Annotated in this window: 53 protein-coding genes (2 of these 53 cut by a window edge); 34 read left to right on the forward strand and 19 right to left on the reverse strand. The window is 33.4% G+C overall.

From position 1 onward, the window contains the following. From prmA to HYN56_RS14540, 8 genes are all read right to left on the reverse strand, one after another. Positions 1-126, reverse strand: the start of a protein-coding gene (gene prmA, locus HYN56_RS14510) for a 50S ribosomal protein L11 methyltransferase (protein ID WP_109192831.1). It extends 708 nt beyond the left edge of the window; only the first 126 of its 834 coding nucleotides appear in the window; its start codon is at positions 124-126; its stop codon lies beyond the left edge, outside the window. A gap of 188 nt (positions 127-314) precedes the next feature. Next, positions 315-1,067, reverse strand: coding sequence for a triose-phosphate isomerase (gene tpiA, locus HYN56_RS14515; RefSeq protein ID WP_109192832.1), 753 nt, complete (start codon positions 1,065-1,067; stop codon positions 315-317). Between the two features lie 101 nt (positions 1,068-1,168). Beyond that, complete coding sequence (locus HYN56_RS14520) at positions 1,169-1,666, reverse strand: TlpA family protein disulfide reductase (RefSeq protein WP_091497065.1); 498 nt, start codon at positions 1,664-1,666, stop codon at positions 1,169-1,171. A gap of 341 nt (positions 1,667-2,007) precedes the next feature. Next, positions 2,008-2,664 (reverse strand): DUF2974 domain-containing protein, encoded by a 657-nt coding sequence (locus HYN56_RS14525; RefSeq protein ID WP_109192833.1) that lies wholly within the window; start codon positions 2,662-2,664, stop codon positions 2,008-2,010. A 73-nt stretch (positions 2,665-2,737) separates the two neighbouring features. Further along, positions 2,738-2,890 carry a hypothetical protein gene (locus tag HYN56_RS25075; RefSeq protein WP_167398316.1) on the reverse strand — a complete coding sequence of 51 codons (153 nt, stop codon included), beginning with the start codon at positions 2,888-2,890 and terminating at the stop codon, positions 2,738-2,740. Beyond that, the gene (locus tag HYN56_RS14530; RefSeq protein WP_109192834.1) at positions 2,887-3,360 is read right to left on the reverse strand and encodes a DUF6934 family protein; all 474 of its coding nucleotides are present in this window, start codon (positions 3,358-3,360) and stop codon (positions 2,887-2,889) included. The genes HYN56_RS25075 and HYN56_RS14530 overlap by 4 nt, the downstream gene beginning before the upstream one ends. 90 nt (positions 3,361-3,450) lie before the next feature. Further along, complete coding sequence (locus tag HYN56_RS14535) at positions 3,451-4,551, reverse strand: BT_3928 family protein (protein WP_109192835.1); 1,101 nt, start codon at positions 4,549-4,551, stop codon at positions 3,451-3,453. Positions 4,552-4,634: 83 nt separating this feature from the next. Further along, on the reverse strand, positions 4,635-5,177 hold the full coding sequence (locus HYN56_RS14540; protein ID WP_109192836.1) for a DUF1599 domain-containing protein: 543 nt from the start codon (positions 5,175-5,177) through the stop codon (positions 4,635-4,637). Between the two features lie 217 nt (positions 5,178-5,394). Between HYN56_RS14540 and folP the strand changes: the two genes are divergently transcribed. From folP to HYN56_RS14555, 3 genes are all read left to right on the forward strand, one after another. After that, entirely contained in the window at positions 5,395-6,219 is an 825-nt protein-coding gene (gene folP, locus HYN56_RS14545) for a dihydropteroate synthase (RefSeq protein ID WP_109192837.1), read from the forward strand. A gap of 331 nt (positions 6,220-6,550) precedes the next feature. After that, entirely contained in the window at positions 6,551-7,525 is a 975-nt protein-coding gene (locus tag HYN56_RS14550; protein WP_240622557.1) for an IS110 family RNA-guided transposase, read from the forward strand. 48 nt (positions 7,526-7,573) lie between these two features. Next, a complete protein-coding gene (locus HYN56_RS14555; RefSeq protein WP_240622558.1) occupies positions 7,574-8,209 on the forward strand; it encodes a hypothetical protein in 636 nt (211 codons plus the stop codon). A gap of 23 nt (positions 8,210-8,232) precedes the next feature. On the opposite strand, the gene rlmH is transcribed toward HYN56_RS14555, so the two are convergent. The 8 genes from rlmH to HYN56_RS14595 all read right to left on the reverse strand — a co-directional run bounded on the left by rlmH (position 8,233) and on the right by HYN56_RS14595 (position 14,322). Continuing rightward, positions 8,233-8,706 (reverse strand): 23S rRNA (pseudouridine(1915)-N(3))-methyltransferase RlmH, encoded by a 474-nt coding sequence (gene rlmH, locus HYN56_RS14560; protein WP_109194813.1) that lies wholly within the window; start codon positions 8,704-8,706, stop codon positions 8,233-8,235. Positions 8,707-8,966: 260 nt separating this feature from the next. Then, complete coding sequence (locus tag HYN56_RS14565) at positions 8,967-9,269, reverse strand: antibiotic biosynthesis monooxygenase family protein (RefSeq protein WP_109192839.1); 303 nt, start codon at positions 9,267-9,269, stop codon at positions 8,967-8,969. A 174-nt stretch (positions 9,270-9,443) separates the two neighbouring features. Beyond that, positions 9,444-10,859 (reverse strand): amidohydrolase family protein, encoded by a 1,416-nt coding sequence (locus HYN56_RS14570; RefSeq protein WP_109192840.1) that lies wholly within the window; start codon positions 10,857-10,859, stop codon positions 9,444-9,446. 220 nt (positions 10,860-11,079) lie between these two features. Next, entirely contained in the window at positions 11,080-11,364 is a 285-nt protein-coding gene (locus tag HYN56_RS14575) for a GNAT family N-acetyltransferase (protein ID WP_109192841.1), read from the reverse strand. A 5-nt stretch (positions 11,365-11,369) separates the two neighbouring features. After that, complete coding sequence (locus HYN56_RS14580) at positions 11,370-11,765, reverse strand: OsmC family protein (RefSeq protein ID WP_109192842.1); 396 nt, start codon at positions 11,763-11,765, stop codon at positions 11,370-11,372. A 3-nt stretch (positions 11,766-11,768) separates the two neighbouring features. Beyond that, positions 11,769-12,650, reverse strand: a complete 882-nt coding sequence (locus HYN56_RS14585) for a pirin family protein (protein WP_109192843.1) — start codon at positions 12,648-12,650, stop codon at positions 11,769-11,771. 190 nt (positions 12,651-12,840) lie between these two features. After that, positions 12,841-13,185: a hypothetical protein gene (locus HYN56_RS14590; protein WP_146194595.1), complete on the reverse strand. Its 345-nt coding sequence runs from the start codon at positions 13,183-13,185 to the stop codon at positions 12,841-12,843. A gap of 36 nt (positions 13,186-13,221) precedes the next feature. Beyond that, entirely contained in the window at positions 13,222-14,322 is a 1,101-nt protein-coding gene (locus HYN56_RS14595) for a DNA alkylation repair protein (protein ID WP_109192845.1), read from the reverse strand. 436 nt (positions 14,323-14,758) lie between these two features. On the opposite strand from HYN56_RS14595, the gene nadC reads away from it, so the two are divergent. The 7 genes from nadC (at position 14,759) to priA (ending at position 21,031) form a co-directional block, all read left to right on the forward strand. Further along, entirely contained in the window at positions 14,759-15,616 is an 858-nt protein-coding gene (gene nadC, locus HYN56_RS14600; RefSeq protein ID WP_109192846.1) for a carboxylating nicotinate-nucleotide diphosphorylase, read from the forward strand. A gap of 84 nt (positions 15,617-15,700) precedes the next feature. Further along, complete coding sequence (locus tag HYN56_RS14605) at positions 15,701-16,624, forward strand: YihY/virulence factor BrkB family protein (RefSeq protein WP_109192847.1); 924 nt, start codon at positions 15,701-15,703, stop codon at positions 16,622-16,624. 1 nt (position 16,625) lies between these two features. Continuing rightward, positions 16,626-17,054 carry a DUF2147 domain-containing protein gene (locus HYN56_RS14610; RefSeq protein WP_109192848.1) on the forward strand — a complete coding sequence of 143 codons (429 nt, stop codon included), beginning with the start codon at positions 16,626-16,628 and terminating at the stop codon, positions 17,052-17,054. 12 nt (positions 17,055-17,066) lie between these two features. Then, a complete protein-coding gene (bla-B1-FLAV, locus tag HYN56_RS14615; protein WP_109192849.1) occupies positions 17,067-17,813 on the forward strand; it encodes a subclass B1 metallo-beta-lactamase in 747 nt (248 codons plus the stop codon). Positions 17,814-17,893: 80 nt separating this feature from the next. After that, positions 17,894-18,130: a hypothetical protein gene (locus tag HYN56_RS14620; protein ID WP_109192850.1), complete on the forward strand. Its 237-nt coding sequence runs from the start codon at positions 17,894-17,896 to the stop codon at positions 18,128-18,130. Then, on the forward strand, positions 18,130-18,534 hold the full coding sequence (locus HYN56_RS14625) for a type II toxin-antitoxin system VapC family toxin (RefSeq protein WP_109192851.1): 405 nt from the start codon (positions 18,130-18,132) through the stop codon (positions 18,532-18,534). The genes HYN56_RS14620 and HYN56_RS14625 overlap by 1 nt, the downstream gene beginning before the upstream one ends. Before the next feature lie 46 nt (positions 18,535-18,580). Then, positions 18,581-21,031, forward strand: a complete 2,451-nt coding sequence (gene priA / locus HYN56_RS14630; protein ID WP_109192852.1) for a replication restart helicase PriA — start codon at positions 18,581-18,583, stop codon at positions 21,029-21,031. A gap of 6 nt (positions 21,032-21,037) precedes the next feature. Here the strand turns inward: priA and HYN56_RS14635 are convergent, their stop codons facing one another. Then, entirely contained in the window at positions 21,038-21,736 is a 699-nt protein-coding gene (locus tag HYN56_RS14635) for a LytR/AlgR family response regulator transcription factor (RefSeq protein WP_091497027.1), read from the reverse strand. A gap of 178 nt (positions 21,737-21,914) precedes the next feature. On the opposite strand from HYN56_RS14635, the gene rpsF reads away from it, so the two are divergent. The 9 genes from rpsF (at position 21,915) to HYN56_RS14685 (ending at position 40,993) form a co-directional block, all read left to right on the forward strand. Next, positions 21,915-22,256: a 30S ribosomal protein S6 gene (rpsF, locus tag HYN56_RS14640; protein WP_068842999.1), complete on the forward strand. Its 342-nt coding sequence runs from the start codon at positions 21,915-21,917 to the stop codon at positions 22,254-22,256. A 5-nt stretch (positions 22,257-22,261) separates the two neighbouring features. Then, a complete protein-coding gene (gene rpsR / locus HYN56_RS14645) occupies positions 22,262-22,558 on the forward strand; it encodes a 30S ribosomal protein S18 (RefSeq protein WP_002987043.1) in 297 nt (98 codons plus the stop codon). Positions 22,559-22,624: 66 nt separating this feature from the next. After that, positions 22,625-23,065, forward strand: coding sequence for a 50S ribosomal protein L9 (gene rplI / locus HYN56_RS14650; protein ID WP_109192853.1), 441 nt, complete (start codon positions 22,625-22,627; stop codon positions 23,063-23,065). A gap of 111 nt (positions 23,066-23,176) precedes the next feature. Further along, positions 23,177-23,650: a DUF6495 family protein gene (locus HYN56_RS14655; RefSeq protein WP_109192854.1), complete on the forward strand. Its 474-nt coding sequence runs from the start codon at positions 23,177-23,179 to the stop codon at positions 23,648-23,650. A gap of 1,118 nt (positions 23,651-24,768) precedes the next feature. Continuing rightward, complete coding sequence (locus tag HYN56_RS14665) at positions 24,769-35,142, forward strand: Ig-like domain-containing protein (RefSeq protein WP_109192856.1); 10,374 nt, start codon at positions 24,769-24,771, stop codon at positions 35,140-35,142. A 47-nt stretch (positions 35,143-35,189) separates the two neighbouring features. Beyond that, positions 35,190-36,122, forward strand: coding sequence for a PorP/SprF family type IX secretion system membrane protein (locus tag HYN56_RS14670; protein WP_109192857.1), 933 nt, complete (start codon positions 35,190-35,192; stop codon positions 36,120-36,122). Between the two features lie 11 nt (positions 36,123-36,133). After that, positions 36,134-38,071: an OmpA family protein gene (locus HYN56_RS14675; RefSeq protein ID WP_109192858.1), complete on the forward strand. Its 1,938-nt coding sequence runs from the start codon at positions 36,134-36,136 to the stop codon at positions 38,069-38,071. 236 nt (positions 38,072-38,307) lie between these two features. Continuing rightward, positions 38,308-40,314 carry an NAD-dependent DNA ligase LigA gene (gene ligA, locus HYN56_RS14680; protein WP_109192859.1) on the forward strand — a complete coding sequence of 669 codons (2,007 nt, stop codon included), beginning with the start codon at positions 38,308-38,310 and terminating at the stop codon, positions 40,312-40,314. Further along, the gene (locus tag HYN56_RS14685) at positions 40,301-40,993 is read left to right on the forward strand and encodes a lysoplasmalogenase family protein (RefSeq protein WP_109192860.1); all 693 of its coding nucleotides are present in this window, start codon (positions 40,301-40,303) and stop codon (positions 40,991-40,993) included. The genes ligA and HYN56_RS14685 overlap by 14 nt, the downstream gene beginning before the upstream one ends. Here the strand turns inward: HYN56_RS14685 and HYN56_RS14690 are convergent. After that, positions 40,980-41,891 carry a bifunctional metallophosphatase/5'-nucleotidase gene (locus HYN56_RS14690; RefSeq protein ID WP_109194814.1) on the reverse strand — a complete coding sequence of 304 codons (912 nt, stop codon included), beginning with the start codon at positions 41,889-41,891 and terminating at the stop codon, positions 40,980-40,982. The two genes, HYN56_RS14685 and HYN56_RS14690, sit on opposite strands and share 14 nt — an antisense overlap. Positions 41,892-42,016: 125 nt before the next feature. Further along, positions 42,017-42,796: a 5'-nucleotidase C-terminal domain-containing protein gene (locus HYN56_RS14695; protein WP_109192861.1), complete on the reverse strand. Its 780-nt coding sequence runs from the start codon at positions 42,794-42,796 to the stop codon at positions 42,017-42,019. Positions 42,797-42,843: 47 nt separating this feature from the next. Between HYN56_RS14695 and HYN56_RS14700 the strand changes: the two genes are divergently transcribed. The 15 genes from HYN56_RS14700 to prfH form a co-directional block, all read left to right on the forward strand. Beyond that, positions 42,844-43,356 (forward strand): DUF6913 domain-containing protein, encoded by a 513-nt coding sequence (locus tag HYN56_RS14700; RefSeq protein WP_109192862.1) that lies wholly within the window; start codon positions 42,844-42,846, stop codon positions 43,354-43,356. 14 nt (positions 43,357-43,370) lie between these two features. Then, the gene (gene dapA / locus HYN56_RS14705; protein WP_109192863.1) at positions 43,371-44,252 is read left to right on the forward strand and encodes a 4-hydroxy-tetrahydrodipicolinate synthase; all 882 of its coding nucleotides are present in this window, start codon (positions 43,371-43,373) and stop codon (positions 44,250-44,252) included. 136 nt (positions 44,253-44,388) lie between these two features. After that, complete coding sequence (locus tag HYN56_RS14710) at positions 44,389-45,183, forward strand: outer membrane protein assembly factor BamD (RefSeq protein ID WP_109192864.1); 795 nt, start codon at positions 44,389-44,391, stop codon at positions 45,181-45,183. A gap of 9 nt (positions 45,184-45,192) precedes the next feature. Continuing rightward, entirely contained in the window at positions 45,193-45,510 is a 318-nt protein-coding gene (locus tag HYN56_RS14715; RefSeq protein ID WP_008463064.1) for a DNA-directed RNA polymerase subunit omega, read from the forward strand. A gap of 7 nt (positions 45,511-45,517) precedes the next feature. Further along, positions 45,518-46,732 carry a bifunctional phosphopantothenoylcysteine decarboxylase/phosphopantothenate--cysteine ligase CoaBC gene (gene coaBC / locus HYN56_RS14720; protein ID WP_109192865.1) on the forward strand — a complete coding sequence of 405 codons (1,215 nt, stop codon included), beginning with the start codon at positions 45,518-45,520 and terminating at the stop codon, positions 46,730-46,732. Between the two features lie 70 nt (positions 46,733-46,802). Next, positions 46,803-47,687: a type IX secretion system protein PorD gene (gene porD, locus HYN56_RS14725; RefSeq protein WP_109192866.1), complete on the forward strand. Its 885-nt coding sequence runs from the start codon at positions 46,803-46,805 to the stop codon at positions 47,685-47,687. Between the two features lie 57 nt (positions 47,688-47,744). Beyond that, positions 47,745-49,397, forward strand: coding sequence for a DNA repair protein RecN (recN, locus tag HYN56_RS14730; RefSeq protein ID WP_109192867.1), 1,653 nt, complete (start codon positions 47,745-47,747; stop codon positions 49,395-49,397). Positions 49,398-49,406: 9 nt separating this feature from the next. Continuing rightward, positions 49,407-49,928 (forward strand): tetratricopeptide repeat protein, encoded by a 522-nt coding sequence (locus HYN56_RS14735; RefSeq protein WP_109192868.1) that lies wholly within the window; start codon positions 49,407-49,409, stop codon positions 49,926-49,928. Positions 49,929-49,949: 21 nt separating this feature from the next. Then, positions 49,950-51,140 (forward strand): enoyl-ACP reductase FabV, encoded by a 1,191-nt coding sequence (gene fabV / locus HYN56_RS14740; protein ID WP_109192869.1) that lies wholly within the window; start codon positions 49,950-49,952, stop codon positions 51,138-51,140. A 127-nt stretch (positions 51,141-51,267) separates the two neighbouring features. Further along, on the forward strand, positions 51,268-52,266 hold the full coding sequence (locus HYN56_RS14745) for a glycosyltransferase (RefSeq protein ID WP_109192870.1): 999 nt from the start codon (positions 51,268-51,270) through the stop codon (positions 52,264-52,266). Positions 52,267-52,269: 3 nt separating this feature from the next. Next, positions 52,270-52,866 (forward strand): dephospho-CoA kinase, encoded by a 597-nt coding sequence (gene coaE, locus HYN56_RS14750; RefSeq protein WP_109192871.1) that lies wholly within the window; start codon positions 52,270-52,272, stop codon positions 52,864-52,866. 59 nt (positions 52,867-52,925) lie between these two features. Then, complete coding sequence (locus tag HYN56_RS14755; protein ID WP_109192872.1) at positions 52,926-54,515, forward strand: sensor histidine kinase; 1,590 nt, start codon at positions 52,926-52,928, stop codon at positions 54,513-54,515. A 3-nt stretch (positions 54,516-54,518) separates the two neighbouring features. Next, on the forward strand, positions 54,519-55,235 hold the full coding sequence (locus HYN56_RS14760; protein ID WP_109192873.1) for a response regulator transcription factor: 717 nt from the start codon (positions 54,519-54,521) through the stop codon (positions 55,233-55,235). Positions 55,236-55,880: 645 nt separating this feature from the next. Then, the gene (locus tag HYN56_RS14765) at positions 55,881-57,272 is read left to right on the forward strand and encodes an RtcB family protein (protein WP_109192874.1); all 1,392 of its coding nucleotides are present in this window, start codon (positions 55,881-55,883) and stop codon (positions 57,270-57,272) included. 16 nt (positions 57,273-57,288) lie between these two features. Next, positions 57,289-57,671: the 5' portion of a peptide chain release factor H gene (gene prfH, locus HYN56_RS14770; RefSeq protein WP_109192875.1), read on the forward strand. The gene runs 307 nt beyond the window's last position; the window shows 383 of its 690 coding nt (coding positions 1-383); it begins with the start codon at positions 57,289-57,291; its stop codon lies off the right edge, out of view.

Consider the following 57,671-nt stretch of genomic DNA (forward strand, 5'->3'; position numbering starts at 1 on the left):
TGAAATTCCATTTTCCGTTTCTGTAAAACTTTCAAATGCTTTTTCGCCCAATTCTGCCACTAAAATTTCCGAACCCAATTCTTTTGGCTCAATAGTAAAATGATATCCTAAATAGATGTTTGACATAAATAAAAATTTTTGCAAAGGTAACAATACAAAGTAAAAGTTGCTTGAAAATCTACAAGAACATTGATAATTTAAGAATAATTTAAAACAAAAAAGTGTTCGCACCAGCGAACACTTTTTAATATGTAGAATTTCAAAATCTAAAATCTAAAATCTAAAATCTAAAATCTAAAATCTAAAATCTAAAATTAGATAGCTGTAACGATTGCTAAGAAATCATCAGCTTTTAAAGCAGCACCTCCAATTAAACCACCGTCAACGTCTGGTTTAGAGAAAATTTCTTTAGCGTTTTCTGGTTTTACAGAACCACCGTATAAAATAGAAACTTCATCAGCGATTTCAGCTCCAAAAGCTTTACGGATCGTTTCTCTGATGAATTCGTGCATTTCTTGTGCTTGTTCTGGTGAAGCAGTTTCTCCAGTTCCGATAGCCCAAACTGGTTCGTAAGCTAAAACAATTTTAGACCAAGACTCTTTTGCAATATGGAAAACACCATCACGTAATTGATTTTCAACAATGTTAAAGTGATTATCAGACTGGCGGTCTTTTAATTCTTCTCCGAAGCAGAAAATAACAGTCATATCATGTTTTAAAGCTGTATCTACTTTGTTTGCGATTAAAGCATCTGTTTCGTGGAAAATAGCTCTACGCTCAGAGTGACCTAAAATTACAGTGTTAACACCAATACTAGTTAACATATCAGCAGAAATTTCTCCTGTAAACGCACCGCCTTCTGCCTGGTGAACGTTTTGAGCAGAAACTCCGATAGTGGTATTTTTTAATTTTGCAGCAGCAGCTTGTAAGTTTACAAATGTTGGAGCTACAATTACTTGTGCATTTGTTTTAGCTGGAATTTTAGCTACTAATTCATTTAATAATTCTTCAGTCTGCGCAGCATTTTTATGCATTTTCCAGTTTCCTGCAACAATCGATTTTCTCATTTTTGGTAGTTTTATTATTTTTTAATTTTTTGTTTTTGAAGCAGTCAAAATTGTAATTGAATTTTGACATTGAAATTGTAATTTGAAATTGTTATTGAAAATTATTTCAACGATTTTAAAGTTTCGTCGATTTTAGCAAAATCAGTTTCGATAGCACGGTAAAGCACAATTTTACCTGTTTTATCTACAACAATGTATCTTGGAATCCAGTCTAAATCAATTGCTTTCCCGAAAAGACCTTTCATTCCGTCATTCATCATGTAATGATCACCTTTGTTTAATTCGTGTTTTTCGATTCCGGCTTTCCATTTATCAGCCGTTTTATCAGCCGAAATGAATAAGTAAGATACATCAGGATTATTAGCTTGTAATTCTTTTAATTTTGGCATTGCTTTTACGCAATCACCACACCAGGAAGCCCAAACTTCAATCACTAAAGTTTTTCCTTTGTATTTTTTTAAGATGTTTTTAAAGGTAGTTTGGCTATCATCTGTTCCTAATAATTTTTCGGCTAAAGCTTCTTTCGAAAAAGCTGTTTTTTGAGCTTGAGAGCAAGAAAAGGTAATAAATGCAATTACTACTAAAGCAATTTGTTTCATATGTAAAATAAATTATTTTTAAAATTAAGTACTGAATTCACAAAGTTAAACAAACAATTTGAAAGCCAAATGGAGATTAACAAAATTTGAAGACTCGTTTGTTTTGTAACAATAAGTTAAATTTCGGTTAGAAAAACGAGAATGAAATCGTAATAGTAGAGGAGAAATTTGAATGATTTTCTAAACTTTACTTTTCGAATCAGAAAAAAAGATTGATTTTTTGATTTAAGGAATAAAATTGAGAGTAAAAAAACGTCAGATTTCAATAAAAAAGTCTCCAAATAAATGGAATTATTTGAAGACTTAATAAGCTATATTTTGCACAATTTTTATTTCAAATCTTAATTTCCATTTGCCCATTTTTTACTTGGAGTAATCCATTCATCTAAAGCTTTATATAAAAAGCCATGTTTAAGATTGGTATTCAATTCAATTTCCTTAAAATGATTGACTTTAAGTTTTGAAGTCTCTTTGCGTTTGACTGCCGAAACGCCATAAATATCTGATTTTTCGTAAATAGTTAGAATGTTTCCGCAGAAATTAATATCCGGAATTTCTTTTATGTCAACATCTCTGAAACATCCAATAAAAACAAAATTCATATCCGGATTGGCCACAAAAGTCGAAACGTATTGTGCAATATAACCGCCTTTTGAAGTTCCGATTACGGTAATTTTATTTGGAGCAATTCCTTGTTTAAGAAGCTTTTTGATTTGTTTTGTTATCTTTTCGGCGTAGTCGTATGCATTCGTGTTTTTCTTTCTGATTTCGCTGTAGACAATGAAACCGTCTTTTCGTAAAGAAGCTAAAATTTCATTGTATTCAGCTTTTCCATATTCCGGATGTGAAACATCCAAAGGATTTTCTTCTATAAACTTATTATGAAGGAAAAAGATATAACGTTGGTCTTTTTTTAATGTTTCGGATTGGCCAGAACTTGTTTGAATTAAGAAAACAATTAGTAAAAAGGTCAGGAATGACTTTGAGATTTGTTTCATGCGAGGATTATTTTTGCATAAAAAAAGCCCAATTTTAAAAGGACTTTTTATTAGATAATTATTGTGGCTTAAATTATAGATTTACTTTAAAAGTTAGCTTGCTAACTTCTTCTTGTTTTTTTGATTCGATAATTTTTAAATCATCTAATTTTTTATCAATCTTTATTTGCGAATTAATTGAAGGACTTTTTTTCTCAGTAGAATCTTTTTTTATTGTAGTTTTCATAATTCTTTTCTTTTAATAATAAAACCAAAATAATCTTCATTTGATTTGAAAGGAACACTGGTAATATGTCCAAATTCATTCATTAATGCTCCAAAGATAATGAAAGTTTCGGATAATTCTTCTAAATTGATTGAGATAGCTCTTCTGTATAAACGGGTTCTTCCAAGTGTACTACCTTTAAAAAAGACCAATTTTTCAGGATATTTTTCTGTAAAAATGTAAACTGATTTAGCAACTGTTGCTAAAATTATATTTCTATCTCCATTGTTTGTTATTATAGAATCATCTATAGTATATTTTTTCTGAGTATGATTGTAAATCAAATCTCCAAATGCTAAATTGTATATTTCATCAGATTGAGTTGCGCTAAAAATTATCACTTTTTTTATTTCTCCATTTGAACCAATACTTTTAAATTCAAACATTGTTGTTTCTGTATTTCTATACAGATCGTACTGTAAATGTTTCATTCTTCTAATTTGACTTGTAAAAGAATAAAATTAACGTAAAAAAAAAGCTACAAACAAATTGTAGCTTTTTCATTAATCTTAACTTAATATCTATAATTTCAAATCATCAACATCGTTGTAATGTACTTTTTGAACAATAGTTCCGTTTTGAACTACCACAATACTTGGATTCGCTCTTTCAACGGTTTTTAAAGCTGTTCCATCGCAGAAATAGAATTCAGTATTCAAGTTATATTGTTTTTTAGCTTTTGCTATTTCATCTGCTCCAGAAGCAGTCATTCCAATCACTTTGTATCCTTTAGCTTTTGCATCAGCACTTACTTTTGCTAATTTTTTCATTCCTTCTGGATTGGATAGATTCAAATCGTAAGTTACAAAAATTAATAGTTTTGGCTCTTTTAATAGCTCTTCTTTGTAATCAGAATCATCTTTTGTCATGGTGAAATCATGAATTGGAGGAATGTAACCTTCAGAAATCACCTTGTCTTTTCGGTCAACAAATGTTGCACCTTCTGGGATATTCATTAAATCTTTCTCCGTAAATTCTTTTTCAACACCGTTTACTTTATAGATGAAAATCATTTCTACAACCGATTTTGGAGCACCTTCCGGAATTTCCATTCCTTTCTCAATGTTGGTTCCTACTTTATAAGGACGGAAATCTTTTATCGGATTGTGATTTAAAACCCAAACCGCCATAAATACACAAAGAATAATGCTGATTAATACCACGATATTGGTAATCATTTTTGAAAATAACGGTTTTACTAATTTCTTGTTGATGAATAAAATCAGAATAAAGAAAAGTAAAACAACATCTTTTGTGAAAGACTGCCAAGGTGTTAAGTGTAAAGCATCTCCAAAACAGCCACAATCTTTTACAACATCAAAATAAGCAGAGTAGAAGGTAAGGAATGTAAAGAAAACTATTAAAAGCAATAACGCCCAAATCGTTAATTTTGATTTGTAACCCACTAAAAGCATTACGCCTAATACAACTTCCAGAATTACCAAAAAGATAGCTAATCCTAAAGCCAAAGGCTCTAAAAATGGCATATTGAAAACTGGTTCGCTAAAATATTCTGTTAATTTATAAGAGAAACCAACTGGATCATTTAGCTTGATTAATCCAGAAATGATAAATAGGACGCCGACAAATAATCGGGAGAATTGGGTAATAATGTTTTTCATGGCAAATATTTAAATTTAAAAATTCAATAAAAAAATCCCAAATTCCAATCTTACTTGGATTTTGGAATTAAAAATATTGGATTTTATTTGTTTATTGGATTTAAAATTAAGGCAAAAACGGAGTAATTAATCATATCCTGATAATTCGCATCAATTCCTTCAGAAACTATTGTTTTTCCTTTGTTGTCTTCAATTTGTTTTACTCGAAGCAACTTCTGCAAAATCAAATCGGTTAAAGAGCTTACACGCATGTCGCGCCACGCTTCTCCATAATCGTGATTTTTGGCTTCCATCAAATCTTTAGTCAGTTTTACTTTAGCATCATATAATTCAGTTGCTTTTTCAACGTCCAAATCAGGCTGATCCACAACGCCTAATTCTAACTGAATCAGAGCCATAATAGAATAATTGATGATTCCGATAAATTCTCCTTTTTCATCTTCATCCACTTTACGGACTTCATTTTCCTGTAAACTTCTAATTCTTTGTGCTTTTATAAAAATCTGGTCAGTCAGTGACGGTAGTCTCAAAATTCTCCATGCGCTGCCATAATCTGTCATTTTATTGATAAACAACGTACGGCAAACCGCGATAACATTATCAAACTCTTCGGAAGTATTCTTCATTTATATGCTGTATATTTGCTAAAATTTCTTCAAAAATAAGGATAATTTTTTAAGAGTTTCAAGTTTCAGGTTTTCTTTGTTTCAAGTTTTTTCTAAACAAATTGTTAACGCTGCGAACTTGAAACTGAAAAAATGTTTCAGGTTTCAGGTTTCAAGTTCCCAAACTTGCGTAATCTGCATGAACTTGGAACTTTAAACAAATAAAACTTGAAACCAAATGTTTATTAACTGCAAAGGCGAACTTATAGATTTAACGATTCCAAAAGTGATGGGAATCTTGAATGTAACGCCAAATTCTTTCTTTGACGGAGGAAAATATAAAAAAGAAGACGAAATTATTTCACAAGTTGATAAAATGCTTTCTGAAGGAGCTACATTTATCGATATTGGTGCTTATTCCAGTAAACCAAGTGCCGAATTTGTTTCAGAGCAAGAAGAAATCGACCGAATTGTTCCCGCAATCGAATTGATTTTAAAGCATTTTCCAGAAGCATTATTATCCATTGATACTTTTAGAGCTGAAGTTGCCAAAGCGAGTATAGAAAGCGGTGCGGCAATGATAAATGATATTGCAGCCGGCGAATTGGACGATAAAATGTTTGATGTTATTGCAAAATATAATGTGCCTTACATTATGATGCACATGCGAGGTAATCCGCAGACGATGCAAAGTTTGACGCAATATGAGGATATTGTAAAAGAAATGCTTTTTTATTTTTCTGAAAAAGTGCAACAAGCAAGAGCTTTAGGAATCAACGATTTGATTTTGGATCCTGGTTTCGGTTTTGCCAAAACAACCGATCAGAATTATGAGGTAATGCAGAAAATGGAGCTTTTTAATCTTTTAGATTTACCGGTTTTAGTTGGCATTTCAAGAAAATCAATGATTTATAAGACATTAGATATTACACCGCAGGAAGCTTTAAACGGAACAACTTTTTTGAATACAATTGCTTTGATGAAAGGGGCAAAAATTCTTCGTGTTCATGATGTGAAGGAAGCTGTGGAATGTGTTACTTTGTTTAATAAAATGAGTTTATAATAATATTTAAGCAATCGTTTTGTCATTCCGAGGAACGAGGAATCACACTAGTGTTTCCTCACAGAATGTCGCCAATCTTTGTCGAGTTTCGAGTGTGATTCCTCGTTCCTCCTTTAGATTTGTTTTTTGAAATTTAAGTAGATTTATGATTGAGAAAGGAAGCAAAAGTAAACTATTCGTTCCTCTGAGCTTGAGACTCATATCCTGATTAAGACTTTAGCTTCCCTTTCATCAAAGACTCAGATAGAAATTTGGGCTTGAGACCCGTTATTAAGGAGTTGAGCTTATGATGAATTTCTCAAATCATTTGTTGAATCGTAAAAACAAAGTTATGAAAAACATTATTATCGGAATTGATATCAGCAAAAAGACTTTAGATATCTGCGTAAAAGAAGAGGCTATTAATTATTTTACTATTGAAAATGAAATTAATGACATTACTCGTTTTTTTAAAAGATATGCTAAAGAAAATGTAATTCTGGCAATGGAAAATACAGGCAGATACAACTGGAATATCTTTGAAGCATTGGAAAAATTTAACTTTAAGGTTTATGTTATATCAGCTCTGCATATCAAAAAAAGCATTGGTCTTGTCAGAGGGAAAAATGATAAAATCGATGCACTGCGTATCTGCAGTTTCATTGAGAAAAATTATCAGGAGAACAGAGAATGGAAGCCGAGCTCCTCTTCTATAAAAAAAATAAAAATACTATTGACAGAAAGAGCTTTAAGAATAAAAATCAAAAAACAGCTTATGGTTCAGCAGCATGACTACAAATTAATGAAAGGTATTGGGCTGGATAAAGAGTTAAAAAACTTAAACATCAAACTTATTAAAAGTATTGAGGCACAAATTATGATTATTGAAAATGATATTGAAGCTATAATCCTAAAGAATGAAAATCTAAACCACCAGCAGAAATTGATAAAATCTGTTCCTGGAGTGGGTCAAGTTTTATCTTGGACATTATTATCTAAAACAGAAGGTTTTACAGTTATAACTGATCCAAGAAAAATGGCATGCTACAGCGGAGTTGTGCCTTTTGATTTTCAATCTGGAACATCATTAAAAAAAAGGCCCGGAGTATCAATGCTTGCTGATAAAAACCTAAAGACTGTTTTACACATGGCCGCAATGAGTGCAATTAGACTTGATAATGACTTAAGAAAATATTACATCCGAAAAGTTGATGAAGGAAAAAACAAAATGAGTGTTTTAAACGCTGTGAGAAACAAAATAATTCATCGAGTTTTTGCGGTAATAAAAAATCAAACCTCTTATCAAAAAGATTTGGTTTTATCATAGAAATCGGAATGACAAACGTTGTGTTAATTCTTTGGGTAAAAAATAAATATGATGAAATACTTCACTTTAATTATCGCTTTTCTTCTTTTTTCCTGCGGAAAAAAAGAAGATGTTTTACTTCCAAAATCAAATGTTACAATTGTAAAAGATGTACAAGATCATTCGCCTGTTTATATCTTTTTTAAAACAGAAGGAAAAGACACCATTGCTGACTTAAACCGAAAAAGCGCGATCATTTCGACCAATTGGATTCTGAATATAGACAAACGTCTTCCGTTAAAATCAGTGATTCCGCAGGTAATGAAAATGCAGGATAAGAAGCGAAATGAAAAAATGCATCAAAATGAAGAATCTGAAAATTATTATTCCTATGCAGATTCAATAGGGAAGAATTTAGCTTTTCTGCCTTTCACTAAAGTGTTTTATAAAATGGAAAGACCTTCCAAAGGAAGTTTTGTAGTTTACTTTAAAAAAGGCAAACAACAGGTTTTTATGATGAATAAGGAAATAAAAATAACAGAAATATTAAAACAATTTTACAGTATAAAATTTGAAAGAGTACCGGATTTAGTGTTTTTATTTGATAAGAATATGAGTTACGAAGAATATCTCCAATATAAAATTCTACTGCAAAAAGAAGTGACTTACAATCTCGATAAACTTCCTGTAGAATACATTTTTTAACCTAGAACCTGAAACAAAAAAAACTATTGATGATGATAAGGTTCGTTTCGTAAAATGGTAAATCCACGGTACAATTGTTCGATAAAAAACAAACGAACCATTTGATGTGAAAACGTCATCAGCGAAAGCGACACTTTTCCCTGTGCTTTTTTATAAACGGTTTCAGAAAACCCATACGGACCGCCAATTACGAAAACTAAAGTTTTAACGCCTGAATTCATTTTCTTTTGTAATTCTTCAGAGAAACCAACGCTTGAGAATGTTTTTCCGTTTTCATCCAATAAAATTAATTGGTCGGTTGGGGAAAGTTTCGATAAAATCAATTCGCCTTCTTTTTCCTTTTGCTGACTTTCAGATAAATTTTTTACGTTTTTGATATCGGGAATAATCTCCAGATCAAATTTGATGTAAAAGGACAAACGTTTGGTGTAATCGTCAATCAAAGTCTGAAGCGATTTATTATCTGTTTTGCCTATGGCGATGAGTTTGATATTCATTGTTTTGTTTTCTTTTTTGCCACGACCCGAGCGATAGCGAACGGACGAAGTAATTGCTCGAATTGGCACGAATTTAATTTAAACACATAGAGACATAGTTTCTCTTTGTCTGTAAAAGGCGTTTCACTTGCATCAATGCACATAGCTTCAATTGTAATCTATGTGTTAAAATCTAGATTTTTTCTAAATTCTTATATTCCTAATTTACTTTAAAATCTATGTTTCTATGTGTTTAATTTTTTTAGCACAAAGCATAGCTATTATTTTTTATTCTCAAAAACGGTTTCGAAATGTTCTACAATTGGAAAAGGTTCGTAATAATGATGTAAAATCTTTTTCCATTCCAAATGCGCTTCAGAAGTTCTGAAACCTATTGTGTGATCTTCAAGCGTATTCCAGTCCACCAGTAAAAGATATTTGTTTTCAACTTCAAGACATTTTTCCAGACGATGTCCTAAATAACCATCGATTGATGAAATATATTGACTTGCTTTTGCAAAATCAGCTTCAAATTGAGAGGCTAATTCTGGTTTTACATAAAGAAATGCTGCTTCTAAAATCATATTTAAATGAATTTTATCTGCTTGATCTGCTAAATCTGCGGGAGAAAATTATACTCTCGCAGATTTAGCAGATTCAGCAGATTTTATTTTTACATTTTGGTTAAAAATAATCTGTAATTATCAGCTTAAATCTGTTTAAAATCTGCGTGAAACTTTCGCATAGATTGAACATTTTTAGTTTTTAGAAAACTTCGCTTCAAAAGTTTTAAAACGATTGTCTAAATCTTTAATCAATTGTTTTTTAACCGATGCGTCCTGAATAAAACTGTAATTAATACTGTTGTAAACGTATTTTTTTATCGTTTCATAATTCACGTCAGGATATCTTTTTGCCAATAAAACATATTGTTCGGTCATATTGCTTCTTAAAATTCCCGCATCGTCTGTACTAATTACAATTGGCACATTAAAATCTTTGTAAAGCGTAAACGGATGCCTGTTTTCTTTTACTTTTAAAATGAATTCATTGCTCGCTAAATTGATTTCAATTGGAATGTTTTTTTGAGCCATATATTTCAATAAATCATACGAATTGGCTTCGTAAGCCATATCAACTCCGTGACCGATTCTGTTAGCGCCTGCAACGTAAACAGCATCGTTAATATGCCATGTTAGTTCTTCTGGCTGAACCAAACCTAAAGTCAATTCACCAGCGTGAAGCGTATATTTTACGTCAGGAAATTTAGAGTGGCAATATTTAAACATCACCATATGAAGCCAATAGTCCTTCATAGAAGTTTCCCCATGTTCTGGAGAAACAATATTTACACCTGCAGTCAATTTACTTTCGCTTGACGAAATAAAAGCAATCACCAGATTTTTAAATAAATCTACCGGTTCCATAAAACGCAATACGAAGTTTTGATAACGCATCGTGAATTTTTCATCATCCATTTTTAAATCTTTGTGAAGTTTTGCAATGAAATTAGTATTGAAATCTTCGGCGTATTTTTTGGCGTCTTTTTTCTGAAGTGATTTATACAATTCATCTAAAAGTTTCAGAACAGCGCTTTCATCTTTTTGAGCAGAAGCTAAGCGAAGTTTTGTATTGAAATCAGTTAAGTCAGAAACATTCATATCACAAGGAATTGTCGATAATTGTGTTTCGATATAAGAAACATTTTCTGCAATGGCCCGTTTTTTTAATTCTAACATTCCTTCTGCAAAATGACCTTGAATTGTAGGCTCAAACTTTTGAAAAGAATCAAAAAACTGATCATCAGAAGGAACAGAACCGTTATAATCTTTAACCGACCAGGTCTGCATGATTTGTTGTTCGTAATACTCTAATTTTCCTTTATTTTTAAGAGAGGAGAAGTTTTCCCAGTTTCCATTTTCAGGTTTGGTTTTAGAAACGGCCATAGTTTGTAAATTCAGATAAAAGTCTTCTGAAATAGCTCTTTCTAAAAGAGGTTCTGCATAAACGGATCCTGAAAAATGGTGGTGTAAATCGCCTCCTTTTGGCATTTGTTGAAAAAAAGCTGTTAAGAGCGCTTCATTATTTCTGATTTTTTCTAGATAACTCTCAGCCGTCTGAGAAAAGCCGATTTGTGCTATAAAAAAGCAGAAAATTGTAATTATTCTTGTCATACTCTAAGATTAAATTACGCGCAAATATAGGAATTTCTGCGGAAATTTGAAAACCGAATTTCGTTACGTTGAATTTAACCGCAAAGAACGCAAGGTTTTTTTTCAAGCTTAACTTAATAGTAACGCAAAGTTCGCAAAGCTTTGTCTAAAAAATCTTTGCGAACTTTGCGTAATTCTTTGCGCGCTTTGCGGTTTAAAAAAACTCAGAACCTTAGCCCCTTCAAGAAAAAAGTACATCACGAATTTCCTCAACCTTATCAAAAACACTTTTTGCAAAAGGACAAAGCGGAATAATTTTTACATTATTAGCTCTGGCATAATCTACAGCGGCTAAAACTAATTTTTTACCAACACCTTTTCCGTTAAAATCAGGACTTACTTCTGTATGATCAATTATAAATTTGGAATCTCCCGCCCAGGTATACGTCATTTTCCCTGCTTCTTTTCCATCTTCTACGGCTTCAAAATAGCCTCTTCTTGTATCGTTTATTTGTTGAATTTCCATGATTTTTATATTAGTGTAGTTTTGATTTCGATTGAATGTGTCAATGTTTTATGGATTGGACAGCTGTTTGCAATCGTTTCTAATCTTTGTCTTTGTTCGTCATTAATTTCGCCAATTACTTCGATTTTTCGTGTAAATACCGAAACACCTCTTTCAGAATCCCTTTCAAAATCAATTTTGGCATTGATTTCAGAAACGTCCCATTGTTTGCGATTGATATACATTCGCAAAGTAATCACGGTGCAGGAAGCCAATGAAGCGGCTAAAAGTTCTGTCGGATTTAAGCCTAAATTTTTTCCGCCCAATTCCTGAGGTTCATCAGAAATTAAAACATTATCGCTGGCTGATTTTATTTCTGTACGATACAAACGAGTATCTATTTTTGCTGAGATTGTATCCATAAATTATTTGATTCTTGGTTCAGGTAATGGCACAAATTCTGTTTCTCCGGGAACTTTTGGGAAAGTTTGTTCTGTCCAGTCTTTTTTAGCTTTTTCGATGAGGTTTTTATCTGAAGAAACGAAGTTCCAAAAGATAAAATGTTCTTCCGGAAACGGCTCTCCACCAAAAATATAAACAGTAGAGTTTTCAGCAATTTCAAATTCACAAAGAGAAGCTTCAGTTGTAATTAAAATTTGTCTTGGATCGTATGTATGTTCGCCGTTTTTAATACTTCCTTCTAAAATGTACAAACCGCTTTCGCCAAATAAATCCTTTCCGATATTGATTTTCTTAGCTTCTTTACTTTTTATTTCAATAAAATAAAGCGGACTATAAACAGGAACCGGAGATTTTTTGCCAAAAGCTTCACCGGCAATTAATTTGTATGAAACGCCATCTTCTTCCCAGGCTGGAATATCATCTGCTTCAACGTGAGTAAAATTGGGTTCCATTTGCTCCAATTCTTTTGGAAGCGCTACCCAAATTTGTAATCCGTGAAGCATTTTATCTGAATGTCTTAAATATTCAGGAGTTCTTTCGGAATGTACGATTCCTTTTCCAGCAGTCATCCAGTTTACAGCGCCTGGTTTTATTTCCAATTCTGTTCCTAAACTGTCGCGGTGCATAATGCTTCCTTCAAACAAAAATGTAAGCGTTGAAAGTCCAATATGCGGATGTGGCGGAACATCCATATTTTCATGATCACTTAAATGTGCAGGTCCCATATGGTCGATAAATACAAATGGCCCGACAGCTCTTTTTTCACGGAAAGGCAATAAACGACCTACCATAAAGTTGCCAATATTGGCAGCGCGTTCTTCGATAATTAAACTGATATTTGACATGTGGTATTATTTGATTTGAAAACAAAATTACAGTTGTGATAGAAATCTGTAACTTAATTTAGATTAAGAAAGCTTGTTTTTTGTATTTATAAAAATAAGGAAAATCGTTGAGTATGTATTAGTTTTAAATACAAGATTTAAGGATTTTAATGTATATGTATTTTGTAGTCAGTATTTTAATGTTGTTTTGTTATTTGACTATTTCGATTTGTGTATATAAAAATACTTTTGCAGGCTCTGGATTTCCTTTTGTTGAAAAACCTTTTGGAATTCCAAGTTTCTTTTTAAAATGCCCTTTCACTTTTAATTTTAAGGGCAAAGTTCTTCCGTCCCAAATTTGATCAGCATCCAATAATTTGTCATTGGCTCTCTCGAGATAAATGTTCTTTTTATTGTTTCTATTCTCTATCTTCCATTGTGCACAAGGACAGCTTATGGCTGAATAATAAACAATTAAAGTCTCTTCGTTTTTAGTTTGAGAGCTGAAAATAAAAACAGAAAGAATTAAGTATAATATAAATCTAAGTTTAATCATTAATTTTCTCAGATGCCACATAAGTTTTGGGTTAAGTTAATTAGTGAGTTCAAATTCTAAAACTTCACTTTCTGTTCCGTTAATTATAATCGATAATTGATGAATTCCAGTATAAAAAACTCTTGTTGTAATTAACTTAAAAGACTGATTTCTTTCAATCTTAATCATTTGATTCGGATGATAGATTTTCTCACTGATTTTAAAGACTTTTTTTGCCAGATGCCCTTTTGCTTTTTTGTAATGAACAGCGTATTCTAAACGAACCGTTTTTGGTTCTTCGTTTTTATTGTTTAAATGAAATTGAAACTGAAGATAATTGCCAATTTTTACAGTCGGTGTTTTAATTTCGAAAGACGAAAGTTCAATATTACTGCTTTCTAAACCATAATGACTCAGGATTTCAGGATGACCTTGTTTCAATAAAGTTCGGGATCCGTGTTTGATAATTCCGTCAGTTTCTTTACTGTGACCTTTCCATCTCGAAGCAATTTCAAGTACAATGTGCGGATTATCTTTGGCAATATCATTTAAATTATTGGCAACGCTTCGGCGGACATATTCTGAAGAATCATTTTTCAGGTTTTCCAGAATGAGAAGGATAGAAGAAGGATCTTTTTTCAGGAACGGAATTGCCATTGCCCACGGTAATCTCGGGCGTGAACCTTCACTCGCTAAACGACGGACGTGATGATTTTCGTGAAGAGACCATTTTATCATTTCGTTTATCATTTGTTCTTTGTATTTTAAAATGAATGGACGAACGGCAAACTCACAGCTTATAAACTGCGTAATGGAAACAAAGGCTTTTGCTGAAGTTTTAAAATCGTCTAAACCATACATCTCAATGTAATCGGCAAAGAAAATAAAAGCCAGATTGCTGTCTGCAAAGTTGTTTTTTATTAAATTTCCTATGATTTTATCGATCAATGAAACGGCTTCAGGAAAATTTTGAGGCATAAACTGATGAAATACAACTGTTGTATGTTTCATTCTTTCTTTCCATTCTTTTTGAGGAAAATCACCTTCAAAAATGGCTTCAATAAATCTTTGCTTGTCAAACTCCGGATGTACTTCGGCGACAGCCTGACTAAATTTTTCGTAAAAAGAAACCGAATAAATATCTTTAATTAATCCCATGATTTTTGTTTGAATAAACCTCAAAGATATTTAATTGATCGCTTATTAAGAGATTAAGTTTTGTTAAGAATTGTAACTTTATTTTTCATACTATCTTAATGGTTAAAAAAGAGATGTTTAATATTTTTAATTGTTGAAGCAAATTTTATTCGGAAAATTTAAACACATAGAAACATAGATTTTATATTTAGTGCAACAAAGAATTTAGAAAAAATCTAGATTTTAACACATAGATTATAATTGAAGCTATGTGCTTTGATGTAAGTGAAACGCCTCTTAAAGTCAAAGTAAAACTATGTTTCTATGTGTTTAAAAAAAGATGCATTTTCTAGATTATTAAAGTCAGAATTTAAGTTAATAATAAACTTTTCGCAGGAAGTAAACTTTTAATTCCATAAAATAAGTTCTAATTTAGCGTATTATTAAAAATAAGGAAATGATAAGTAAAGTTCAGTTTCAATCAGAATTACAGCTTTTGATAAGCAATGCCATTAGAGAAGATGTTGGTACCGGAGATTATAGTTCACTGGCCTGTATTCCTGATACGGCTCATGGTCAGGCAAAATTATTAGTAAAAGATCAGGGAATTATTGCCGGTGTTGAACTTGCTAAAATGATATTTGAATACGTAGATCCTAAGCTAAAAGTGAAAACGTATATCGAAGACGGAACTCATGTAGAATACGGAGAAGTAGTTTTTGAAGTTTCAGGAAGTTCGCAATCTATTCTAAAAGCCGAAAGAGTAGTTTTAAATACGATGCAGAGAATGTCAGCAATTGCTACTAAAACGAATCAATATGCACAGCTTTTAGAAGGAACCGGAGCTAAAATTCTGGATACTCGAAAAACAACACCGAATTTTAGAGTAGCAGAAAAATGGGCAGTAAAAATTGGTGGAGGAGAAAATCACCGTTTTGCCTTGTATGATATGGTAATGTTAAAAGACAATCATATTGATTTTGCTGGTGGCATTACTCGTGCTATTGCTAAAACAAAAGAATACTTAAAGGCAAATAATCTCGATTTAAAGATTATTGTAGAAGCTCGTAATTTGGATGAAATTAGAGAGATTTTACAAAGTGAAGGCGTGCACAGAATTTTAATTGACAACTTTAATTACGAAGACACCAAAGAAGCCGTAAAACTGATTGGATCCAAATGTCAGACAGAATCTTCAGGGAATATCAACGAAAAAACTATTCGTGAATATGCTTTGTGTGGCGTAAATTATATTTCGTCAGGAGCTTTAACGCATTCCGTTTACAATATGGATTTGAGTTTGAAAGCTTTTTAGGGAAGTTATGAGTTTTGAGTTATAAGTTATGAGTTAATTTTGGTAATCTAAAATCTAAACTCAACAATCTAAAATCAAAAAAATATGTCGCAAGAGATAGAAGCTCGGATTGAGAAATTGCCTGTAATACGGAATTTGGCCCGACTTTTAAAAACAATAAAGTTACCTTGGTTAGAAGGTTTTTCGCTATATGATCTGCTTGAAATGTACACTTTGGGAATTCTTGAAGGAGCATTTTCGTATCATGCCAGTGCGGTTTCTTTTAGCTTTTTTATGGCTTTATTTCCTTTTGCACTGTTTATTCTGAACTTAATTCCGTTTATTCCAATCGATAATTTTCAGGAAGATTTTTTGCAGTTTGTCCAGCAGAGTGTGCCTCCAAATACGTACGATGCTATTAGCAAAATCATCAGCGATATTTTGAATAATAGTCACTCTGGATTATTATCATCGGGTTTTTTGCTTTCTATTTTTTTGATGGCAAATGGTATTAACGGAATTCTAAGTGGTTTCGAATCTTCTAAACACGTTTTTGATAAAAGAGGTTTTTTTAGGCAATATTTGGTAGCTTTAGCTATTTCACTTGTTATGACAGTTATACTATTTGTAACTGTAGCAACAATAGTAGTATTTGAGGTTTTTATTCAAAAAACAATTATTCAGGATGTTTTGAGTGATCGTATACCGCTGATTATTTTAGGACGATATTTGTTTGTTGTTTTAATGATTTTGATAACATCTTCGATATTATTGCGTTATGGTACAAAACAGTACAATAAAGTATCTTTTATAAGCATCGGTTCTGTTTTTACGACTATCTTAATTGTTATATCTTCGTTCTTTTTTGGAATTTGGGTTATAAAATTCTCAAAATATAACGAACTTTATGGTTCAATTGGAACATTATTAATTCTAATGTTTTATATTTGGATAAACTGTATGATTCTGCTTTTAGGGTTCGAATTGAATGCTTCTATCAGAAAATTAAAACAAAAAAAAGAAAAATAATATGAAAAATTTGATGCTAACTATCGGAGTGTTCTTCTTTGCGCTGACCATGCAAAGCCAAAGTGTAATTGGAAAATGGAAAACAATTGATGACGAAACCGGCGAAGCAAAATCTGTTGTAGAGATTTACGAGAAATCAGGAAAAATATACGGGAAGATTGTGGATATACTTCGCGAAAGCCATAAAAAAGATGTTTGTGTAAAATGTGATGGTGCTGAAAAGAATAAGCCAATTTTAGGAATGGTTATTATGAACGGTCTTAAAAAAGACGGTTCTGAATACAACGGAGGAACAATTTTGGATCCAACAACGGGTAAAAAATACAAATGTTATATTTCGTTAGAATCTGCTGATAAATTGAAACTTCGCGGTTATGTGGGAATTTCTTTGATGGGAAGAACGCAATACTGGACACGAGTAAAAAATTAATCAAAACAATACATGCGAAAATTAGCTTCGATAATTTTACTTTTAGCAATCGTTTCAAATACTTTTGGGCAATCTAAGAATTCGCCATTACAAATAAGTCATCTTCCGGGTGACTTTTATGTTTATAGGACTTTTAATGATTATAAAGGAAACAAGATTTCTGCCAATGCTTTATATTTGGTAACAGATAAAGGCGTTGTGGTTTTTGACGCGCCTTGGGATAAAACACAGTTTCAGCCGTTATTGGATTCTATCAAAGCAAAACATAATAAAGATGTTGTTATGCTTTTTGCAACGCATTCTCATGAAGATCGTGCAGGAGGATTTGATTTCTACAAGAAAAAAGGAATCAAAACGTATTCAATAAAACTGACCGACGATATTCTGAAAAAAAACAAAGAGCCAAGAGCAAAATTTATAATTCCCACTGATACAACATTTACAGTTGGTCAGCATAAATTTGAAGTTTATTATCCTGGAAAAGGTCATGCTGCGGATAATGTTGTAGTTTGGTTTGGTAAAGAAAAAGTACTTTATGGAGGCTGTTTTGTTAAAAGTGCCGATGCGCAGGATTTAGGTTATTTAGGTGATTCTGATGTAAAAGAATGGAAAGTATCTATAGGGAAAGTCAAAGCGAAATTTAAGAATCCAAAGTTCATTATTCCGGGCCATGAAGACTGGAAAAACATTGAATCTCTGAATCATACTTTAAAATTGGTTGATGAATATTTAGCTCAAAAATCTTTCGAGAAAAAGTAAATTTTATAAATCTCAGTGGTGTATAATTAGAGCCTAAAAATAGTTTAATTTTGTAATTGTAATTATTAAGAAAAATCGAAATGACAGTAACAGATAAAAATATACTTGAAACTTATTCAAACTTATTTGAAGGGCTTAGTTTTTCTAATAAAATCGAACTTATAGAACGACTTACAAAATCTTTAAAAAGCAATAAATCAAAAGAGAATAATTTTTATAAATCTTTTGGAGCTTTTGCATCTGATAAATCTGCAGAGGAAATTGTTTCAGAAATAAAATCTAATAGAAAATTTAAGGACAAAGAAATTAAGTTTTAATGGGATATTTATTAGATACAAGTATTTGTGTATTCTTTTTAAGAGGAAAACTTAATCTTGATAAAATGGTGAAACAAGTAGGTTTAGAAAATTGTTATATTTCTGAGATAACAGTTGCTGAACTTCGCTTTGGTGCTGAAAACAGTGATGATCCAATAAAGTCTAATAAAGCAGTTGACGTTTTTCTGAGAGGATTAACAATACTTCCAATTTTTGGGTCAATTAAGAGATATGCAATTGAGAAAGTCAGACTTAGAAAAATTGGAAAACCTATAAATGATGAATTTGATCTTTTGATTGGAGTAACTGCAGTTGAGAATCAATTAATTTTGGTTACAGATAATACTAAGGATTTTAAACTTTTAGACGGAATTAAAATGGAAAATTGGTTTGAAAGAAATTAAACATTATCAGTTCAAATTAATTCTTCAATCTTTTTAAAATTTCTACATGTTTTTTATCGAAGTTATTTTACCGCTTTCCTTAGCAAAAACTTTTACATATCGTGTTTCTGAGGCCGAATTCCATTTTATTAAAAAAGGAATGCGCGTAGCAGTGCCTTTTGGTAAAAGCAAAATTTATACGGCACTTGTATTAGATGTGCATGAAAATGCGCCAACACTATATGAAGCCAAAGAAATTCATCAGATTTTAGACGAAAAACCAATCGCAACCGAAACTCAGATAAAACACTGGCTTTGGGTGGCGAATTATTATATGTGTGGTATTGGTGACGTGTATCGTGGTGCTTTTCCAAGCGGATTATTATTGGAAAGTGAAACAGTCGTTTCGCATAAACCAGATATTTTGGTAAATGATTCTGAACTTTCAGATGATGAATTCCTGATTTATGAAGCACTCCAGCATCAAAGCTCGCTTACAGTTCATGAAATTGCTTCGATTTTAAATAAGAAAAACATACTTCCGGTTCTGCAGAAATTAATAGCGAGAGATATTATTTTTTTAGAAGAAGAAATCAAAGAAAGCTATAAGCCTAAGTTGGTTCGTTATGTGAAATTACATTCTAAGTACGAATCGGATAATGGACTGGCAGAATTACTTGAAACTTTAAAAAATGCCAATAAACAAAGAGAGATTGTTTTGGCTTATTTTCAGCTTAGTGCTTCAGAAAAGAAGCCAATTACTGTTAAGAAATTGACTGAAGTTTCGGGATCAACTTCTACCGTTGTAAAAGCTTTAATAGAAAAGGAAATCTTTGAAGAATATTATTTGCAACAGGATCGTGTTTCATTTAATGGAGAAAAATCAGAAAAAGAACTTCAGTTAAGTGAGGCGCAGGAGAAAGCTTTTCTGGAAATTAAAGAAAGTTTAGCAGAGAAAGAAGTTTGTCTGTTGCATGGTGTTACTTCGAGCGGAAAAACAGAAATCTACATTAAGTTAATTGAAGAATATTTAGAGACAGGAAAACAAGTTTTATATCTGCTTCCGGAAATTGCTCTTACAACGCAATTGGTTTCCAGATTACGTCTCCATTTTGGAGATAAAGTGGCTGTTTTTCATTCCAAATACAGCAATAATGAAAGGGTTGAGGTTTGGAGACAAACGCTTGAAAACTCTCCCAAAGCACAAATTGTAATAGGAGCAAGATCGGCTTTATTTTTGCCTTTTAACGATTTAGGATTGTTGGTTATTGATGAAGAACACGAACAGACCTTTAAACAGACCGATCCTGCGCCAAGGTATCATGCGAGAGATGCTGCAATAGTTTTAGCTAATTTTCATAATGCCAAAGTATTATTAGGTTCTGCAACTCCAAGTATCGAAACCTATTTTAATACAAAGAGTGATAAATACGGTTTGGTTACGCTTTCAGAACGTTATAAAAATGTCCGTCTTCCTGAAATTATTTTAGTCGATTTAAAAGACAAGTATTTTAGAAAAAGAATGACAGGCCATTTTAGTGATGTTTTGACTGAAGAAATTGCTGAGGCTTTATCGTTGGGAGAGCAGGTAATTTTGTTTCAAAACAGAAGAGGATATTCTCCTGTAATAGAATGTATGACTTGCGGACATGTTCCGCACTGCCAGCAATGTGATGTGAGTTTGACTTATCATAAACATAAAAATCAATTACGTTGTCATTATTGTGGTTATTCTATTGCTAAACCAACTAATTGCCATAATTGTTCCAGTATTGATTTAACAACAAAAGGATTTGGAACTGAACAAATAGAACAGGAGTTATCTTCCATTTTTCCAAAGGCTAAAATTGGAAGAATGGATCAGGATACAACCCGGGGTAAATTTGGTTTTGAAAAAATTATCGATACTTTTAAAAATAGGGAGATTGATGTTTTGGTTGGAACGCAGATGCTGGCAAAAGGCTTGGATTTTGATAATGTGAGTCTGGTTGGAATTATGAATGCAGATAATATGTTGCACCATCCTGATTTCAGAGCTTTTGAACGCAGTTTTCAAATGATGACGCAGGTTGCAGGAAGAGCAGGAAGATCTGAAAAACAAGGAAAAGTAGTGATTCAGACTTACAATCCAAATCATAATACCATTCAGCAGGTTACCAACCATAATTATATAGGTATGTATAAGGAGCAGTTATACGATCGTCAAATCTATAAATACCCACCTTATTTCAGAATTATAAAACTGACTTTGAAACATCGTGATTACGATAAACTTAAAGAAGGTTCTATGTGGCTGTATCAGGTTTTGAGCCAGAACTTAGGGATTCCGGTTTTAGGGCCGGAAGAGCCTGCAATAAGCAGAATTAGAAATGAATATATTAGAAGTATCTTAATTAAGATTCCTCACAATCAGCATTTAGGGAATACAAAAAAAACTATCCAGAAAATGCTGAATAGTTTTGAAGCTGTGGCTCAGTACAGAGCTATAAAAGTTGTTGTTAATGTAGATTTTTATTAACTGTAATTAAGAAGGAGTAGAAAGTGCTTTTACTAAATCTTCTTTTTTATTGCGGCTTAAAGGTATTTTTGTAATACCTATTTCGGCAAATTTACTATTAAAACGTTCTACCTTATCTATATTAATAATGTATGATTTGTGAACACGAATGAATTTGTCTTTTGATAAATCATTCTCAAAAGATTTCATTGTAGATAACACTAAGTTGCTGTCGTCTTCTGTTACGACTCTCACATAATCACCAAAAGCCTCAATCCATTTTATTTTTGAAGTGAAGATTTTAAGCTTTTTTAAATTACTTTTGATGAAGATATGTTCGCCTTCTTCTTCTTTGACATCTTTTTTAAGCAAATGCATATCGATTGCTCTTTTGACTGAAGCATTGAAACGGTCAACAGCAATTGGCTTCTGAAGATAATCAGTAGCATCGTAATCAAAAGCTTTTAAAGCATATTCTGCTTTAGAAGTGATAAATATAATTTGCGGTTTTGATTTTAGTCCGTCAAGGAAATCAAAACCATTGATAACAGGCATTTCTATATCAAGAAATATTAGGTCAATATTATTTAAGGAGATACAACTTTTTGCTTCAATTGCATTGGAAAAGTCACCAATTAAATGCAGGCCTGGGTGATTATTAACCAATTTGGCAATAATTGTCCTCTGTATAGAACTATCATCTACAACAACACAATTTAGTTTCATAACATGTCAATTTAAAATAAATTCAGGATAGCAGTAGTAAATGTATTGTTTTTTTTGGAAAAAAAACTAAAATGAACGCATATTTTTTGCATTATGACGAATAAAAGAAAAAAAGAGTTGTTTATTTAAATTTAATGATTACTTTTGCACCCAATTTTAACAAATAAATATTGTATTTATGAATCATTATGAAACTGTTTTCATTTTAAATCCCGTTTTATCTGAGGTTCAGGTGAAGGAAACAGTAACGAAATTTGAAGAATTTCTTACTAGTAGAGGAGCTGAAATGGTATCGAAAGAGGATTGGGGTCTTAAAAAAATGGCTTACGAAATCCAAAACAAAAAAAGTGGTTTTTACCATTTATTCGAATTCAAAGTAGCTGGAGAAGTTCTTTTAGCTTTTGAAACTGAATTCAGACGTGATGAAAGAGTTATGCGTTTCTTAACTGTAAGTTTAGATAAACATGCTATTTCATGGGCGGAGAGAAGAAGAGCTAAATTAAAATCTACTAAAGCGTAATTATTATGTCTACAATTGAGCAATCTGCAAAAGGAAAAAAAGACGGAGATATCAGATATTTAACGCCTTTAAACATTGAAACTAACAAAACTAAAAAGTATTGCCGTTTCAAAAAATCTGGAATCAAATACATCGATTATAAAGATGCTGATTTCTTATTGAAATTTGTTAATGAGCAAGGAAAAATTCTTCCTCGTCGTTTAACTGGAACTTCATTAAAATACCAAAGAAAAGTTTCTGTAGCTGTAAAAAGAGCTCGTCACTTAGCTTTAATGCCATACGTGGCCGATTTATTAAAATAATTAAAAACTCTAGTCGCTGGTTTCTGTTACCTCAGAACCTAACTTCTAAAATATAAGGACAACAACATGGAACTTATTTTAAAACAAGACGTACAAAACTTAGGATTTAAAGATGATGTAGTATCTGTAAAACCTGGTTACGGTCGTAACTTTTTAATTCCTCAGGGATTTGCAATTTTAGCAACTCCTTCTGCTAAAAAAGTTTTAGCTGAAAACCTAAAACAAAGAGCACACAAAGAAGCTAAAATTGTTGCTGATGCTAAATCTTTAGCTGAAGCTATTAAAGCTCTTGAAATTAAAATTAGCGCAAAAGCTGGTGGAGAGAAACTTTTTGGTTCTATCACTAACATTGATATCGCTGAAGCTTTAGAGAAATCTGGAAATGCTATCGATAGAAAATTCATCACTAGCGGTATCGTTAAACGTACTGGAAAATACAATGCAAGCATCCGTTTACACAGAGATGTAATCGTTGAATTACCATACGAAATCGTTGCTGAAAAGTAATAGTTTTATTCGCTATATAAAAATCCCGATGAAAATCGGGATTTTTTTGTTTTATCTAATTTTAGAATTTTTTGTACTCCAATAAATCTAAAATCTAAAATCTAAAAATTAATGAAATACGCAAGACTAACAAAAGAGCAGTTTGATGAATTGCATGCTGAATTTGCAAGTTTTTTAGCCACTCAGGCAATAGATAGAAAAGAATGGGAAGAGCTTAAAGAGAATAAGCCAGAAGTAGCAGAACAGGAGCTGGATGTGTTCTCAGATCTGATTTGGGAAGGAGTATTGTCCAGAGCAGAGTATTTAGAGCATTTTTCGAAAAATCATATCTTTTTGTTTCATTGTTTTGATGCTTACATACAATCAATTGTTTTAAAATCTCTTTCTGCTGAAACTGATTTTTTAACTAAAGAAGGACTTCAGTGGTTAAGTGATAATATGTTTACAGATAATATTGAAATGAAAGTAGGCAAGAAGGTATTTGCTGACGAAAGAAATACTTCGATTTTTGAATTGATTAAACAAGGAGCATTTTTAAGCGACGGACAATTATTTAATCAAATTAATACCATTATTGAGTCGTAATTAGTCTTACGGCATTTTTTAAAAGGCAAACAGTTTAATGTTAATTGTTTGCCTTTTTTATTGTTTTTTAACTTTTGTTTAAGTTTGTTTTGATTTTCTTCCAGGTATTTCTACGTGTTTCCTTCTAATTTTTCAAAGTTTTGGCAAATTGTTTTCGAGTGTGCTTTTTTTAGTGCATTTGGTCTGGATTACGGATAATTTTGTCGATAAAATTTTATTTAATGTAGGATTATACTTTGTTTTTTGATATTTAACATTTTTTGTTGAACTTTTATTTAAGAAAATTTTTACCGCTTAATTTTGTTAAAATAGTAGGTTTTTCTGATGTTTTCGAGGCTTGTTAAAATTTGGTTTTGGATTTAAGAGAAAAATTATAGGAATTTTATCCTTGTTTTCTGTTTTGGATTTTTTTAATTTTAATATAGAAAAGTTAAACAAAGTTTTGTTTGTACTTTTTTCCAAAACCAAATTATAACCTATAATAAGTCTGCGTATGGAATTGACAATTACTTTTATCAATTTTATTTTAGCTTTATTTTTTGTTCTATTAAGCTTAATTCATCTCAATGATGGATATAATCGTTATTCGATTTCTAAAATTATTTTTTTACCCAAAGTTTTATTTTTCAAGCTTTTGTTTTTTGTGGATCCTGCTCGGCGGATTTATGAAAAACAGCAAAGCTGTTTGTGCTGATATAAACGAGTTCAGATCTTAGGTTTTATTCTTGAGTATTTTGAGAAAGACTAATCAACTTTCTTTAAAAAATTGAACCTAACTATATAAAAGAGAATTTCCCCAATTCTACGTCAACTAAAAATTTTCATTATGAAAATTAGACCTGCAACAAATCACTCCTCTGAGAAAATTGACTACAATCAATTTTTCTCGCAAAAGACTGAACAATTTTTACCTCAGAGAGGTAAGGTTTGTTCTCTGGCATATTTTGCTATGCCGAATTCAACATAATATTTTTTTAACGAAACTTAATTAGCAGACCTTATCTTAGGTTTAAAGATTTTGTTTTAACTGTTTGATTTTTAATTGATTGTTTAATTGCGTAGGTGCGTGCACTTACTGCAAGAGGTGTTTTATTGTCCATTTTCTAATCTTCCAAATTATGAAAAAAAACTTTACTTTTTGTAATCTCAAGTATCAAATGAGATTATTAGGACTTTTAACTTTATTCTTTTTATGCAATAATGCATTCTCTCAGACTATTTGTAGACCTGTGTCTCAGACCAATAGTACAGGAGGAGGGCTTTTGTGTTTAGGAGTAGATGTTAATAGTCCTGCCAACGCTTACGATAGCGCTGGCTTATCCACGTATGCGACCTTAACAAATGGTGTTGCGGTTCTTGGGTGTTTTGCAGAAGAAACATTGACTTTAAACCAAACAGCCCGGGCGGGTGACCAAGTTGCAATATATTTTGGTACAGGTAACGGATTGCTTGATTTAACTTTGTTATCAAGTGCAACGGTTCAAGCTAAAAATTCTGGGACTAATGTAGGTTCGAGTGTAGCTTTAAACAGTCCGCTTTTAAATTTAAATTTATTAAGCGGTAATACTGTTGCTGTTGCAAAATTTCCTATCACAGGTGATACCAACCAAATTCAAATTCAAGTTGGAGGTGGTTTGATAGCTCTTTTGACAAGTTTGAGGCTTTATGATGTTAGGTTAGAATTTGCGCAACCAACTGTAACGGGTGGTTTATCACAAACTGTTTGTGCCGGAATTCCAACTACTCTTACCGCAACACCCGCGGCAGGTACTACGTTGGCATGGTATAGTTCTGAGTTTTCTACCACAGCTTTAGCAGTAGGAAATACCTATACTACTCCTGCTTTAACATCAAATACTACATATTATATAGGAATAACCAGAGCTGCGGGTTGCGAAGGAAATGTTCGTGTGCCTGTGGTTTTAAATGTTTCTAATCCAGTTGCTCCGGCAATTAGCAATGTTGGTCTTAATGTTTGTTCTACTGGGGCGACCCAGCAAACGACTTTATCGGTTTTAAATCCGGTACCAGGTACAACTTATTCATGGTATGCTACAGCAACTGCTACAACTGCATTAGCAACAGGAAATACTTATTCGCCAACAGTTCCTTTGGGAACTACTTCATTTTATGTAGGAGCTTCTATTGGAAGTTGTGTTAGTTCCCGTACTCAGGTTAATGTTGCTTCGACAGCGGTACCAGCTACACCTACTGTTCTTACTCAAAGTGTGACTATACAATCTGGTCAGAATGCAACGTTAAACGCAACGACTTCTGAAGCAGGAGTACAATTAAATTGGTATGAAAATGCTACAGGCGGAACGGCGGTTGCGACAAATACAGCTACTTTTATTACACCAATTTTAACAGCGACTAAAACTTATTATGTTGAAGCACAGAGTCCAAATGGGAATTGTGTTAGTGCAACTAGAGTACCGGTTACTGTAACGGTTCAGCCATCAGCTTTAGGAGGATGTCTTGAAGCCAGTAGTCAGTCAACTACTCAAGTTGGTATATGTTTATTGTGTAATGCTACTAACTTAAATAATTCTGTAGATGGCAATCCTGCAACAGCTGCGACTTTAAGTGTTCCAGTGGGAGTTGCAGCATCAATACAGCAGACATTGCAATTTAACAATCCTGGAAAAGCAGGAGATATTGTTGATGTGGATCTTGAATTGCCAGGAGGTTTAGCCGATCTTACTTTATTAGGTGCTGTGAGTTTAGCAACTTATAATGGTGCAACCTATAATAATGATAGAGTAGCAATAACAAATCCTTTAATCACTTTACAATTATTATCTGGAAATCGCTTTAGAGCAAGTGTTACTGCCGGAGCTAATTTTGATCGTGTAGAAATTAGATTAGGAGCTGTGGCAGCCGTTTTATCAAGAGTCGATATTTATCAGGCAACTTATAGATATAAAGCACCAACTGTAACTGGGAATACAACAATTTGTAGTGGACAAACAGCTACATTAACAGCAGCTCTTGCTGTTGGTGAAACGGTTAATTGGTATAGTGCAGCTACTGGCGGAACTTCATTAGCTTCTACTGCAGCATTTACTACTCCTGTTTTAACAGCTTCAACTACTTATTATGTTCAAGTAACAAGAAATGGTTGTGTGAATAGTGAAAGAAACCCTGTTCAGGTTTCAGTAGATATTCCGGTAAATCCTATTGTTACTTTTTCTCCATCGACAATTTGTAGCGGACAATCTACGACTATAACTGTGCAGGCTCCGGTTGCTGGTACTACTTATAATTGGTATGATGCTGCTACTGGTGGAAATTTAGTATTTACGGGTAATTCATTTACAACTCCTGCTTTGTCGGTAAATACAGATTATTTTGTAGAAGCCGCTATTGGTGCTTGTGTTTCATCAGTACGTACACCAGTTAATTTACTTGTTAGTCCAGTGCCTGCAACACCAACATTTGCATCATCAGAATTAATTATTCATTCTGGGCAAACAATTACATTGGCGGTTCAAAATCCAGCAGGTGGTGTTCGATACAATTGGTACGATGTGCCAACAGGTGGTGCTTCGATTGCTTTTAATACAGCAACTTATACTCCTAGTCCAGCATTAACTGCTAATAAAACCTATTATGTTGAAGCTGTAAATGTTTTAACAGATTGTGCTAATTCTGTAAGAGGTGTAATTAATGTTACTGTAATTGCGAATACGAGCACTTGTTTACAAGCAGGTACAGAAATCTCTTCAAATGATGGTTTATTGTGCGTTTTATGTACGCCTACCAATCCAGGTTTCGCCGTTGATGGTAACATTAACACATTTTCACAACTTAGCGTACCAATTGGTGTGGGAGCTTATCTTCAACAGCAGTTGATTTTTGGAAATCCAGGACAGACGGGTGATATTATTGATGTTGATTTAGAAGTTCCTGGTGGCCTTCTTGATATTAGCGTTTTGTCTAATATTACTTTAGCGACTTACAATGGAGCAACTTATAATAATGACAGGATAGCAATAAATAATAACTTATTAAATATTCAATTATTATCCGGAAATAAATTTAAAGCAAGTTTTGTTGCAACAGCCCCATTTGATCGTGTTGAAGTTAGATTAGGAGGAACAGCAACATTATTAAGTAATTTATATATTTATCAGGCTGCATATCGATATCCAAATGCTACAATTACAGGAGCTGCAGCACCAATTTGTGCTGGACAAACAGCTAATTTATCTGTAACTCCAGTACCAGGAGAAATTTTTGAATGGTACGATTCTGCAACTGGCGGAAATCCTGTAACAGTGAATCCAACAGGACCATTAACAGCTACAACAACATACTACTTGCAATCAACACGTGGAACTTGTGTGAACAGTTTACGTCAAGCAGTTACGGTAAATGTCTTGCCAATTCCAACAGCGGCAAATATTGCAATAACAAGTCCAGTTGAAGCTACTTGTACAGGAACCGCTGTTTTAACTCCATCTTCTGCTATTGCGGGAGCTCAATTTAAATATTATACAGATCAGAATAAATCTCAGGAAATTGTAAATGGAACTACAATTGGAACGGTAACATTTGCAAAAGATGCTAATGGAGTGCTTAGTATTTCAGGTTTAGCTAGCGGAACTAATTATAATTATTTTATCTCTGCTGTTAATGGGGGTACTTGCGAAAACGTGAATGGTGATTTAAAACAAGTAACTATTAACTCTCCTTCAACAACGTCTTTAACGCTTATCACTACTCCTTTGCAAGCTTGTGGAAGCGCTAATTTGGCTAACGCAATCACTAATTTTGATTCAACCGTTACTTATACTTTTTATGATCCTTCAAATAATGTAATGACAGCAGATGCTGCAGCAAATGTAACAGTAAGTGGTATTTATTCTATAGAAGCACAGAGTCCTACAAGCACTTGTCCGTCAGCTAAGCAGTTTGTGACCGTGACAATTAATGAAGTGCCAACTCTAGTGGTAACTAATCCGCAAGAATCTGTAAATGTTGGAACTGATGTTGTATTAAATGCTACTTCTACAGGAACCATTACATGGTTTAATCCGCAAGGAGTTGCAATTGCAGGCCCTCCGTTTACAACTGGACCGTTAAATGTTCCGGGAGTTTACACTTATACTGCTGTAGCAACTATTGGGACTTGTACTACTACCACAACTAAAATAATCAATGTAATAGACCTTACAAGTTGTCAAAACTTAACAGAACGAGTTTATGCTACAGGACAAACGAAAGGTTCTATAATTACAGGGGATGTTTCAAATGAACCAAATGCGGTCGATGGAAACCCTCAGACATTTTCAACAATCACGACAGGTTTAGGACTTTTAGGTATTGGGACAACGTGGCAAAATTTAACTTGGTCAACAACTATTGCTAAAGGAACTCCGGTTACTGTAAAATTAGGTTCTGAATACAGTTTATTAGCTGTTGGTCAGAATTTATCAGTAGTAGGGACAAGAAATGGCAATCTTATTGGTACGGGACAGCCAGTATCAGGATCATTATTAAATTTACTTTCAGGAGATAATACTTATGAGTTTACATTTGTTCCTTCAGATGCTTCCGGTCCACAAGATTATGATGGCATTCGTATTGTATCTTCTTCAGTTTTAAGTGTTGCTCAAAATACAAAAGTCTTTGATGCTCATTATAATAAACCAGTTACTGCTGTAACTTGTACTCCAGGAGATATTCAGGATATTTTTTATGGTGCAACAGATATAAATCTTCCTGTGGGGGCAGCAACTGCTTTAATAGGAGTAAGTGATGCTTGGAATGTTGCTGATAATGACGTAACAACTTTTGCTACAATGTACAGTGGAGTTGGAGTTGCGGCAGCTGCAGATTTAACGGTGCAATTTAAAACACCATCTGTTATTAGCGATACTTTAAGAATTGTGGTTTCAAAACCAGGAACTCTTTTAAGCGTGAATCTGCTTACAGGATTTTCAGTTCAACGTTATTTAGGAAATGTAGCAGTTGGTGCTCCAATTCAAAACACTAGTACTTTATTAAGCATAAAATTATTGCCAGGAAATACATTGGCAATGGTACTAGTATCTTCTCCAACAGAAATTTATGATAGAGTTAGAATCCGTTTAGGAGGTGTTGCTGGAGTGTTAGATTTCTTAAGAGTTCATACTGTAGAAAGAACAGCTAATACCACAGTTATTGGTGCAGATCCGCAGAATAAAATTACGGTCTGTCCAGGAACCGAGATTGAACTTCAAATTCCCGAAGTCGCTTGTTCGACTTATCGATGGTATGACGCAGAGACAGGAGGAAATTTAGTGGCTACTGGACCTACTTTTACAGTGCCGGATAATTTAACAACAGGTATTTACAGATATTATGTGCAGCCAGTAAGATATGGTTGTGAAAATTATGCAAGAGGTGAAGTAACTGTTGAGGTAAAAGCTTCTTCTCCGGTAAATGCTTTAACAGATATTACGCTAAATGGAGGAACTGCCACATCAATTTGTTCTCCTTTCGGAACAGTAACTCTGGCTACTGGTTTAAGTGGAACACCAGTTTTAACTAATCCGGTTTACCACTGGTATAGCCTTAATGGAGCAACTCATCAGTTGATTCCGGGTGAGACGACAGCACAATTAGTTGTAAACGGACTAGCTCCCGGAACTTACACTTATTATGTTGGAGTAAGTTCTGATCAATTCTGTGAGACTACAGAAGCAAATAGAAAACAAATTACGTTTACTATTCTGCCTCCTTCAACAATGAATAATATTTTGGTAGATGATGTAACAGTTTGTCATAGTACACCTGCATCATTAACACCAACTGCACCTTCATTAAGTAGTGCGGTGTTTACATGGTATTTAGATGCTAATAAAACACAACCAATTACTAATGGTTCTGTTATAGCAGGAGTAACTTATGTAATTGATGCTGCAGGTGTATTAACGGCTACAGGATTAACAAAAGCACAGAGTCCAATTACGTATTATGTGGCTGTTTCAAGTACTAATACTTGTGAGAATCTTGCGGGTACTCTACAAGATGCAGTAATCATGATTAGCGATCCCAATACGCCAACTACAACAGATACAACACAAGATTTCTGTTTAGAAGATAATCCAACAATTGCAAGCATTCAGGTAAATGAAACTAATGTTGTCTGGTATAATGTAGCAACAGGCGGAACGCCACTGGCATCAACTGCGGCTTTATCAAGCGGTATTTATTATGCGGCAGCGACAGATGCGATTACAGGTTGTGAGAGTAGTGTAAGGCTAGCTATTACAATTTCAGTTAATGATCCTGGAACTCCAACCACAACAGATACAACACAAGATTTCTGTTTAGTAAATACTCCGACATTTGCAAGTATTCAGACAAATGAAACTAATGTAGTCTGGTATGCAACTGCAACAGGCGGAACAGCAATTCCGGCAGCAACAGCTTTAACAAGCGGAACTTACTATGCTGCATTATTAGATGCAACAACAGGTTGTGAAAGTTTAGTGAGATTACAAGTTGCGGTAAGTGTAACAGATCCTGCAACACCGACAACAACAGATACAACACAAGATTTCTGTTTAGTAAATGCTCCAACTTTTGCTAGTATTCAGACAAACGAAACCAATGTAGTTTGGTATGATGTTCCAACAGGTGGAACAGCAATTGCATCGACAACAGCTTTGACAAGCGGAATATACTATGCTGCATTATTGGATGCGACAACAGGGTGTGAAAGTTCAGTGAGATTAGCTGTAACGATTACAGTTTCTGATCCTGGAACGCCAACAACAACAGATGCAACACAAGATTTCTGTTTAGTAAATGCTCCAACATTTGCAAGTATTCAAACAAATGAAACAAATATAGTTTGGTATGATGCTCCAACAGGCGGAACGGCAATTCCTTCTGCAACAGCTTTAACAAGTGGAACATATTATGCAGCTTTAACAGATGCAGCTACAGGTTGCGAAAGTGCAACAAGATTGATGGTTGCGGTTACTGTTTCAGATCCTGGAACTCCAACAACAACAGATACAACACAAGATTTCTGTTTAGTAAATACTCCGACATTTGCAAGTATTCAGACAAACGAAACTAACGTAGTTTGGTATACAACAGCAACAGGTGGAACAGCAATTCCTGCTACAACAGCCTTAACAAGCGGAACATACTATGCTGCATTATTAGATGCAACAACAGGATGTGAAAGTGCTACCAGACTAATGGTTGCAGTTACTGTATCAGATCCTGGAACACCAACCACAACAGATGCAACACAAGATTTCTGTTTAGTAAATGCTCCAACTTTTGCAAGTATTCAGACAAACGAAACCAATGTAGTTTGGTATGATGCTCCAACAGGTGGAACAGCAATTGCATCGACAACAGCTTTAACAAGCGGTACATATTATGCTGCATTATTAGATGCAACAACAAGTTGTGAAAGTGCAACAAGATTGATGGTTGCGATTACTGTTTCAGATCCTGGTACTCCAACCACCACAGATGCAACACAGGATTTCTGTTTAGTAAATGCTCCAACATTTGCGAGTATTCAAACAAACGAAACTAATGTAGTTTGGTATGCAACAGCAACAGGCGGAACATCAATTCCGGCTACGACAGCTTTGACAAGTGGAACATACTATGCAGCTTTAACAGATGCAGGGACAGGTTGTGAAAGCGCTACCAGATTGATGGTTGCCGTTACAGTTTCAGATCCTGGAACACCAACTACGACAGATACCACACAAGATTTCTGTTTAGTAAATGCTCCGACATTTGCGAGTATTCAAACCAACGAAACGAATGTGGTTTGGTATAATGCTGCAACAGGAGGAACAGCAATTCCTTCAACAACAACACTAACAAGTGGAACATATTACGCATCATTATTGGATGCTACGACAGGTTGTGAAAGTTTAGTGAGATTGCAAGTTGCAGTAAGCGTAACAGATCCTGCAACACCGACAACAGCAGATACAACACAGGATTTCTGTTTAGTAAATGCTCCAACATTTGCAAGTATTCAGACTAATGAAACAAATGTGGTTTGGTATAATGTTGCAACTGGAGGAACAGCAATTCCATCTGCAACAGCTTTAACAAGCGGAACCTATTATGCTGCATTATTAGATGCTGTAACTGGTTGTGAAAGTTCAGTGAGACTAGTTGTAACAATTACAGTTTCAGATCCTGGAACTCCAACTACTGTAGATGCAACACAAGATTTCTGTTTAGTAAATGCTCCAACATTTGCGAGTATTCAAACAAACGAAACTAATGTAGTTTGGTATGCAACAGCAACAGGTGGAACAGCAATTCCGGCTACGACAGCCTTAACAAGTGGAACATATTATGCAGCTTTAACAGATGCAACAACAGGTTGTGAAAGTGCAACAAGATTAATGGTTGCAGTTACAGTTTCAGATCCTGGAACTCCAACTACTGCAGATGCAACACAAGATTTTTGTTTAGTAAATGCTCCGACATTTGCAAGTATTCAGACAAACGAAACTAATGTAGTTTGGTATGCAACAGCAACAGGCGGAACAGCAATTCCTGCAACAACAGCTTTAACAAGCGGAACCTATTACGCTGCGTTATTAGATGCAACGACAGGTTGCCAAAGTTCAGTAAGATTACAAGTTGCGGTGAGTGTAACAGATCCTGCTACACCAACAACAAATGCAGCAACACAAACTTTCTGTTCCGGAACAAACCCAACAGTTGCTAATATTCAGGTAAATGAAAGCAATGTAGTTTGGTATACAACACAAACTGGTGGAACTGTTTTAGCTTCAACAGCTGCATTAACAACAGCTACTTATTTTGGAGCTATAAAAGATCCGGTAACAGGTTGTGAAAGTAGTGTAAGATTACAAGTAGCAGTTACAGTTGGAAATACTATAAATCCAACAACTAACAATGCAACACAAACTTTCTGTTCTACTTCTGCTCCTACAATAGCTAACATTCAGGTAAACGAAAGTAATGTAACCTGGTATACAGCAGCTACAGGAGGAACAGCACTACCAGCAGGTACATTATTAATGTCCGGAGTTTATTACGGAAATATTGTTGATGCGGCAACAGCTTGTGAAAGTACAACTCGTTTACAAGTAACTGTTACAGTTGTCAACCCAAGTGCGACACCAACGACTAATAACGCTACTCAAAATTTCTGTACGCTTAATTCGCCAACAGTTGCTAATATTCAAGTAAATGAAGCAAATGTAGTTTGGTATACCACAGCAACAGGAGGAACAGCACTTGCGGCTACAACTGCACTTACAACAGGTATTTATTATGGAGCGGTTTCTAGTGCAATTGGTTGTGAAAATCCGGTTAGACTTGCGGTTACCGTAAATGTAAATGCTCCTGGAGTAATTACAACTCCAAGAACAGCTCAGACGTTCTGTTTGTCAGCTTTGCCAACATTAGCTAGTATTTTAGTAAATGAAGCAAATGTGGTTTGGTATACTACAGCAACTGGAGGAACACCATTAGCTACTAATACACCGCTTACAGCAACAACATATTATGCTGGAGCTTTGGCTAACACAACTAATGGTTGTGATAACGGACCAAGATTAGCGATAACTGTTTCGTTTGAAAATGATGCGGCTTATCAAATTGCAACAACAGATGATACTCCTTGTGTATTCAAAGGGGTGACATATTCAATTGCAAATGGAAAATCGGATTATGTATGGACTATTAACGGAGGTACAATTGTAACCGGAGGAGGTTCTGCAGATGGATCTGTTACAGTTTCCTGGTCAGACGTAGGCCCTGGAACAGTTAGCGTTACTTATACCAATACTTGTGATGAAAGAACAACCAAAACATTAAATGTTAGTGTAACAAGCTGTTCAGATTTAACAATCACTCATACAGTTGATAATCCAACTCCAAATTTTGGTGATCAGGTGACCTTTACGATTACGGTTAACAATGTTGGAGAAGGTGATTTCATAAATACTATTGTAAGTGATCTACTTCCAAGCGGTTTAGAATTAGTTAGCTCATCTGCTACATCGGGAACATACGATCCAAATACACAGCTTTGGACAATTCCTAGACTAAATGCAGGACAAAGCGTGGTATTGACAATCGTTGCACAAGTATTGCCTAATGGAAATTATACCGTCGTTGCAACAGTTGAAACTTCAACTCCTTTAGATGTTGATCCATCAAATAATTCAGCTTCAGTTACATTAGAACCAATTTGTTTGACAGTTTACAATGAGTTTACGCCAAATAATGACGGAAAAAATGATCTGTTCAGAATTGATTGTATCGAATCTTATCCAAACAATGAGTTGAAAGTATTTAACAGATACGGAGCATTAGTGTACAGTAAAACGCACTATGAAAATGATTGGGACGGAACAGCAAATGTATCCGGAGTTATTAATAGAGGGGATATGTTGCCAACAGGTACTTATTTTTATGTGATCACCATTGGAGATGGAACGGTTAAAAAAGGCTGGTTGTCTATTATGAGATAATCCACTTCTATTAATCATCTAATTAACTAAACTAAATAAGTATCGTTATGAAACTATATATAAAATCACTAGAAACATATTTCGTTTTAATATGTTCTTTTATTACGGTTTGTGCGACAGCGCAACAGGATCCTCAGTATACACAGTATATGTATAATACTATGGCGGTAAATCCAGCTTATGCTGGATCTACCGGAACCATAGAAGCAGCACTTTTATATCGTTCTCAGTGGATTGGAATTGATGGCGCTCCGGAAACGCAGTCTTTCTCAATTCATTCACCACTTAGAAACGAAAAAATCGGATTAGGATTAAGTGTTGTTAATGATAAAATTGGACCTTCTGATGAATTATATTTTGATGGAAACTTCTCTTATTCATTGCCTTTAGGATATGAAAAAAGACTTGCTTTTGGTTTAAAAGCCGGAGCAAGAATGCTGAACATCGATTGGTCAAAAGGAAGGTATTATGATAAAGATGATGTTTTGTTAAATCAGAACATTAACAATCAAATGAAATTAGCGGTTGGAGCGGGAATTTACTATTACACAGATAAATGGTATGTAGGGCTTTCAGTTCCAAGTTTTATTAGAAATGATTACTACGATGATGTTCAGGAATCTATAGATTATGATCGTCTGCATTACTTTTTAATGGGAGGTTATGTTTTTGATTTGAATCCAAATTTGAAATTCAAACCTGCATTTTTAGTAAAAGCAGTAAGCGGAGCACCACTTACAGCAGATATATCAGCAAATTTTATGATTCAGGAAAAATTTGTCATAGGAGGAGCATATCGAACAGATGATTCTGTGAGTATACTGGCAGGTTTTCAAATTGCACCAAGTTTTTATCTCGGATATGCATTTGATTACACTGTAAGTCAATTGAATAAATACAATGATGGTTCTCATGAGATCATCTTGCGTTATCAATTCGTGAAAAATCAAAGCAAAATCAAATCTCCTCGATTCTTCTAAAACTAAAACCTATGAGAAAACTATATATCCTGAGTTTAATTTTGAGCGTTACGTTTAGTTTCGCTCAAAAAACTAATTTGAAGCAGGCCGACGCGTTGTTTAGAAACTTCGCTTATCTGGATGCTTCCAAAGCTTATGAGGAATGTTTGCAAAACATCAAAAATCCGTCAGCTCAGACCCTGAAAAATGCTGCCGATTCCTATTATTTCATTTCAGATTCCAGAAATGCATTAAAATGGTATCGAAAACTATATGAAGCACAAGGAAACAACCTAACTGATATTTACTATCTGCGTTATATACAATCGATGAAAGCCGTTATGGATTATGACGAGGCAGATAGAGTTACTAAGGAATATTTAGATAAAAAAGGAGATAAAAAAGAGATCAATCGTTATGTTGCTCAAAAGCAATATATGGATAGTTTAGCAAAAGCAAAACCTCTTTACACCATCAAAAATTTAGATATCAATACTAGTAAATCAGATTTTGGAGCTACTTTTTTCAAAGATCAGGTTGTGTTTTCTTCGGCTCGTGATACCACGAAGTTTAGCGAAAAACTCTATACCTGGAACAATCAGCCTTTTTTGAGCTTGTATTTAGCTGAAAGAAACCCTGCTGATGGAAGTCTGTTCAACGAAACTGTTTTTTTGCCAAACGTAATGACAAAATATCATGAAGCAACAGCTAGTTTTGATAGTCAGGGAAAAACCATTTATTATTCAACAAATATTGTAAAGAAAAATAAATTGGTCGTGGATGAAGCTAAAGTCAATAATTTTCAAATTATTAAAGGGTCAGTTGTTGATAATAAACTAGAAAATCCGGAGAAAGTATTTTTTGACAATGATGATTATTCAGTTGGACATCCTTCTATTAGTGAAGACGGACAATGGCTTTTCTTCGCCTCAGATATGCCGGGCGGATTTGGAGAAACGGACTTGTATGTAGTAAAAATTGCCGGCGACGGAACAATGAGTTCTCCGTTAAATTTAGGTCCAACGATCAATACAATTGGTAACGAAGTATTTCCATTTTATCAAAACGGAGTTTTATACTTCTCCTCTGATGGGCATTATGGAATGGGAGATTTAGATGTTTACGAAAGTAAATTTCTTCCTGATGGAAACTTTACCGTTCCCAGAAATTTAGGAGCACCTGTAAACAGTAACAAAGACGATTTTTCTTTTGTAATTAACAAAGCAGATACATACGGTTATTTTTCTTCTAACAGAGCGGGAGGAAAAGGAGATGATGATATTTATTCTTTTGTAAAAGGAAAACCGGTATGTAATCAAAGTATTTCCGGGATTGCTGTAGATCGTAAAACTAAAAAACCTTTGACGGATGTAACAATACTAGCATATAATTCTTTTAGTGAAGTTTTAGGTGAAACTAAAACAAATTTTGATGGGAAATATGCAATAGAAGTTCCTTGTAATAAAATGGTAAAAATGATTGCAGCAAAACCAAATTATAGCAGTGATGAAAAAACGGTTGAAACAACTGGCAATAACGGTGGAGAAATTACAAATGTAAATTTTGAATTAAGCAATTATGATGACTTAGTTGTCAAAAAACAAGGAGTAGAAAAAGTAGATGTAAACCCAATTTATTTTGACTACGATAAATATGATATTACTCCTAAAGCAATTGAAGAATTGACTAAAGTAGTTTTCATTATGCAGAAGTTTCCAAACATCAGAATCAAAATTGAATCACACACAGATTCTCGAGGGAAAGATTCTTATAATTTGAAATTGTCTGACAATAGAGCTAAATCGACTCGAGATTATATCTTGTCACAAGGTATTGATCCTTCTCGTATTGAAAGTGCAATTGGTTATGGCGAAAGCCGACTAATCAATAAATGTAAAAATGGTGTAAAATGTACAGAAGAAGAACACGTTTTAAATAGACGTTCGGATTTTATCATTATTCAAAAATAGTTTTATATTTGTGCTGTAATTGTTTGATTATCAGTTTAAAAATATATAACGTCGAAACCATTTGGAAGTTGGTTTTTTTAATTCTTTTTTAAGAATAATGGACAAGGAGAAAATCAGGCTGCATGAACTTGCAGTCTGATTTTTGATTTTTTAAAACTTTCATATTTTATGCTTTTGAACAAAAAATGTTCTAATTTTGATATTCAGTTTATCACTATTATAATTTACAGAATTTTATGAGCATTCAAGAGACTATTCAAACATTACGAAATGAACTTAACCAACACAATTACAACTATTATGTGTTAGACAATGCCACAATTTCTGATTATGATTTTGATATAAAACTGAAAGAACTTCAGGATTTAGAAAATAAACATCCGGAGTTTTTTGATGAAAATTCGCCAACACAAAGAGTAGGCGGAGCTGTTACAAAAAATTTTAAAACAGTTGCGCATCAATACAGAATGTATTCATTAGATAATTCTTATTCTAAAGAAGATCTTTTGGATTGGGAAAATCGTATTCAAAGAGTTTTAGGAAATGTGAATTTGCAATATACATGTGAATTAAAATATGACGGAGCCTCAATCAGTATTACTTACGAAAACGGAAAATTGGTTCAGGCCCTAACTCGTGGTGACGGTTTTCAGGGCGATGAGGTAACAACAAATATTAAAACTATAAAGTCGGTTCCTTTACATTTAAAAGGTAATTATCCTGATAAATTTGACATTCGAGGAGAAATTATCCTGCCTTTTAAAGGTTTTGAAAAAATGAATCAGGAATTAATCGAAATAGGTGAGACGCCTTATTCAAATCCTAGAAACACGGCTTCAGGAAGTTTAAAACTTCAAGATAGTGCTGAGGTTGCAAAACGTCCATTGGAATGTTTGTTGTATTTTGTTACAGGAAATAATTTACCGTTTAAATCTCAGTTCGAAGGTTTGGAATCAGCGAGAAGCTGGGGATTTAAAGTACCAAATGAAGCCAAATTAGTCAATAATATGAATGAAGTTTTTGACTTTATCGACTATTGGGACGTACATCGTCATAATCTTCCTTATGAAACAGATGGTGTTGTTATAAAAGTAAATAGCATTCAGCATCAGGAAGAGTTAGGTTATACTGCAAAATCGCCGCGTTGGGCAATAGCCTATAAATTTAAGTCGGAGCAGGTTTCCACTAAATTAAAATCAATTTCTTATCAGGTGGGTAGAACTGGAGCTATTACGCCTGTTGCCAATTTAGAACCTGTACAGCTCGCGGGAACGATTGTAAAAAGAGCCTCTCTTCACAATGCAGATCAGATTGAGAAACTGGATATTAGAATAAATGATACTGTTTTTGTAGAAAAAGGAGGAGAAATTATCCCAAAAATTATTGCAGTAGATTTAGAAAAACGTCCTGAAAATTCAGAACCAACACATTATATTTCTTATTGTCCTGAATGTCATACGGAATTGGTTAGAAATGTTGGAGAAGCGAATCATTATTGTCCAAATTTTTATGGATGTCCTCCGCAGATTATCGGAAGAATTCAGCATTATATTTCCAGAAAAGCGATGGATATCGAAGGTCTTGGCGGAGAAACCGTTGCCTTGCTATTCAAGAATGGTTTAGTTCATAATTATGCTGATTTATACGAATTGAAAGTAGAAGACATTCTGCATTTAGAAAGAATGGCTCAGAAATCGGCTGAAAATCTGGTGAATGGCGTTCAGAAATCAAAAGAAATTCCTTTTGGAAGTGTATTATTTGCATTAGGAATTCGATTTGTCGGAGAAACAGTAGCTAAAAAATTAGCGAAACATTATAAAAATATAGACGCTTTAAGCCAAGCTTCTTTAATGGATTTAATTTTAGTTGATGAAATTGGTGAAAGAATTGCAAAAAGCGTTATCGAATTCTTTGAAAACGAAGAAAATAAAATCATTATAGAACGTCTAAAAAGTTACGGAATACAATTTCAAATTGTAGAAAAAATCAACCCAAATGCTACCGAGAAATTTATTGGTAAAACTTTTGTAGTTTCAGGAGTTTTCAGCCAATTTTCAAGAGATGAATTAAAGAAAGCGATAGAAGATAATGGGGGGAAAGTAGGAAGTTCTATTTCTGCAAAAACCGACTTTGTCGTTGCGGGAGATAATATGGGGCCGGCTAAATTAGAAAAAGCAACTAAATTAAATATACCTATATTATCGGAAGAAGATTTTATAAACAAATTAAATGAAAGCGAATAAACCGTCGTTAATTTTGTTTTTTTTCGCCTTGTTGTGTACCATCATTTTTGATTGGGCACAACAGGACTTTTTTGCGACTTATGCCAAAGCGATTGTGCTCCCTGCTATTTTTATTTACTTTTTAATCAGTAGTGAATTTCAAATTGGAAAAACCGAGGGAGTAATTTTCTTTTTCTGCTTTATCGGACAAGTTTACGATTTAATGGATATCGAAACTTCAGAACTTGGAGGAGTTATCTGTTTTTTGATTGTTTATCTTCTAATTATAAAAATATTTATCGCTGAACATGATAGAATAAAATTGACAAAACGGGACATTTTACCAATTTCCATAGTGGTAGTTTTTATCGTCTATTTGTTGATTTCTGTTTTGAGTTTACAGCTTGATAATATGAAGAAATTCAACTTGCTGTATACTTTTTATGGTATTGTTTTAAGTATAATGAGTTATTTCTGTTTTGTAAGTTATATCACAAAAGGAACTCATATCACACTATTAATGTCTTTAATGGCAATAAGCTACATTTTCTCAGACATCTTTTATATTTTCAACGAATATTTCTCGTATTCTATCGTTTTGGTTTTAATAAGAGATGTAACTCAAATTCTGGCTTATTTCTTTATGGTAGAATACTTTTTAGAAAAAGCCAGAATTCAAAAGAAACCTATACAACAATAGTTGTTCCTTGGTTGGTATGAGCTTTGTCTTTATCAAAGTAAAAGTCAATACGACCTAAATTGATTCCGTAGCATCCCACTTGATTTACCAGAACATCTTTACCGGCTTTGTTCTTTACAACAGTTGGCTTGTCTAAGAAAGTGTGAGTATGTCCTCCAATAATCAAATCAATATCCTGAGTTTGCTCAGCAAATTTCAAATCACTGATTTTTTCAGGATCATCTTTGTATTTATAACCTAAATGCGAAAGACAAATTACCAAATCACATTTTTGTTCGTGTTTTAAAAGTTTGGTCATATCGTGAGCGATTTCAACAGGATTGTTATAAACCGTTTCTAAATATAATTTTTTATCTACTAATCCTTGTAATTCAATTCCAACACCAAAAACGCCAACTTTAATCCCGTTTTTATTGAAGATTTTATAAGGCTTCACATGTCCGTCCATAACGGTATTTTTGAAATCGTAATTGGAGTTGATGAAATCAAAAGTAGCGTGCGGAAGTTGAGCATATAATCCATCCAAACCATTGTCAAAATCATGATTTCCAATAGTTGAAGCATCATATTTCATCATACTCATTAATTTGAACTCCAATTCGCCTCCGTAATAATTGAAATAAGGAGTTCCCTGAAAAATGTCACCAGCGTCTAATAAAAGAACATTTGGATTTTCTTTACGAATGCTTTCAATTAAAGTAGCACGACGAGAAACCCCGCCTTTATTAGGATTACGCGGATCATCAGCAGGAAAAGGATCGATATGACTGTGCACATCGTTAGTATGTAGAATAGTTAAATGTTTAATATCGTTAGTTCCAAAACTGCTCAAAGACAATCCTAAACTTAGTAGGGCAGTACTTGCTGCTGTTTTTTCGATAAACTCTCTTCTTTTCATTTTGTATATTTTTTTGCCTAAGCTATGTAGTTTGATATTTTTTGCTACTAATTTCACAAATCAACACGAATTATTTTTCTGTAGTTTTAAATTTGTGCAAATTGGTGTAATTTGTGGCAGACTTTTTATTCTTCAGTAATTCTAACGTTTTTGGGAGCTACAACAGTGTCAACTTCTTTAAAATAATCAATCAGAACATTTCTAAGTTTATAGTTTAAATCGAATTTTTCAGTTCCTTTCGCGAAAAAAGTCATGCTGTCGCCACCATTTGCCAAATAGTCATTCGTAGCAACATAATACGTTTTATTAAGATCAAGCGGTTTTTCTTGTACCATAATATTTTTTGCAGTATTGTCTTTAGCAATTGTAAAAGTCATTCCGGACAAAGGCTGAGGTTTTTTCTCTTTTATAATATAAGCAGCAATATCTAAAATTTGCTCCCCCTTTAAAGCAATAACAACCAAGTTGTTTTCAAAAGGCATAATTTCAAAAGCCGTTCTTGTGGTTACGTTTCCTTTTGGAAGAATAGCGCGAATACCACCGTGATTTAAAAGACATAAATCAATATCCTTTTTCTCACGGGCTTTAAAGACAAGATTTCCTCTTTGTAAACATACATCGGCCAATAGACTTCCAATGCTTGTCTGCCATTTTCCGGTACTCTTATCTAGTGTTTCCGGACAATAAGCCAGAACATTGTCCAAATCCTGATTAATATGATCGCGATAAGGCTTTATGAAAGCTTCAATTGTTGTCGTTTCGCCTGCTTTTTCAGTAACTGGGAGTTGTTTTCCTTCAATTTTGTTTAGGTTGTAGTTCTTCGGGCTACAAGAGAATATTGAAAAAAGTGTTAAGAATATAACAAAAAGTTTTAAAAATCCGTTATACTTTTTTAGTTTTACCATTTTAAATGCAACTTAAATAATTAATTTTGTAATCTGGTAAAAGTACTATGTTTTTGAATTATATAAAGGAATTTTTTGTAAAAAAATCATTAAAAAATAACTTGAGTAATCAAAAAAATCCGGACTTTTCAAAGAATGTTCAAACGATTGGTTTGTTGGTAGATGAAAGTAATTCAAGTCATTCTGAAACGCTTGTAAAAGAATTAATGCTTCAGGGAATTGCTTTAGAAAACATAAAAATTGTTGCTTACAACAGTAAATTCAGGAAACAAGAAACGTATTTACGACCTACTTTTGGCAAAAGTCATATTAGTTGGAATGGAGAAATAAAAGAAAGTTTTTTGAATGATTTTGTAAATTCAAAATTTGATCTTTTATTGAGTTATTATAATGAAGAAAATAAATTCTTGATGATGCTGACCAGTAAATCAAATGCTAAATTTAAAGTTGGATTTGCTTCTGTAGATAATAGTTTGAATCGTTTGATGATTAATACGGAATTAGAAAACTATAAACTTTTCGTGTCGGAATTGTTTAGGTATTTAAAAAATATAAAATAAACTATAATTAAAATATGCAATCATTAATAGGAACTGGAGTTGCACTTGTAACACCATTTAAAAAAGATTTTTCAGTTGACATCGAGGCTTTACACCGAATTGTAAACTTCTCTATCGATGGAGGAGTTGAATATCTTGTTGTTATGGGGACAACAGCAGAAAATGCTACCCTTACATCAGAAGAAAAAGAATTGGTAATAAAGACAGTAATCGATGTAAATAAGGGAAGATTGCCTCTGGTTTTAGGAGTTGGAGGGAATAATACTATGCAGATTGTTGAAGAATTAAAAACAAGAGATTTTTCTGCTTTTGAAGCGATATTATCTGTTTCGCCATATTATAATAAACCAACACAGGAAGGAATTTATCAGCATTTTAAAGCAATTGCTGAAGCTTCTCCGATTCCGGTAATTTTATATAATGTACCGGGAAGAACATCAAGCAACATGCTTCCGTCCACTGTGGTGCGTTTAGCTAATGATTTTGAAAATGTAGTAGCTATTAAAGAAGCTGCCGGAGACATGGCACAAGCAATGCAGATTATTAAAAATGCACCAAAAGATTTTCTGGTAATTTCAGGAGATGATATGTTGGCATTACCAATCGTTTTAGCGGGTGGAGCAGGCGTAATTTCTGTAATTGGTCAAGGTTTTCCTAAAGAATTTTCAGAAATGATTCGTTTAGGATTAAACAAAAAAGTGGCAGATGCATTCAAAACACATTACTTTTTGTCAGACAGTATCGATATGATTTTTGAGCAGGGTAATCCGGCAGGAATCAAACAAATCTTCCAGGCTCTTGGAATTGCTGAGAATACTGTTCGTCTTCCATTAGTTTCTGTAGATGATTCTTTAGCAGAGCGACTAAATGAGTTTGTAAAAAACAGCATTAAATAATTGTTAAAGTGTTAGTATTTTAAGATACTAAAAAATTATTTTGCAGTCGCTAAATTAATAACTAAATTTGCCACCGAAACTTCGGTGTGATTTTGTTTTGGCAAGATGTCTGAGAAATCATAATAAAAGTAAATAAATGAAGAAAATAGTATCATTATTAATTGTTGTTGCCCTTTTTGCTTCTTGTGGAGAATATCAAAAAGCTTTAAAAAATGAAGATGTTGCAGCTAAATTTGAGATGGCAACTAAAATGTATGATGCTGGTAAATATAACAAAGCAATTCGTCTTTTTGAGCAGTTAGCGCCTTCTTACAGAGGAAAACCTCAGGCAGAAAAATTGTTTTATATGTTTTCTCAATCGTATTACAAAACAAAACAATACTATTTAGCTGGTTACCAGTTTGAAAGTTTTGTTTCAGGTTATCCACGAAGTGAGAAAGTACAGGAAGCAGCTTTTTTAGGTGCTTACAGTTATTCGAAGTTGGCTCCTGTTTACAGTTTAGATCAAACAGATACTGTAAAAGCATTAGAAAAGTTACAGGCTTTTATTGATAATTATCCAAATTCTGAATATTTGGCTCAGGCAAATGAGACAGTTCAGATGTTAAATGGTAAATTAGAGAAAAAAGCATACGAAAATGCAAAAGGATATAATACCATTTCAGATTATAAATCAGCTTTAGTGGCATTTGATAATTTTATCGCTGATTTTCCTGGAACACCATTTAAAGAAGATGCGTTGTTTTATAAATATGATTCAGCATATCAATTGGCAATTAATAGTGTGCCTTCAAAAATGGAAGAGCGTTTGAATGTTGCAAAAGTTGCTTATGCTAACTTAATCAAGTTTAAAAGCGATACAAAATACAAAGCAAAAGCGGAAGAAATGAACGCCAGAGTTGAAACAGATTTACAAAAATTTACTAAATAAATAAAAGTCATGGATTTAAAAAAGACGAATGCTCCTGTTAACACAATAACTTACAACAAAACAGTTATTGAAGAACCAACAGGAAATGTGTATGAGGCAATTACCATTATGGCTAAAAGAGCAAATCAAATTAATTCAGAGATTAAAAAAGAATTGACTGAAAAATTAGAAGAGTTTGCTACTTATAATGATAGTCTGGAAGAGGTTTTTGAAAATAAAGAGCAAATCGAAGTTTCTAAATTCTACGAAAAATTACCAAAACCACACGCTTTAGCTGTTCAGGAATGGTTAGACGGTAAAACTTACCACAGAAGTTCAAACAAATAATAGTACAATGTCAGTTTTAAACGGGAAAAAGGTTTTACTGGGAGTTTCCGGTGGAATCGCAGCGTATAAAACGGCTTCTTTAGTACGACTTTTTATAAAAGCAGGTGCACATGTCCAAGTGATCATGACACCTGCTTCTAAGGATTTTGTAACACCACTTACATTATCTACCTTATCAAAAAATCCGGTACATTCAAGTTTCTTTAATCAGGATGATGAAGAAGCAGTTTGGAACAATCACGTAGAGTTGGCTTTATGGGCTGATATTATGTTAATTGCTCCTGCAACTGCTAATACGTTGTCTAAAATGACTACAGGAAACTGCGATAATCTTTTAATCGCGGCCTATTTATCTGCTAAATGTCCAGTTTACTTTGCGCCTGCAATGGATTTGGATATGTATAAACATCCTTCAACAGTATCTAGTTTTAATTCTTTAAAGCAGTTTGGAAATACTATGATTCCTGCCGAAGCCGGAGAATTGGCTAGTGGTTTGTCTGGAGAAGGCCGAATGGCTGAACCGGAAAATATTATTGCTTTTCTGGAAGCCGATTTGGAAAGTAAACTGCCTTTAAAAGGAAAAAAAATACTAGTTACAGCCGGACCAACATACGAAGCAATAGATCCTGTACGTTTTATAGGAAATCATTCTTCCGGAAAAATGGGGTTTGACATTGCTAATGAAGCGGCAAATTTAGGTGCCGAAGTTTTTTTAATTGCGGGCCCAACGCATTTGAAGGTTAAAAATGCTTCCGTAAAAGTGGTAGATGTTATTTCTGCTCAGGAAATGTATGATGCTTGTCATTTGTATTTTAATGATGTTGATGCAGCGATTGCAGCAGCAGCTGTTGCAGATTACAGACCAAAAGTTGTAGCTTCTCAAAAGATTAAAAAATCAGATGCTGAGTTTTCTATAGAGCTTGAAAAGACGAAAGATATTTTGTCTTCATTGGGAGCTATCAAAAAAAATCAGTTTTTAATTGGATTTGCCTTAGAAACAGAAAATGAAATTGAAAATGCTAAGTTGAAAATTCAGAAAAAAAACTTAGATTTGATTGTTTTAAATTCCTTACAAGATAAAGGAGCAGGTTTTAAAAAAGAAACCAATAAAGTAACCTTTATTGATAAAAATTTTGAAATCGAACCAATGGAATTAAAATCAAAAGAATCGGTAGCGGCTGATATTCTCAATAAAGTTATTCTGCATTTTTCAAAAGACTAAATTTAGAATACACGCCGAAAATACAAACTGGAAACAATTTGTGTTTATAAAATTAAATATTTAGAAGAGTATGAGTAAGATAGTTACACTATTAGTATTTTTAAGCTTTGGTTTTGTACAAGGGCAACAGCTAAACTGTACAGTAACTATCAATACAGAAAGACTTACTAATCCAAATAATCAGGTTTTTAAAACGCTTCAGACTTCTTTGTCTGAGTTTGTTAATAAAACAGACTGGACAGGAGCTCCTTTAAAACAAAACGAAAGGATTAACTGTTCGATGTATATCACTTTATCATCAAACAGTTCGGATCAGTTTACAGGAACTATTCAGGTGCAGTCGTCCAGATTGATTTTTAATTCTACATATTCCTCTCCAATTTTAAATTATAACGATAAAGATTTTAATTTCAGATATACAGAATATGAGCCTTTATTGTTTAATCCAACTACTTACGATTCGAATTTAGTTTCGGTTATTTCTTTTTACTGTTATGTAATTTTGGGTATGGATGCTGATAGTTTTCAAATGGGAGCAGGGAATCAATATCTACAAACAGCGCAAAATATTGCCAATGTTGCACAACAGGGCGGATTTAAAGGCTGGAATCAGTCAGACGGACTTCAGAATCGTTACTATTTAATAAATGATATGATTGCTCCAACTTACAGTGATCTGCGTCAGACCATGTATGCTTATCATTCAGGATTGGATGGTATGACTGTAGATTTAAAGGCATCTAAAGAAAAAATAAAATCGGCATTAATGCTTATTGGAAAGTTAAATTCGGTTAAACCAAATGCTTTTATAACCCGGGTTTTCTTTGATGCAAAATCAGATGAAATTGTATCTATTTTTTCTGGCGGTCCAAGTATAACAATTACTGATTTAACGGATGTACTGAATAAAGTTTCGCCGTTAAATTCTACCAAATGGTCACAGATTAAGTATTAATTCTGTATTTCGTTAAAACAACATCTTCTTTAACTTTTATTTTTACAAAATTGCCCTATGATTACGTCACTGTCAATTAAAAATTATGCACTTATCGAAAAACTGGCTATAGATTTTTCTAAAGGTTTTTCTATAATAACAGGTGAGACAGGAGCTGGAAAATCAATTATTTTGGGTGCAATTGGTCTTGTTTTGGGAAAAAGAGCTGATCTTACTTCATTAAAAAATAAAGAAGAAAAATGCGTGATTGAGGCACAGTTTGAAATTTCTAAATACAATCTGAAAGAGTTTTTTGAGGCTAATGATTTAGATTATGAAGATGAAACAATCATTAGACGTGAAATTCTTCCTTCGGGAAAATCTCGTGCCTTTATAAATGATAGTCCAGTAAATCTTCAGGAATTACAAGATTTAAGTTTGTATTTAATTGATATTCATTCGCAACAACAAACTCAGGAATTGTCAGATGAAAGTGTTCAATTTAAGATTATTGATGCCATTGCTAATAATTCGGATATTATTTCAGAGTATCAAAAGCTTTTAAGATCCTATAAATCCGATAAGTCAAAATGGAATGCTTTACTTAAGAAGCAAAGTGATGCGGGTAAAGAACAGGAATACAATACATTTTTATTAAATGAATTGGTTGCTGCGCAGTTAAAATCCGGCGAGCAGGGGGAATTAGAAGCGTATTATGAAAAACTGAATAATGTTGAAATAATCAAGGAATCTCTTGATAAATCATTGGCAATAGCTAATGAAGAACAGTTTGGCGTATTTCATAATTTAAATGAAATTAAAAATGCACTTCAAAAAGTGGCTCCGTTTTCACCGGAATATCAGAGTTTATTTGAAAGGATATCCAGTTTAACGATTGAATTTGATGATGTATCTAAAGAATTAGAAAATTGTTCGGAAAAATTATTGAACGATCCTGTACAACTAGAATTAATAAATCAAAAATTACAGTTGATTTATAATCTTCAGAAAAAACATCAGACAGATTCTGTTGATGGTTTATTGCAGATTCAGGCGGATTTAGGAAATACTTTACTGGAGTTGGATAATATGGATGAAGAAATAGCTTCTTTGTCTAAAATTATTGAACAAAAAGCAGGAGAATTAGATAGTTATGCAAATCAAATTCATGAGAATAGGATTAATGCAATTCCGAAGCTTTCAGAGCAGTTAATTTCAATTTTAGAAACTTTAGGAATGCCGAATGTTCGTTTTAAAATGGAATTAACGCCTTCTGAAACCTATTTTCAAAACGGAAAAGACGAATTGCAATTTTTATTTTCTGCAAATAAAGGAACTGATTTTGGTTTATTGAAAAAAGTGGCTTCAGGCGGGGAAATGTCTCGTATTATGCTGGCTGTAAAAGCAATTTTGGCTAAATATTCAAAATTACCAACTTTAATATTTGATGAAATTGATACAGGAGTTTCAGGTGAAATTGCGATTAGAATGGGAGAGATTATGAAAGAAATGAGTAATACCATGCAGATTTTTGCTATTACGCATTTGCCTCAAATTGCGGCAAAAGGCGATTCTCATTTTAAAGTTTCTAAATCAACAGTTGGAGAGGATACATTATCAGAATTGAAATTGCTTTCACAAGAAGACCGAATCTTAGAAATTGCCCAAATGTTATCGGGAGCTAATGTCTCAGATTCAGCATTGAATCACGCAAAACAATTATTGAATTAAAATACCACAATGGAAAGTCTAAGTTTTTACGAAAATCAGTTTATAAAAGCCGATGCATTAATTTCTGAAGGAAATTCAGCAGATGCAAAAGAACTTTTAGAAGAAATTTTAGCACAGTATCCTGATTTTGGAAAAGCACATAATCATTTAGGCTGGATTTATTATAATAAATTAAGTGATTATGAAAGAGGAATTTATCATTATAAACTGGCTATAAAATTCGATCCTAAATATGCTGCTCCTTATTTGAATTATACTTATTTGTTAATTGATATTGGCAGATATACAGAAGCAAAGCAGCATATTGATTTTACGCTCTCCAGTCTGGAAAATGCAGATAACTCTACTTATAATAGTGAATTAGGCAGAATGGCAGAGTATGAAGGTCAATACAGAGAAGCTTATCATTACTATAGAGAGGCAAAGAAAAATGCTTTAAACCCAAATTTTATTGACAATATGAATGCTAATATGAAAAGGGTTAAGGATAAAATGTCTATTTTTGAAAAATTAAAACTGAAATTGAAATAATACAAAAAAAATAATTGCAAGATGATTATAGAACCTAGAATGAGAGGATTTATTTGTTTGACTGCCCACCCAACGGGAGCTGAGCAAAATGTAAAAAATCAAATCGAATACGTAAAATCGAAAGGAGAAATTGCCGGACCTAAAAAAGTTTTGGTTATTGGTGCTTCTACAGGTTTTGGGTTGGCTTCAAGAATTACTAGTGCTTTTGGTTCTGATGCTGCTACAATTGGAGTGTTTTTTGAGAAACCGCCGGTTGAAGGAAAAACAGCTTCTCCGGGATGGTACAATTCTGCAGCATTTGAAAAAGAAGCTCACAAAGCGGGTTTATATGCAAAAAGTATCAATGGAGATGCATTTTCAAACGAAATAAAAAGAGAAACTTTAGATTTAATTAAAGCAGATTTAGGGCAAGTTGACCTTGTAATTTATAGTTTAGCTTCGCCAGTTCGTACAAATCCTAATACAGGAGTTACGCATCGTTCGGTTTTAAAACCAATTGGACAAACTTTTACAAACAAAACAGTTGATTTTCACACAGGAAAAGTTTCAGAGGTTTCTATTGCACCGGCAAACGAGGAAGATATTGAAAATACTGTTGCAGTTATGGGAGGTGAAGACTGGGCAATGTGGATTGATGCTTTAAAAAATGAAAATTTATTAGCAGAAGGCGCTACAACAGTTGCTTATTCTTATATCGGACCATCATTAACTGAAGCTGTTTACCGTAAAGGAACTATTGGTCGTGCAAAAGACCACTTAGAAGCTACGGCATTTACAATTGGAGATTCTTTAAAATCTATTGGTGGTAAGGCTTATGTTTCTGTAAACAAAGCTTTAGTAACACAAGCAAGTTCTGCAATTCCGGTAATTCCATTATACATTTCTCTTTTATACAAAATCATGAAAGAAGAAGGAATTCATGAAGGTTGTATCGAGCAAATTCAGCGTTTATTCCAGGATAGATTATACAATGGTTCTGAAGTTCCTGTGGACGAAAAAGGAAGAATCAGAATTGATGACTGGGAAATGCGTGAAGATGTTCAGGATAAAGTAGCAAAACTTTGGTTGGAAGCTACTACTGAAACTCTACCGGAAATTGGAGATTTAGCAGGATACAGAAGTGATTTCTTGAACTTATTCGGTTTTGAATTTGCTGGTGTTGACTACAATGCAGAAGCAAACGAAGTTGTTGAAATAGAAAGTATCAAATAACATATTTTACTTCTGGTAAAACAAGAAACCATCAATCGAAAGTTGATGGTTTTTTTGTTAATATACCCTATCTTTGTTAAAATTTTAAATAATAAAAAATTATCCCTTAATAACCGCACACTCTGCTATGATTTTTTCTTTAATTATACCCGTGTATAATCGCCCTGATGAAGTTGATGAGCTTTTGGAAAGTCTCTCAAAATCTGATTATAATGAAGCTTTTGAAATTGTTCTTGTCGAAGATGGATCTTCAGTTCCATGCCGAGATGTGGTGATGAATTATCAAGGAAAATTAAACATTTCCTATTATTTTAAAGAAAATTCAGGTCCTGGAGATTCCAGAAATTTTGGAATGCAGAGGGCTAGGGGAGACTATTTTGTCATTTTTGACTCCGATTGTATCATTCCGCCCAATTATTTGACAGAAGTACGTAAAGAATTAGATAAGCAATATGTGGACTGTTTTGGAGGTCCTGACAGGGCGCTGGATAGTTTTTCAAATATTCAGAAAGCAATCAATTTTGCAATGACATCATTTCTTACAACAGGAGGAATTAGAGGTGGTTCTGAAAAAATAAACAAATTCCAGCCACGTAGTTTTAATATGGGGATTTCTAAAAAAGCTTTTGAAGCTTCGAAAGGTTTTGGAAACATTCATCCGGGTGAAGACCCGGATTTATCAATTCGTTTATGGAATTTGGGGTTTGAAACAAGACTGTTTTCAGAGGCTTATGTGTATCATAAACGAAGAATAGATTGGGAAAAATTCTCTATTCAGGTAAAGAAATTCGGGATAGCAAGGCCTATTTTAAATAGTTGGTATCCAGAACATAATAAGCTTACTTTCTTCTTTCCAACCTTTTTTATCTTAGGTTTATTATTAGCTTTTTTATTGTTAATTTTCAATATTGATATTTTATTACAATTATATTTCGTATATTTCGTTATAATTTTTCTTACAGCAAGTATTCAGAATAAAAGCATCAAAATTGGATATCTCTCTGTAATAGCAGTCTGGAAACAATTCTACGGTTACGGAACAGGATTTTTAGAATCTTTTATAAAAATAATTCTATTAAAAAAGAAACCTCAGGAAGCTTTTCCACGTATGTTTTTTAAAGTCTAAGAAATGACAAAGGTTATTGGTCTTACAGGAGGAATTGGCAGTGGTAAAACAACTATTGCAAACTATTTTCAGGAAATGGGTGTTCCTGTTTACATAGCAGATGACGGAGCGAAAAGAGTAATGCAGTCTGGTTCGATTCTTGATGAAGTTAAATTAGAGTTTGGCCAAAACATTTTTGATGGTGAAGTTTTAAATCGGGCAAAATTAGCCCAGATAGTTTTTAATGATAAAGAAAAATTAGCGAAATTAAATGCTATTGTGCATCCGGCAGTAAAAAGAGATTTTGAGTCCTGGCTGTTACAATACAAAAAATTGGATTACGTTATTTATGAAGCAGCAATTCTCTTCGAAAGCGGACGTTATAAAGAGTGTGACGTCATTATAACCGTTACGGCTCCACAGGAAGTGCGAATTGAAAGAGTTATACAACGCGATAAAACGACAAGAGAACAAGTTTTAAGCAGAATGAAAATGCAGTGGAATGATGAAAAACGAATTTCTAAGAGCAATTTCGTGATTAATAACAATAATCTTAAAATTGCTAAGGAAGAAGTTGTTAAAATTCTTAAAATTTTAAATATAAAACAAAATCAGTCTTAAATGTTAATATTTGGTTAATGTATTATTTAGTATATTGTTAAAATATTAATTTTGTTTCGATGAATAAATTATTTTTTAGAATACTTGTTTTATTGATGAGTTTGTCCTTAATCGGGATAATTCTGGTTCAAGTATTTTGGTTCAATTCTTCGTTCAAGAATAATGAAGAGCAATTTAAATACCACGTTACTCAAGTAATTGGAAATGTTGCAGATAAGCTGGAACAACAAGAAGAGTACAGTTTCTACGACAAATACAACCGTATTAAAGACAGTACGGGGAAAATTCCGAAAAAAGAAGATTTACTGGAAGTACTTTATGTACAAAGAAACCCAAAGACGAATAAAACAATTGTTTATTCTAGTACTTTGACATCTGAAGATTATGATATCAATGGTTCGGTTTTTGATAAAAAATTCAGTAGTGAGCGCTTTAAAAATTTCAGTTCAAGAAGAGTTACTGAAGTTTACAACAATTACAAGGGTATTGATAATAATAATTTAGGACAAAGTATTATTCCGGATCTTAGAGAAGAAAAATCCGGAAGTTTAGATATTTTAAATAAAGTTCAGCAGCAAATTCAATATAAAGACATTGCCGCTTTAACTCCAATCGAAGGAAGAGTTACAAAAGATAAGCTTTATAAATTATTGAAAAAGGAGCTGGAAGAATACGAGGTTAAAACAAAGTTTGAATTTGCAATATATGGCAATGGAATTCCAACTAAGATTAAATCTGACGGGTTTCATTCTTTAGATAAAGAGGCAACCTATAGTATTCCGGTTTTTACGGATAATGAAGGAAATAGTAAGTATGAATTATCGGTTACATTTCCGCACAAAAAGAAGTTCTTATTGTCTGAATTGTTGAGTATTACTATACTGTCGATAGTTTTTACATTAATTATAATTGTTGCCTACACGAGTGCCTTAAATCAATTACTGCGTCAAAAACATATTTCTGAAATCAAAACAGATTTTATAAATAATATGACACATGAGTTTAAGACTCCAATTGCAACCATAAATCTAGCATTAGATGCTATTAGAAGTCCTAAAGTTATTGAAGATAAAGAAAAGGTTTATCGCTATCTTCAAATGATTAGGGATGAAAATAAGAGAATGCATGCTCAGGTTGAAAATGTACTTCGTATCTCTAAACTGGAAAAAAGAGAACTTGATATTACAAAGGAACCTACTGTAGTGACTGATATAATTGATGATGCAATTGAGCACGTAAACTTAATATTAGAAGACAGACAAGGTACAGTTGAAAGGCATTATGATGCAGCAAGAACAACAGTTTTAATTAACGAAGTTCATTTCACTAATGTATTGGTCAATATTTTAGAAAATGCAATAAAATATTCTCCGGATACGCCTAAGATTGAAATCTTTACTGAAAATATCAAGGACATGATCTTGATAAAAGTAAAAGATCACGGATTAGGAATGAGTAAGATAGCTCAAAAGCGAGTTTTTGAAAAGTTCTATAGAGAACATACAGGAGATTTGCATAACGTAAAAGGTCACGGTTTAGGTTTGGCCTATGTAAAAAGAATTGTAGAAGACCATAACGGTCAAGTATATGTAGAAAGCGAAAAAGGAAAAGGTAGCACCTTTATAATAAAAATACCATTAATAAATTAAAATATGGAAAATACTAACAAAAGAATACTTTTAGTAGAAGATGACCTAAATTTTGGGGCGGTTCTTAAAGATTATCTAATGTTAAATGACTTTGAAGTTACTTTAGCTAAAAACGGTATGGAAGGTTTCGAAAAATTCAAGAAAGATGTATACGATTTATGTATTCTTGATGTAATGATGCCTTATAAAGATGGTTACACTTTGGCCAAAGAAATTAGAGAGAAGAACAGTGAAGTGCCAATTATCTTTTTAACAGCAAAATCTATGAAAGAAGATGTGTTAAAAGGTTACAAAGCTGGCGCAGATGACTATTTAAATAAACCTTTTGATTCAGAAGTTCTTTTAATGAAAATTAAAGCTATCATTCAAAGAAAATCTGCTGATACGAAAGCGGAACAAGTACAATTTGAGTTTAATATTGGTAAATTCCACCTAAATTCAAAATTAAGATTCTTGACTTACCAGGATGAAGAGCCAATTAAATTGTCTCCAAAGGAAAATGAATTGCTTAAAATGCTTATTCTTCATGAAAATGACTTAATGCCAAGAGAATTAGCTTTAACGAAAATCTGGAGAGATGACAACTACTTTACTTCAAGAAGTATGGATGTTTACATCGCTAAATTGAGAAAATACCTGAAATCTGATGAAGATGTTGAAATCTTAAACATCCATGGAGAAGGGTTCAGATTAGTAGTAAAAAGCAAAGTTACTGAATAATTGAAATTCACTTTATAAAAGTATAAGCTCTGAGAAATCAGGGCTTTTTTTATGTTTGTTTAGAAGCTTTTACCCAATCTTGCCATTTCGACGAAGGAGAAATCTTAGCAAGTAACTCTACAAAGATTGGATTCCAGTTGGAGAATTACTTTCATATTTTATGTTTTAAAAAGCAAAAAAAATAGTTAACTTTTTTTAAGTGTAATTTGTTGATTTGTAATAATATATGTTGTTTGTTTTGAAAAAAGTAAAATTTTGCAAAGCTCTTTTTGATGAATTTTCTTAAAATAAATTTGGAAAATCAAAAAAGAATTCACAATATTTGCACACGAAAAAAATAATAACCCTTTAAAAACGAAGAAATAATGTTTGTACTTACATTGACATCACAAAGCTTCACACCAAACGGATTTGGTGCAGCGCTTCTTCGTGGCTTATTTCAATCTTAGAAATACTTTTTTAGATATATAAAAAGCCCGAAGACATTTAGTTTCGGGCTTTTTTTATTCTAGACACTTCAAAATTTTCCCGAAAAACATTTAGCATTTATCCGAAAGGATAGAAAATTTCGCATGTTTATTTCATTTTGATCTCTTTTAGATTTCAAGTTGATTTATTCTGCACAACAACGATATAAAAAAAATCATGGGAAATAAATTATCTGGAAAAGACCTGATTAAATTGGGTTTTCCAAAGAACAATTCAATAAACATTGCCTTAGGGCAGATAAACAGATATAGAAAAAGAGAAAAAAAAGAATCTATTCTAACAGAAGCAAAAGATGTTTTGCTTAATCCTGAAAAGTACGAAGGAAACGGAACTTGGGGAAAGGTAGCTGAAGGTTTGATTAAGCCTGTTCAAGTAAGAATGCATCAGCTTAAAAATACTAGAGCACCGTTTAAAATTTTTGGAGAAAATGAAATCGACGATCAGGCAAAATTTCAATTGTATGATTCGTTGAAACTGCCAGTTTCGGTTGCGGGAGCTTTAATGCCGGACGCACATTCAGGTTATGGATTACCGATCGGCGGTGTTTTGGCGACAGATAATGCTGTAATTCCGTATGGAGTTGGTGTTGATATTGGATGCCGAATGAGTCTTTCGATTTTTGATTTGCCAGCTTCTCATTTTAAGGGAAAAGAGCATCAGTTGGAAGCAATTTTAAAAGACAATACAAAGTTCGGAATGTATGAAACGCACGCTTCTCGTGTAGATCATGAGGTGTTTTACAATAGTGGATTTCGAGATATTCCGTTATTGAAAAATCTTCTTCCAAAAGCCTATAAACAATTAGGAACATCTGGCGGAGGAAATCATTTTGTAGAATTTGGAATTGCTAAAATCGATAATCCTGAGAACGAATGGAAATTGGAAAAAGGCGAATATTTTGCTGTTCTTTCACACAGCGGTTCTCGTGGATTGGGTGCAAATATTGCGAAGCATTATACGTATTTGGCAACAAAACAATGTCCATTACCAAAGAATGTCCAACATTTGGCTTGGTTGGATTTGAATACGCATGATGGTCAGGAATATTGGCTGGCGATGAATTTAGCTGGAGAATATGCCAAAGCCTGCCATGATGATATTCACAGACGAATTGCCAAAGCAATTGGAAAAAGAGTAGTAATAACGATTGAAAATCATCACAATTTTGCCTGGAAAGAAATGGTAAATGGTCAGGAATGTATTGTGCACAGAAAAGGTGCAACACCTGCAGGAGAAGGGCAATTAGGAATTATTCCGGGTTCGATGACCGCACCAGGTTTTATTGTAAAAGGTAAAGGAAATCCAGAAAGTTTGAATTCTGCTTCGCATGGTGCGGGACGTTTGTTTTCGAGAGCGAAATGCAAAAGTACTTTTACGCAAAGCGAAATCAAAAAGGTTTTGAAAGCCAATGATGTAACCTTGATAGGAGGAAATATTGATGAAGCGCCGATGGCCTACAAAGACATTACAAAAGTAATGGCAAACCAAACTGAATTAGTGGACGTGTTGGGAACTTTCACGCCAAAAATTGTTAGAATGGACCGCTAAAAAGAGAGATTTGAAAATGGAAAGAATAATTCAGATAACGGCTGGTCGCGGACCTGCAGAATGCACTTGGGTTGTCGCCCAAGTGCTTAAAAAAGTTTTGGATGAAGCGCACGAACAGAATTTAGAAACAGTTTTACTGCAAAGAGAAGTTGGCCAAGAAAACGGAACAGTTGAAACTGCATCGATTTCTGTTAAAGGAAAAAATGCAGATCAGTTTGTGAAATCGTGGATCGGAACCATTCAATGGATTGGGCAAAGTCAGTTTAGGAAAATGCACAAACGTAAAAACTGGTTTATTGGAATTTTTGAAATTGAACAGCAGAAAAATGCGTCAGTTTCAGAAAATGATATTCAGTATCAGGCTATGCGAAGTTCCGGCGCTGGTGGTCAGCATGTGAA

Source organism: Flavobacterium crocinum (assembly GCF_003122385.1).
Taxonomy (GTDB): domain Bacteria; phylum Bacteroidota; class Bacteroidia; order Flavobacteriales; family Flavobacteriaceae; genus Flavobacterium; species Flavobacterium crocinum.

Coding starts and splice junctions, on each gene's coding strand:
- tpiA (WP_109192832.1), bottom strand. CDS start 1,067: ATGAGAAAATCGATTGTTGCAGGAAACTGGAAAATGCATAAAAATGCT.
- HYN56_RS14520 (WP_091497065.1), bottom strand. CDS start 1,666: ATGAAACAAATTGCTTTAGTAGTAATTGCATTTATTACCTTTTCTTGC.
- HYN56_RS14525 (WP_109192833.1), bottom strand. CDS start 2,664: ATGAAACAAATCTCAAAGTCATTCCTGACCTTTTTACTAATTGTTTTC.
- HYN56_RS25075 (WP_167398316.1), bottom strand. CDS start 2,890: ATGAAAACTACAATAAAAAAAGATTCTACTGAGAAAAAAAGTCCTTCA.
- HYN56_RS14530 (WP_109192834.1), bottom strand. CDS start 3,360: ATGAAACATTTACAGTACGATCTGTATAGAAATACAGAAACAACAATG.
- HYN56_RS14535 (WP_109192835.1), bottom strand. CDS start 4,551: ATGAAAAACATTATTACCCAATTCTCCCGATTATTTGTCGGCGTCCTA.
- HYN56_RS14540 (WP_109192836.1), bottom strand. CDS start 5,177: ATGAAGAATACTTCCGAAGAGTTTGATAATGTTATCGCGGTTTGCCGT.
- folP (WP_109192837.1), top strand. CDS start 5,395: ATGTTTATTAACTGCAAAGGCGAACTTATAGATTTAACGATTCCAAAA.
- HYN56_RS14550 (WP_240622557.1), top strand. CDS start 6,551: ATGAAAAACATTATTATCGGAATTGATATCAGCAAAAAGACTTTAGAT.
- HYN56_RS14555 (WP_240622558.1), top strand. CDS start 7,574: ATGATGAAATACTTCACTTTAATTATCGCTTTTCTTCTTTTTTCCTGC.
- rlmH (WP_109194813.1), bottom strand. CDS start 8,706: ATGAATATCAAACTCATCGCCATAGGCAAAACAGATAATAAATCGCTT.
- HYN56_RS14565 (WP_109192839.1), bottom strand. CDS start 9,269: ATGATTTTAGAAGCAGCATTTCTTTATGTAAAACCAGAATTAGCCTCT.
- HYN56_RS14570 (WP_109192840.1), bottom strand. CDS start 10,859: ATGACAAGAATAATTACAATTTTCTGCTTTTTTATAGCACAAATCGGC.
- HYN56_RS14575 (WP_109192841.1), bottom strand. CDS start 11,364: ATGGAAATTCAACAAATAAACGATACAAGAAGAGGCTATTTTGAAGCC.
- HYN56_RS14580 (WP_109192842.1), bottom strand. CDS start 11,765: ATGGATACAATCTCAGCAAAAATAGATACTCGTTTGTATCGTACAGAA.
- HYN56_RS14585 (WP_109192843.1), bottom strand. CDS start 12,650: ATGTCAAATATCAGTTTAATTATCGAAGAACGCGCTGCCAATATTGGC.
- HYN56_RS14590 (WP_146194595.1), bottom strand. CDS start 13,185: ATGATTAAACTTAGATTTATATTATACTTAATTCTTTCTGTTTTTATT.
- HYN56_RS14595 (WP_109192845.1), bottom strand. CDS start 14,322: ATGGGATTAATTAAAGATATTTATTCGGTTTCTTTTTACGAAAAATTT.
- nadC (WP_109192846.1), top strand. CDS start 14,759: ATGATAAGTAAAGTTCAGTTTCAATCAGAATTACAGCTTTTGATAAGC.
- HYN56_RS14605 (WP_109192847.1), top strand. CDS start 15,701: ATGTCGCAAGAGATAGAAGCTCGGATTGAGAAATTGCCTGTAATACGG.
- HYN56_RS14610 (WP_109192848.1), top strand. CDS start 16,626: ATGAAAAATTTGATGCTAACTATCGGAGTGTTCTTCTTTGCGCTGACC.
- bla-B1-FLAV (WP_109192849.1), top strand. CDS start 17,067: ATGCGAAAATTAGCTTCGATAATTTTACTTTTAGCAATCGTTTCAAAT.
- HYN56_RS14620 (WP_109192850.1), top strand. CDS start 17,894: ATGACAGTAACAGATAAAAATATACTTGAAACTTATTCAAACTTATTT.
- HYN56_RS14625 (WP_109192851.1), top strand. CDS start 18,130: ATGGGATATTTATTAGATACAAGTATTTGTGTATTCTTTTTAAGAGGA.
- priA (WP_109192852.1), top strand. CDS start 18,581: ATGTTTTTTATCGAAGTTATTTTACCGCTTTCCTTAGCAAAAACTTTT.
- HYN56_RS14635 (WP_091497027.1), bottom strand. CDS start 21,736: ATGAAACTAAATTGTGTTGTTGTAGATGATAGTTCTATACAGAGGACA.
- rpsF (WP_068842999.1), top strand. CDS start 21,915: ATGAATCATTATGAAACTGTTTTCATTTTAAATCCCGTTTTATCTGAG.
- rpsR (WP_002987043.1), top strand. CDS start 22,262: ATGTCTACAATTGAGCAATCTGCAAAAGGAAAAAAAGACGGAGATATC.
- rplI (WP_109192853.1), top strand. CDS start 22,625: ATGGAACTTATTTTAAAACAAGACGTACAAAACTTAGGATTTAAAGAT.
- HYN56_RS14655 (WP_109192854.1), top strand. CDS start 23,177: ATGAAATACGCAAGACTAACAAAAGAGCAGTTTGATGAATTGCATGCT.
- HYN56_RS14665 (WP_109192856.1), top strand. CDS start 24,769: ATGAAAAAAAACTTTACTTTTTGTAATCTCAAGTATCAAATGAGATTA.
- HYN56_RS14670 (WP_109192857.1), top strand. CDS start 35,190: ATGAAACTATATATAAAATCACTAGAAACATATTTCGTTTTAATATGT.
- HYN56_RS14675 (WP_109192858.1), top strand. CDS start 36,134: ATGAGAAAACTATATATCCTGAGTTTAATTTTGAGCGTTACGTTTAGT.
- ligA (WP_109192859.1), top strand. CDS start 38,308: ATGAGCATTCAAGAGACTATTCAAACATTACGAAATGAACTTAACCAA.
- HYN56_RS14685 (WP_109192860.1), top strand. CDS start 40,301: ATGAAAGCGAATAAACCGTCGTTAATTTTGTTTTTTTTCGCCTTGTTG.
- HYN56_RS14690 (WP_109194814.1), bottom strand. CDS start 41,891: ATGAAAAGAAGAGAGTTTATCGAAAAAACAGCAGCAAGTACTGCCCTA.
- HYN56_RS14695 (WP_109192861.1), bottom strand. CDS start 42,796: ATGGTAAAACTAAAAAAGTATAACGGATTTTTAAAACTTTTTGTTATA.
- HYN56_RS14700 (WP_109192862.1), top strand. CDS start 42,844: ATGTTTTTGAATTATATAAAGGAATTTTTTGTAAAAAAATCATTAAAA.
- dapA (WP_109192863.1), top strand. CDS start 43,371: ATGCAATCATTAATAGGAACTGGAGTTGCACTTGTAACACCATTTAAA.
- HYN56_RS14710 (WP_109192864.1), top strand. CDS start 44,389: ATGAAGAAAATAGTATCATTATTAATTGTTGTTGCCCTTTTTGCTTCT.
- HYN56_RS14715 (WP_008463064.1), top strand. CDS start 45,193: ATGGATTTAAAAAAGACGAATGCTCCTGTTAACACAATAACTTACAAC.
- coaBC (WP_109192865.1), top strand. CDS start 45,518: ATGTCAGTTTTAAACGGGAAAAAGGTTTTACTGGGAGTTTCCGGTGGA.
- porD (WP_109192866.1), top strand. CDS start 46,803: ATGAGTAAGATAGTTACACTATTAGTATTTTTAAGCTTTGGTTTTGTA.
- recN (WP_109192867.1), top strand. CDS start 47,745: ATGATTACGTCACTGTCAATTAAAAATTATGCACTTATCGAAAAACTG.
- HYN56_RS14735 (WP_109192868.1), top strand. CDS start 49,407: ATGGAAAGTCTAAGTTTTTACGAAAATCAGTTTATAAAAGCCGATGCA.
- fabV (WP_109192869.1), top strand. CDS start 49,950: ATGATTATAGAACCTAGAATGAGAGGATTTATTTGTTTGACTGCCCAC.
- HYN56_RS14745 (WP_109192870.1), top strand. CDS start 51,268: ATGATTTTTTCTTTAATTATACCCGTGTATAATCGCCCTGATGAAGTT.
- coaE (WP_109192871.1), top strand. CDS start 52,270: ATGACAAAGGTTATTGGTCTTACAGGAGGAATTGGCAGTGGTAAAACA.
- HYN56_RS14755 (WP_109192872.1), top strand. CDS start 52,926: ATGAATAAATTATTTTTTAGAATACTTGTTTTATTGATGAGTTTGTCC.
- HYN56_RS14760 (WP_109192873.1), top strand. CDS start 54,519: ATGGAAAATACTAACAAAAGAATACTTTTAGTAGAAGATGACCTAAAT.
- HYN56_RS14765 (WP_109192874.1), top strand. CDS start 55,881: ATGGGAAATAAATTATCTGGAAAAGACCTGATTAAATTGGGTTTTCCA.